Genomic DNA, 54,993 nt, shown 5'->3' with positions numbered 1-54,993 from the left:
CCGGCGCCCCCGGTCCGGCCGCCCCCGGTCGGGCCGGCCGCGGCCCCGGCGTCCCCGAGCAGTTCCGCGCCGAGCCGCTCGGTTCCCCGCCGTCCGGTCCGGAGCCGGTCGGCCCGGCCGGTGCCGCCGCTCCGGTGCCGCAGCCTGCGCCGCAGCGGCGGGAAGGCGAATCCGACGGTCAGTGCCACCCCCGTGGCGTTCAGGAGCATCGCGTCGACATCGGCCACGTGCCCCGGCACCCCCGACTGCGCCAGGGTGAGGACGACCGAGAGCATCGCGCCCGCGAAGACGGTCCTGGTCACGGTGCCCGGCAGCCCCCGGTGCAGCCGCCCGGTGGCGAGCGGCAGCAGGACGCCCAGCGGCGCCAGCAGCAGCAGATCGCCGCCGATCCCCGTCAGCGCGGCGCGCGGACCGTCGGACAGATCGGTACGGATGGTGGCCAGCGGGTGCAACTGGGCCGGCGTCACCCAGGGCACCGCCAGCGGGCGCAGCGTCAGCCAGCCGACGAGACACAGATGCGCCGCCAGCAGGAGGAGTCCCACGAGGCGGATTCGGGAGGCGGCGGAGGTCGGGCCGCCGTGGCCTAGGCGCTGCACGTCACTGAAGACGCCCTTCCGTTCCGCCGCGGTTCCGGCGCGGTGTCCTGAGCGGGTCAAGGCTCTGTCACACGCGTGTTCCAGCGACTGTCGGCCCTGTCCCTACCGTCCCGCCCGTCCCGCCCGCATCTTGCGCCTCGGCCACCCCGGACAACCAGGGTGCCCTGGGTGCCCGGCGCCGCGCTCACACCTGGGTGCCGGCCGACTCGGCGGACCGGGGGTGGGTGCGCAGCGACGTGCCGCACTCGTAGCGGCGCAGCGGTGAGCGCGCCGGGCCGTCGGCACCCTCGGCACCCTCCGCCTCGCTGACGGCGTCGTCGCCGCCCGTGGCACGGCCACCGGCGGGCCCGCCGAGTACCACGCCGCCCTCGGCGTCGGCCGCCGCGGTGTCCGCGTACGTGCACACGATCTGCGCCAGCGCGTAGGGCGGCAGCTCCTCCAGCGGCTCACTCAGCCGCAGCGCCTCGTCCGGGTCGCCGTCCGTGCCACCGCTGACCGTCAGCCTGCGCGGTACGGCCGTCTCGAAGCCCGCCGTGTCCTCCGCCGGTTCCGGCCGTTGCCGCAGCTCGTCCAGCAGCTTCCGGGCCACCGGCAGCCGCCGGGCCGAGGAGCGTCCGCCGGGCATCCGCACCTTCCGCTCGACGGGCGAGACACGCGCCCCGCACACCAGGTAGACCCGGACGACGGACGCTCCGTCGCCGCCCTCCGGGCTCTTGCGGTCGTCCGGCAGCACACAGCCCACCCGGGACGGCGCGGCCCCCGCGTCCACCGGCACCGACGTGGCCCGGATGCCGCACCCGGCGGCCAGCGGCACGAGGAGGGACAGCGCCAGGGCCCCCGGCGCCCAGCGGCGCAGCCCCCGGAGGGGCCACCGTCCGGCGCCCGGTACCGGGCCTCCCGCCACCCGGCGCCGCGGGGACGCGGGCGCGGCGAGCGGCGCGGGCGCCGAGACCGGTGCCGGCGCGGCTTCGGGCGTGGGACCCGGGATGGGACGCCGGGTGGTGTCCGGCCTCGTGCGGTCGGTCCTACGGTCGCTCATCGGCCACCCCCCTGGTCCCGTCCCGCACCCCGGCGTGGGGCGTCGTCGGAGTCGCCCCCGCCTTCGTCCGCGGGCCCGGCACCGTCCTCCCGTTCCTCGCCGCCCTCCCGCTCCTCGGCGATCCGGCGGGCGTCGCGGGGCAGCCGCAGGGTGAAGACCGCGCCGCCCTCCCCCTCGGGTGCGTTGTGCGCGGTGATCTCACCGCCGTGGATGTGGGCGTTCTCCATCGCGATGGACAGGCCCAGACCGCTGCCCTCGGAACGCGGCCGGGAGGCGCTGGCCTTGTAGAAGCGGTCGAAGACGTGCGGCAGTACGTCCTCCGGGATGCCCGGGCCCTGGTCGGCGACCTCGATCACCAGCTCGTCGCCGCCTCCCGCGACTCCGGCGCCGTCCTCCCGCCGCCGGGTCCGCACCGAGACCCGCACCGGGGAGCCGCCGTGCTTGAGCGCGTTGCCGATCAGATTGGCGAGGATGACATCGAGGCGGCGCGGATCGAGCCGGGCCATGATGCCGCGGTCGGCGTCCAGTTCCACCGCGTCCAGCCAGGCGCGGGCGTCGATGCAGGCGGTGACCTGGTCCGCGACGTCCACGTCGTCCAGCACCAGCTTGGCCGTGCCCGCGTCGAAGCGGGTGACCTCCATCAGGTTCTCCACCAGGTCGTTGAGCCGCCGGGTCTCGCTCACCACCAGCTGCACGGCCGGAGCGATCATCGGGTCGAGATTCTCCTGCTCCTCCTCCAGCACCTCGGTGACCGCGGAGATCGCCGTCATCGGGGTCCGCAGCTCGTGCGACATGTCGGCGACGAAGCGCCTGCTGGACGCCTCCCGGGCGCTCAGCTCGGCGACGCGCTGCTCCAGCGAGGCGGCCGCGTCGTTGAACGTGCGGGACAGCTGCGCCAGTTCGTCCGTGCCCGAGACCCGCAGCCGCGTCTCCAGTTTGCCCTCACCCAGCCTGCGGGCCGCGTCGCCCAGCCTCCGCACCGGCCGCAGCACGGTGGTCGCCGCCGCCTGGGCCAGCAGCATCGCGCCGATCAGGGCCAGCGCCGTGGCGATCCCCAGCGACCAGGCGAGCGAGTTGAGGTCGTCGCGCTCGGGGCCCAGGGACTTGAGCAGGTAGCCGGTGGGGGTCGGCTCGTCGCCCACCACCTTGGCGCCGCCCACCAGGTACGGGTCGCCGTCCAGCGTGATCCGCTGCCAGTACAGGTGGTAAGGGTGCTTGTTCTTCTCGTCGACGGTGCGCTTCTTGGCGACGGCCCTGCGCAGTTGCCCGGGGACGTCGCCGAGGGTGAAGTCGTCCTCGTTGGAGGCCGTGGCGCAGGTCTTGCCGTCCTCGGTGCGGTCGATGAGCAGCACCTGGTAGTTCTGCGAGCTGCGGGCCATCTTGGCGGCGGCCTCGCGCAGTTCCTGGCAGCTCAGCTTGCGCGGCAGGTTGCCCGCGTTGTCCTCCATCGCCTTGCGGAAGTCGTTGAGGGACGCGTTCTGGGCACGGGTGAGCACCGCGTCGCGGTTGAGCCAGTAGGCGATGCCCGAAGCGGAGACGGCGGCGGTGAGCGCCACCAGCGCGAAGACGACGACCAGCCGCAGTCGCAGAGTCGGCAGCACACCGGCGAGGCGGGTGCTCAGCCGTCCGCCGGTGGAGGGAGCATCGGTCACGCGGCGGATCCGTTCGCCGTGCACGCCACTGCCGGCGCCCCGCCCCAGCCCGTCGCGCCCGGTCCCGTCGGGTGTGGCGCCGTCGCGGGCGCCCCGGGGTGTCGTGCGCTCACTGGGGGACGTCCAGCCGGTAGCCGACACCCCGCACCGTGCGGATCAGGGTGGGCGAGGAGGGCACGTCCTCGACCTTGGCCCGCAGGCGCTGCACACAGGCGTCGACCAGCCGCGAGTCGCCCAGGTAGTCGTGTTCCCACACCAGCCGGAGCAGCTGCTGCCGGGAGAGGGCCTGACCGGGCCGCCGGCTCAGCTCCAGCAGCAGCCGCAGCTCGGTCGGCGTCAGTTGCAGGTCCTCGCCGTTCTTGGTGACCGTCATCGCCGAGCGGTCGATCACCAGCGAGCCGAACGTCGCCGCGTCGTTGGACTCCCGTTCGCCGCGCCGCATCACGGCGCGGATGCGCGCGTCCAGCACCCGGCCCTGCACCGGCTTGACGACGTAGTCGTCCGCGCCCGACTCCAGGCCCACCACGACGTCGATGTCGTCGCTGCGCGCGGTCAGCAGGATGATCGGCAACTGGTCGGTGCGGCGGATGCGGCGGCACACCTCGAAGCCGTCGATGCCCGGCAGCATCACGTCCAGCACGATCAGGTCGGGGCGCTGCTCGCGCAGCAGTTTCAGGCCGTCCTCGCCGGACGCGGCAGTCACCACGCGGTGCCCCTGGCGGGTGAGACCCATCTCCAGGGCGGTACGGACAGCGTCATCGTCCTCGATCAGCAACAGGAAAGGCACGCGCGCCATTCTGGCCCATGGCGCCCCCATAGTTCGACCGGCGGTCGCCGCAGCGCAGCGACACGCCCGCCGACCTGCGCAGTATGCGGTCCGCTGAGCCTTGTGACACCGCTGTGACAGACGGGGGACCTGGCGATGAAGTCGGGGCGGCAGTGTTTACGGAGTCAAGCAAGCGACTGGGTCTGCTCCGAGGGGGCGCGAGATGAACACACTGCACGGCACCAACACGAGCGCAGTACTTCACACGCGTCTGCACCTCCCCTCGGTTCCCGCTCAGCAGACCCGGTCTGCCGAGAAGCCCGGTGCCGTGAGCGGACGGGGGTGCGCTCGCGGTGCGGCGCGTATGCGTCCGCGGACCGTCTTCGGTCCCGTGGTCGAGGGGCTCCGGGGGGAGGCCCCCGGGGGGACGGGGGAGAACGGGAGCAAGGGGGGCTCCCGGGAACGTGGCGAGTACAGGGGGGCGGCCGTCCTGGGGACGGCCGAGGCGCCCACGGGGGACGCCGTCGCGGACGATGCGGACGCGGACGCCGAAGCGGCGTTCACCGCGTACGTACGCGAGCGCCGGGCCTCCCTGTACGCCACCGCCTACCACCTCACCGGTGACCGGTACGAGGCGGAGGACCTGCTGCAGAGCGCCCTCTTCTCCACCTACCGGGCCTGGTCGCGGATCAGCGACAAGGCGGCACTCGGCGGCTACCTGCGCCGCACCATGACCAACCTGCACATCAGTGCCTGGCGCCGCCGGAAGCTGAACGAGTACCCGACCGAGGAGCTGCCGGAGACCGCCGGCGACCAGGACGCCATGCGCGGCACCGAACTGCGCACCGTCCTGTGGCAGGCCCTCGCCCGGCTGCCCGAGCTGCAGCGCACCATGCTGGTGCTGCGCTACTACGAGGGGCGCACCGACCCGGAGATCGCCGAGATACTGGACATCAGCGTCGGCACGGTCAAGAGCAGCATCTGGCGCTCGCTCCGCCGCCTCCGCGACGACGAGGTCCTCAGCTTCGGCAGGGACCAGGAGGAGAGCTTCGGCGAGCTGGTCGCCTGACGGCGCACCGCTCGACCGCACGAACGGTCCTCCGGCCGCCCCTCGGGGACATGGGGCGCAAGGGGGATACGGGGGAAACGGGGGAACCTGGGGGAATCCAGGGGAAGAGAAAAAGGGGAAACAGGGGGAATCGGGGGATGAGAGAGGGCGGTCGCGCCCGGGACGGGGGTCCCGGCCGCGACCGCCCTCTCAGTGGTTCCCGTGCCTCGCCGGTGCGGGCGCCCGGCAGAGCCGGGCGATGCGGGCCGCGGCCTCCCGGTGGGCGCAGGCGTGGGCGCCCAGCGACCGGTGGCGGGCGACGATGGCGGGTTCGGCGCGCAGCAGCCGTACGCCGCGGGTGAGCAGCACCGGGAGGGGCTTGCGGGACTCGCGAATGTCGCGCAGCAGCCGCCGGCGGAACGTGGTGGTGGGGTGGCCCCGCAGGCAGATGGCGTCGGCCAGCAGGCCGAGCGCCGCGCAGCGCGCGGTGATGTCCGCGGCGAAGATGCCCTCCGCGATGAAGAGCGGGGACCCGCCGAGTGCCAGATGCTCGGCGCCGGTGCGGGCGCTGGTGGCGATGTCGTAGAGCGGCACCGTGGCAGCGCCCTCGCGGCAGAGCCGGGCGATGGTGCGGACGGCCGCGTCGGCGTCCCAGGAGAGCGGGGAGTCCCAGTCGGTGCCGGCTCCGATGCGGGGGAGGGTGGGGTCGTCGCCCTCCTTGTAGAAGTCGTCCAGGCGGAGCACGGGGAGCCCGCTGCGCGCGGCGAGGCGGGTCTTGCCGGACCCGGAGGGGCCGGTGAGCAGGATGACCCGCGCGGTGCCCCGGGCGGAGGCGGTTCGCTCGGACAGGTCGCATGCGTGGCTGGAGTCGGTCACGGGCACCCATTGTCCGCCATCACCCGGCCGGATTCGAAGGCGCGTGCGGAAACCGGTGCCAGGCGGTGCGACGGCGACGGACGGCGGTCCCGCAGGACGCGGCGGACCGGCACCCCCTCCCGCACGGCGGGCCCGCAGGCCCCGCACAGCGAGCCGCCGTTCCCGCACCGTGCTCCCGCACCGCGGGCCCGCACCCCCGCTTGGTGGGGCCGTGGAAAACTCGTCCGGGCCGACTCGCCTCCGCCCCTCCCGAAATCGGCCCCCGGCCAGCGAGAATGACCCCCCACGCAGTCGAGGGAAGAGGGAGGCCCGCACGTATGGCTCAGGAAGTACGCGGGGTCGTCGCACCGGGCAAGGACGAGCCGGTGCGGGTCGAGACGATCGTGGTTCCGGACCCGGGACCCGGCGAGGCGGTCGTCCAAGTGCAGGCGTGCGGTGTGTGCCACACCGATCTGCACTACAAGCAGGGCGGCATCAGTGACGACTACCCCTTCCTCCTCGGACACGAGGCGGCGGGTGTGGTGGAGGCGGTCGGCGACGGGGTCACCGAGGTGGCGCCCGGGGACTTCGTGGTCCTCAACTGGCGTGCGGTGTGCGGACAGTGCCGGGCCTGCAAGCGCGGGCGGCCGTGGTACTGCTTCGACACCCACAACGCCGAGCAGAAGATGACCCTCAAGAGCGACGGGCGGGAACTGGAGCCGGCCCTGGGCATCGGCGCGTTCGCGGAGAAGACGCTGGTCGCCGCCGGGCAGTGCACCAAGGTCGACCCGTCGGTCTCGCCCGCCGTCGCGGGACTGCTGGGCTGCGGCGTCATGGCGGGGATCGGCGCGGCGATCAACACCGGCCAGGTGACGCGCGGCGACTCGGTCGCGGTCATCGGGTGCGGCGGGGTGGGGGACGCCGCCATCGCGGGGGCGCGGCTCGCGGGCGCGGCGAAGGTCATCGCCGTGGACATCGACGACCGCAAGCTCACCACCGCCGAGAAGATCGGCGCGACCCACACCGTCAACTCCGCCACCACCGATCCGGTCGCCACCATCCGGGAGCTGACCGGCGGTTTCGGCGCCGATGTCGTCATCGAGGCGGTCGGCCGTCCCGAGACGTACAAGCAGGCGTTCTACGCCCGCGACCTGGCGGGCACGGTCGTCCTGGTCGGCGTGCCGACGCCGGAGATGACGCTGGAGCTGCCGCTGCTGGACGTCTTCGGCCGGGGCGGTGCGCTCAAGTCCTCCTGGTACGGCGACTGCCTGCCCTCCCGGGACTTCCCGATGCTGATCGACCTGCACCAGCAGGGGCGGCTCGACCTGGGCGCCTTCGTCACCGAGACCATCGCGCTGGACGAGGTGGAGAAGGCGTTCGAGCGGATGCACGGCGGCGACGTGCTGCGTTCGGTGGTGGTCCTGTGACGGCCGCCCGGATCGACCACCTCGTCACCAGCGGGGAGTTCCGCCTGGACGGCGAGACGCACCAGGTCGACAACAACGTCTGGATCGTCGGCGACGACACCGAGGCCGTCGTCATCGACGCGGCACACGACGCCGACGCCATCGCGGCGGCGGTGGGGGAGCGGACGCTGCGCGCGATCGTGTGCACACACGCGCACAACGACCACATCGACGCCGCGCCCGCCCTCGCGGACCGCACGGGCGCACCGATCCTGCTGCACCCGGACGACCTGCCGCTGTGGAAGATGACCCACCCGGACCGGTCGCCGGACGGGGAACTGACCGACGGCGGGACCGTGCAGGTGGCCGGTGTCGAGCTGGCCGTCCTGCACACCCCGGGCCACGCACCCGGCGCGGTCTGCCTGCACGCGCCGGACCTGGGGACGGTCTTCACCGGGGACACCCTCTTCCAGGGCGGTCCCGGTGCCACCGGCCGGTCCTTCTCCGACCACCCGACCATCGTCCGGTCGATCAAGGAGCGGCTGCTGACCCTGCCGCCGGAGACCGTGGTGCGCACCGGGCACGGCGACAGCACGACGGTGGGGGCCGAGCAGGCGAACGTCTGACGCAGCAGCCCGGCACCGTCCGTTCCGCCCCGGCCGGGGCGGAACGGACGGTCACTGCCGGTAGCTCTCCAGGAAGCGGCCGATCCGGGAGACGGCCGCGTCCAGGTCCTCCGCTCTGGGCAGGGTGAGCACCCGGAAGTGGTCGGGGCGGGCCCAGTTGAAGCCGGTGCCCTGGACGACCTGGATCTTCTCCCGGAGCAGCAGGTCGAGGACGAACCGCTCGTCGTCGTGGATCCGGTGCACCTCGGGGTCCAGCCGGGGAAAGGCGTACAGCGCCCCCTTCGGCTTGACGCAGCTGACGCCGGGGATCTCGTTCAGCTTCTGCCAGGCCACGTCCCGCTGTTCGTGCAGCCGCCCGCCGGGCAGCACCAGGTCCTCGATGGACTGGCGGCCGCCGAGCGCGGCCTGGATGGCGTGCTGCGCCGGGGCGTTGGGGCACAGCCGCATGGAGGCGAGCATGCCCAGCCCTTCCAGGTAGTCGCGGGCGTGCTGCTTGGGGCCGGAGACCAGCAGCCAGCCCGAGCGGAAGCCCGCCACCCGGTAGGCCTTGGACAGTCCGCTGAAGGTGAGGCACACCAGGTCGGGGGCGAGGGCGCCGACGTGGTGGTGGACGGCGCCGTCGTAGAGGATCTTGTCGTAGATCTCGTCGGAGAGGACCAGCAGCCCGTTGCGGCGCGCCAGGTCGAGGATGCCCTCCAGCAGTTCGCGCGGGTAGACGGCGCCGGTCGGGTTGTTGGGGCTGATGATGACGACGGCCTTGGTGCGGGAAGTGATCTTCGCCGCCATGTCGTCCAGGTCGGGCAGCCAGTCGGCCTGCTCGTCGCACACGTAGTGCACGGCCTTGCCGCCCGCCATCGTCGTCACGGCCGTCCACAGCGGGAAGTCCGGTGCCGGGATGAGGATCTCGTCGCCGTCCTCCACCAGCGCCTGCACGGCCATGGAGACGAGTTCGGAGACGCCGTTGCCCAGGTGGATGTCGTCCACGTCGGCGTCGGGGAAGCCGCGCTGCTGGTAGTGCTGGGCGACGGCGCGGCGGGCCGACAGGATGCCGCGGGACTCGGTGTAGCCGTGCGCCTGGGGGAGCATCCGCACCATGTCCTGGATGATCTCCTCGGGCGCCTCGAAGCCGAAGAGCGCGGGGTTGCCGGTGTTCAGCCGCAGCACGCTGTGGCCGGCCTCCTCCAGCGCGTCGGCCTGCTCGATCACCGGACCGCGGATCTCGTAGCAGACCTCGCTGAGCTTGTTCGACTGCCGGAACTCCATGCTGCCCCACCCTCCTGGTCCAACCCTGGTTTCTTGGTTCTACCAAGTCGACACTTGGAAAGTCCAACCACATGTCTACACTGAGCGGCATGCCGAGCCACGCCAGCCAGCCGAGTCCCGGGCGCACCCGCCGCAGTTACGACCAGTTCTGCGCCACGGCGCGCGCCCTCGACTCGGTGGGGGACCGCTGGACCCTGCTCATCGTCCGCGAACTCCTCGCCGGACCGCGCCGCTACACCGACCTGCACGCCGACCTGCCCGGCGTCAGCACCGACGTGCTGGCGGCGCGGCTCAAGCACATGGAGGGCGAGGGGCTGGCCGAGCGGCGCCGCCAGCCGCGCCCCGCCTCCGGCCACGTCTACGAACTGACCGAGCGCGGCCGTGCGCTGCTGCCCGTGCTGACCGCGCTCGCCTCCTGGGGAGCCCCCGCGCTGGGCGCACCACGCCCCACCGACGCGGTACGCGCCCACTGGTGGGCCCTCCCGCTGCGCGACGCGGTGGGCCGGCTGACCGGAGCCGGCGCGGCCGCGCTCATCGAGGTCGTCCTGCCCGAAGGGGCGTTCCACCTGCGGGTGGGCGACGCGCCGGACGGGCCGCTGTACGGCGAGGGCCCGGCGGACGACGCCGAGGCACGGCTGGAACTGGACACGGAGGCCTGCGCGGCCCTCGCGGACGGCTCGCTGGCACTGGCCGACGGCATCCGGGCCGGAACGGTGCGGGTGACGTTCCCGGACGGCGGCCGGGAGGGACCGCTGGCGCACGCGCTGGACGCGGCGGGCTGAGCGCCCTCCCGCCGGCGCCCCGGACGCGGGGCACCCGGGCAGGACACGAGAAGGGCCGCGGACCACACCCCGCGGGGTGCGGGCCGCGGCCCGACCGGTGACCGGCGCCCGCTGTGCGGGGCGCCGGTCCCGGCTGCGCTCAGGCGCCGATCGGATGCCAGACGGTCTTCGTCTCCAGGAAAGCCGTCATCCGCTCCAGCCCCGGCTCGGCCGCCCAGTCGACGCCCTCCGGCGCCGGACGCAGCACCCGCTTGAGGTTGTCCGCCGCGGCCCGCTCCAACTCCGTGGCCGCCTCCGGGTCCGCGCCCGCGAGGTCGATCGCGTTCACGTCCTGATGCGCGGCGAGCGGCCGGGCGAGTTCGGCGGTACCGCCGGAGAGCACGTTGACCACACCGCCGGGCAGGTCGGAGGTCGCCAGCACCTCCGCGAGGGAGAGCGCGGGCAGCGGCGCGTCCTGCGCGGTCACGACGACGGCCGTGTTACCGGTGACGATCACCGGCGCGAGGACGGAGACCAGACCCAGCAGCGAGGCGTTCTGCGGCGCCAGTACCGCCACCACACCGGTCGGCTCGGGGGTGGAGAGGTTGAAGAACGGGCCCGCGACCGGGTTGCCGCCGCCCACCACCTGGGCCACCTTGTCCGACCAGCCCGCGTACCAGACCCAGCGGTCGATCGCCGCGTCCGTCCGGGTCTGCGCCTTCGCCTTCGACAGGCCCTCGGCCGCGGCCACCTCGGCGGCGAACTGCTCGCGGCGCCCCTCCAGCATCTCGGCGACGCGGTAGAGGATCTGGCCGCGGTTGTAGGCCGTCGCGCCCGACCAGCCGCCGAACGCCTTGCGGGCGGCGACGACCGCGTCGCGGGCGTCCTTGCGGGACGCGCGGGGGGCGTTGGCCAGCCACTGGCCCTTCGCGTCGGTCACCTCGTACACCCTGCCGCTCTCGCTGCGGGGGAACTTGCCCCCCACGTACAGCTTGTAGGTCTTCAGCACGGACAGCCGTGCGCCCCGTGCCGGGGATGTACGTGCCTCAGGCGTGCTCAAGGTAGGCCTCCAGACCGTGCCTGCCACCCTCGCGGCCGTAGCCGGACTCCTTGTAGCCGCCGAACGGCGAGGTCGGATCGAACTTGTTGAAGGTGTTGGCCCAGACGACGCCCGCGCGCAACTGGTTCGCCAGCTTCAGGATGCGCGAGCCCTTCTCCGTCCAGATGCCCGCCGAGAGCCCGTAGGGCGTGTTGTTGGCCTTCGCGACCGCCTCCTCGGGCGTGCGGAAGGTGAGCACCGAAAGCACCGGGCCGAAGATCTCCTCCTGCGCGATCCGGTGCGCCTGGCCGACGCCGGTGAAGACGGTGGGCGCGAACCAGTGGCCGCGCTCGGGCAGCTCGCACGGCGGGGACCAGCGCTCGGCGCCCTCGGCCTCGCCCGCCTCGGCCAGCTCGGTGATCCGGGCCAGCTGCTCGGCGGAGTTGATGGCGCCCACGTCGGTGTTCTTGTCCAGCGGATCGCCGACCCGCAGGGTGCGCAGCCGCCGCTTGAGCGCGTCCAGCACCTCGTCGTGCACCGACTCCTGCACCAGCAGCCGGGAGCCGGCGCAGCACACCTGCCCCTGGTTGAAGAAGATCCCGCCCACGATGCCCTCGACCGCCTGGTCGAGCGGGGCGTCCTCGAAGACGATGTTGGCGCCCTTGCCGCCGAGTTCCAGGGTCAGTCGCTTGTCCGTACCGGCGACCGTCCGTGCGATCTCCTTGCCGACGGCGGTCGATCCGGTGAACGCGACCTTGTGCACGTCCGGGTGGCCCACCAGGGCCGCGCCCGTCGCGCCGTCGCCCGTCACGATGTTGACGACGCCGCTGGGCAGTCCCGCCTGCCGGCAGATGTCCGCGAAGAACAGCGCCGAGAGCGGCGTCGTCTCGGCGGGCTTGAGCACCACCGTGTTGCCCGCGGCCAGCGCCGGGGCGATCTTCCAGGCGAGCATCAGCAGCGGGAAGTTCCACGGGACGACCTGCGCGGCGACCCCGAGCGGCCGCGGATCGGGTCCGCAGCCGGCGTAGGAGAGCTTGTCCGCCCAGCCCGCGTAGTAGAAGAAGTGCGCCGCCACCAGCGGCAGGTCGGCGTCCCGGGTCTCGCGGATCGGCTTGCCGTTGTCCAGGGTCTCCAGCACCGCCAGTTCGCGGGAGCGCTCCTGGACGATCCGGGCGATCCGGAACAGGTACTTCGCCCGCTCGGTACCGGGCAGCGCCGACCAGGTCTCGAACGCGGCGCGGGCGGCGCGTACCGCCGCGTCGACGTCGTCCGCCTGGCCGTAGGCGACCTCGGACAGCACCTCCTCGTCGGCCGGGGAGTGCGTCGTGAACACCTTGCCGCCGGCGGCCTCGCGGAACTCCCCGTCGATGAACAGGCCGTAGGACGGTGCGATGTCGACCACGGACCGCGACTCGGGCGCGGGCGCGTAGTCGAACAGTGTCGACGTCGTCGACCCGGACTGCTGGTCGTTCATGGCTCAGTCCACCGTTACGTAGTCGGGGCCGGAGTAGCGGCCGGTAGCGAGCTTCTGCCGCTGCATCAGCAGGTCGTTCAGCAGGCTGGAGGCGCCGAAGCGGAACCAGTGGGGGCTGAGCCAGTCGTCCCCCAGCGTCTCGTTGACCATCACCAGGTACTTGAACGCGTCCTTGGCCGTGCGGATGCCGCCCGCGGGCTTCACGCCCACCTGCTGCCCGGTGGCGGCGCGGAAGTCGCGGACGGCCTCCAGCATCAGCAGCGTGTTCGGCGGCGTCGCGTTCACGGCCACCTTGCCGGTGGAGGTCTTGATGAAGTCGGCGCCCGCCAGCATCGCCAGCCAGGAGGCCCGGCGGATGTTGTCGTAGGTGGCCAGCTCCCCGTTCTCGAAGATCACCTTCAGGTGCGCCGACCCGCAGGCGGCCTTCACCTCGCGGATCTCCTCGAACACCTGGAGGTAGCGGCCGGCGAGGAAGGCGCCCCGGTCGATCACCATGTCGATCTCGTCGGCCCCGGCGGCCACCGCCTCCCGGGTGTCCGCCAGCTTGACCGCCATCGAGGCCCGGCCGGAGGGGAACGCGGTGGCGACGGACGCCACGTTGATCCCGTCGGCGCCCAGTTCCGTCAGCGCCTGCCGTGCGGTGGCCGCCATGTCGGGATAGACGCAGATCGCGGCGACGCGCGGCGCGGAGCGGTCACCGGGGTCGGGACGTGCGCCCTTCGCGCACAGGGACCGCACCTTGCCCGGTGTGTCGGCGCCCTCCAGCGTCGTCAGGTCGATCATCGAGATCGCCAGGTCGAGCGCGTACGCCTTGGCGGTCGTCTTGATGGAACGGGTCCCCAGCGCGGCGGCCCGGGCTTCCAGCCCGACCGCGTCGACACCGGGGAGCCCCTGCAGAAAGCGGCGGAGTGCGGCATCGGAGGTCGCGACGTCGGAGAGGGAGCCCCTCCCCGCGTCGCGAGGGGCCGCATCGGTAGGCATGCTCACCAGGGCACCATATCTACGCGCGTAGGAGCTGTCACCCCATGAGCCCCGCCTTCTTCCCTCCGGCCCGTCGGGGGGTCCGGCGACCGCTGTCCGGACGGGCGCTCTTCGATGCCGTACCGCAATGTCCGTCATCCGGACGGTCCGGCACAATCGTTCGCATGACGAGCGAGGACAGCGAGGGCACGGGCGAGGGCGAGGACCGCGGCGGCGCGGCGGACGGCGACCGGGCGGCCGGAGCGGAATCCGGCAGTGCTTCCGGCTCCGGCGCGGACACCGGTTCCGGGAGCGGCTCCGGCTCCGGCTCCGGTGGCGAAGCCGGCCCCGGAGACGCCGGCGGCCCCGGGGCCGGGTCCCCGGCCGAGGGAGCCGAGGGACAGGAGTTCCCCGACCGGGTGTACCGGTCGGCCGGGGGGATGGCGGGCGGCATCGTCCTGCTCGCCATCGGGCTGTGGCTCGCCACCGACGCGGTCATCGGGGGCGAGGGCCGGACACCGTGGCTGACGCTCGCCGCGCTGCTGTGCGTCGTGCCGCTGGTCGTCGCCTTCACCCTGCGTCCCGCCGTGTTCGCGGGGGAGCGGCGGATGCGGGTGCGCAACCCGTTCCGCACCATCGAGGTGCCGTGGGGAGCCGTGGAGTCGCTGCGGGCCGGGTACTCCAGCGAGGTGCTGGCCGGAGGCGCGAAGTACCAGCTGTGGTCCATCCCCGTCTCGCTGCGGGCCCGCAAGAAGGCCACCCGGCACAACGAGCGGATCGGTTCGGGGCGGCCGCCCGCCACCGGACCCGGCGGGATGTTCGGCGGACGCGGGGCACCGAACGTGGGTCCGGACGCGTCGGAGCTGCGGGAGAAGCGGGCCGCCTCCGACCAGTCCGTGGACGAGCTCCGCGAACTGGCCGAGACCCACGGCCGGAAGGAGGCGGCCCAGGGAGAGGTCGCCGTCCGGTGGTCCTTCGAGGTCATCGCCCCGGCGGCGGCGGGCGCCGTGCTGCTGGCCGTGCTGCTGGCGACGGGCTGACCCGGCGGCGGCGCGCGGGTGCGGATGCGCCCGGCCGCCCGGAGGTGCGCCCGGCCGGTCGGCGCGCCCCGCCCGGTGGGTGCCGGCCGGCCGGTGGGCACGAGCCGCGCGGGCCGCGGCCTCCGGCGGGCCCGCGGACGCTAGTCCTCCTGCTGAACCCGGTCGACCAGCGACCGCGCCTCCGCGGGGGACAGCTCCACGCCGAAGGTGCCGGCCAGCAGTGCGGGCAGCTCGTGCGGATCCACCGTGCGCTTCTCGTCCGGCTCGCCGCCCGTCGCGGCGGTGGCCGCCGTGGTCGTCGTCCAGGTGAGGCCGTCGAGCTGGTCGGTGCGGTCGGCGCGGATGCGCTGGACGAAGAGGCGCCGGTTGAAGGGGGAGTGCGGGCCGGTGGCGATGAAGTGGTTGCCGACCTCGTTGTCCACCGGGTACTGCGGGGTCTCGGTGAAGGTGTGCCGCACCATCCAGCCGCCCCGGCCGTCGGGCTGGTGCAGCGCCCAGCCGTCCGCGCCCGGCGTGATCTCCGTACGGCGCAGCAGGAACGGCCGCCCCTCGATCGTCACCTCGTTGCCGTCCACCAGCTCGATGGGGGCGAGCGGGCCGGCGCCGAAGCCGACGTCGGCCAGCAGGCGGCGTCCGCCGACGTCGACCAGCAGCATGGCGTGCGTCGCCGGAAGGATCTTCTCCGCACCCAGTTGCACCCGTCCGGCCAGCGCCGTGAAGCGGAATCCGAGCCGCTCCAGCACCGCCGCGAAGAGGGCGATGTGCTCGTAGCAGTAGCCGCCGCGGCCCCGGCGGACGAGTTTGTCCTGCACCGCGGCGAGGTCGAGCGAGACCGACCGGTACAGGAAGCTGTCCAGGTTGTCCCAGCGCACGGAGAGCACATGCGCGCGGTGCAGCGCGCGCAGCGTCGCCTCGGTGGGGCTGTGTTCCCCCTCGTACGTCAGTCGTGCGAGGTAGGCGTCGAGGTCGAGCTGTTCGCCGTGCCACATGGTCGTCGGTCTCCCCGTTGCGTGTGGTGTGCCCGGACTTCCCCGAGCCGGGGCGGTGCCCCTGTCCACGCAACCCGCGCGGCGGGGCGGCTGTTCCCCGCGACAGCCGCCCCGCCATGCGGACGGTTCAGAACCCGGTGGCCCGCTTCAGGTCGTCCTTGATCCGCTCCAGCACCCCGGCCGCGCGCTCCCGCGCGGCGCCGAGACCGGCCGCCGTGCCGGCCTCCGCACCGGTGGCCGTCCCGACCGGGGCGACGACCTCCAGGTAGCACTTGAGCTTCGGTTCGGTACCGCTGGGCCGCACCACGACCCGGCCCCCGGCGATCGGTCCCGCCGCGCCGTCGCCGCGGTCGCCGTCCGTGCCCCCGAGCCGGTAGCGCAGTCCGTCCGTGGGCGGGAGGGCCGCGCTGCCCCGGTTCAGGTCCTCGGCCTGCGCCACGGACAGCCCGCCCAGCGCGGTCGGCGGCTGGGCACGCAGCCGCTCCATGGCGGAGGCGATCAGCGACAGGTCCGCCACCCGCACCGAGAGCTGGTCGGTGGCGTGCACGCCGTGCTCGACGTCGAGTTCGTCCAGCAGGTCCGACAGTGTGCGCCCGGCCTGCTTGAGCTCGGCGGCCAGCTCGGCGACGAGCAGCGCCGCGGTGATGCCGTCCTTGTCGCGGACGCCCCGCGGGTCGACGCAGTAGCCCAGCGCCTCCTCGTAGCCGTAGCGCAGCCCCTCCACCCGAGCCAGCCATTTGAAGCCGGTCAGCGTCTCGGTGTACGGCAGCCCGGCGGACTCGGCGATCCGGGAGAGCAGCGAGGAGGAGACGATGGTCGTCGCGAGGGTCCCGGCGGCGCCCTTGCGGATCAGATGGGTGGCCAGCAGTGCGCCCACCTGGTCGCCGCGCAGCATCCGCCAGCCGCTTCCGGCCGCCGCGTCGGGTACGGCCACGCCGCAGCGGTCCGCGTCCGGGTCGTTGGCGATGATCACGTCGGGGCGTTCGCCGTGCTCGGCCTCCCAGGCGCGGGCGGTCGCGTACGCGCGGTCCATCGCGCCGGGTTCCTCCGGGTTGGGGAACGCGACGGTGGGGAAGTCCGGGTCCGGCTCGGCCTGCTCGGGCACCGGGACGGGCCGGGGGAAGCCCGCCCGTTCGAAGGCGAGCTGCGCCGTCCGGTGGCCGACGCCGTGCAGGGCCGTGTGCACGACCCGCACCGCGCGGGCCGAGCCCGCGCCGAGCACGGCCCGGGTGCGGGCCAGGTAGGCGTCGTGCACCTCGTCGCCGAGCACCTGCCACCCCGACTCGGGGCGCGGCACGCCCGCGAGCGGGCCGACAGCGGCGATGGCATCCGCGATCTCGCCGTCGGCGGGCGGCACGATCTGCAGGCCGTCGTCCAGATAGACCTTGTAGCCGTTGTCGCGCGGCGGGTTGTGGCTGGCGGTGACCATGATCCCGGCGGCCGCGCCGAGCTGCCGCACGGCGAACGCCAGCACCGGGGTGGGCAGTGGCTCGGGCAGCGTCGCCGCGCGCAGCCCGGCGCCGGTCATGACCGCCGCGGTGTCCCGGGCGAAGTCGGCGCTCCGGTGCCGTGCGTCGTAGCCGATCACGACCAGCGGCGCCTCGCCCTCCGCCGGGTGCGGGAGGCGGGCGCGCAGATACGCGGCGATGCCGGCCGCCGCGCGGATGACGACGGCGCGGTTCATCCGCATCGGTCCCGCGCCCAGCTCACCGCGGAGTCCGGCGGTGCCGAACTGGAGGGTGCCGGCGAACCGGTTCCGCAGCTCGGCCAGGTCGCCGGCCCCGAGCAGCGCGGCGAGTTCCTCGCGGGTCTCCGGGTCCGGGTCCTCGGCCAGCCAGTCGCGGGCACGGGCGAGCAGCGCGTCGTCCGATCCGGGCGCGGGCGCGTCCGGTGCGGCTGTCGCGCCCTCCCGCAGGCTGTCGGTCATCTTCGTGGTCCTGCCTTTCAGGTGGGGCTGGGGAGCCCGGTGGGGCTGAGGGGCCGGTGGGGCTGAGGGGCCCGTGGGCCCGGGGAGAGCCGCCCCCGGGATGGTCCGGGGCGGCCCCGGCCGGTCAGAGCCGCTCGAGCACCTCGCCGAGCAGGGTGCCCATGCGCACCGCGGAGTCGCGGCCGGCCTGCAGGACCTCCTCGTGGTTGAGGGGCTCGCCCGTCATCCCGGCGGCGAGGTTGGTGACCAGGGAGACCCCGAGCACCTCGGCGCCCGCCTCGCGCGCGGCGATGGCCTCCAGGACGGTGGACATGCCCACCAGGTCGCCGCCGATGGTGCGGACGTAGTCGATCTCCGCGGGGGTCTCGTAGTGCGGGCCGGGGAACTGGACGTAGACGCCCTCTTCCAGGCTCGGGTCGATCTCCTGGCAGAGCGCGCGCAGCCGCGGCGAGTACAGGTCGGTCAGGTCGACGAAGTTGGCGCCGACGATCGGCGAGGTGGCGGTGAGGTTGATGTGGTCGCTGATGAGGACCGGCTGGCCCGGGCGCATGCCGGTCCGCAGCCCGCCGCAGCCGTTGGTCAGCACGATGGTCTTGCAGCCCGCTGCCACGGCGGTGCGCACCCCGTGCGCGACGGCCGCGACCCCGCGGCCCTCGTACGCGTGTGTACGGCCGAGGAAGACGAGCGCGCGCTTGTCGCCCACCCGGTGCGAGCGGATCTTGCCGGCGTGGCCCGCGGCGGTGGGCGGCGGGAACCCCGGCAGCTCGGTGATCGTGAGCTCGTGGTCGGCCGCGCCGAGCGTGTCGGCGGCGGGGACCCAGCCCGAGCCCATGACGAGCGCCACGTCGTGGCTGTCCTCGCCGGTCAGCGCCCGCAGCCGGGCGGCGGCCTCCTCGGCGGAGCGGTAGGGGTCGTCGGCAGCGTGAGTAGTGGCAGATGCGTTCACGCGACGAGGGTAGCCCGTTATCTCCTACGCGCGTAGACGTGCGGTGCAACTCGTTCGCAAGTCCGGACGAACACACGGGCGACAGCGGGAGCGGGTGGGGCGCGTGTGGAGAATCCGTCGGCCCGCTGCGCTAGCGCGCAGCCGCTAGCACGGTCGCTTGCGGAGCTCCATGACGTAGTCGTGCGGGGCGCCGGCGGACTCGGCGGCGTCGGCGATGTCCCCCAGATAGCGGGCCGAGGGCAGGCCGCCCTCGTAGCCGTTGAGGACGTAGCACCAGGCCGGCTCCTCGCCCTCCAGGGTGTGCACCCGCACCCGCATCCGCCGGTATATGTCCAGGCCCACGCCCTCCCAGCGGTCCATCGAGTCCTCGTCCATCGGTGCGATGTCGTACAGCGCGACGAAGATCTGGGAACGCGGTGCCTCCACGAGGGTGGCCAGTGCGCCGTCCCAGCCCATGTGCTCGCCTCCGAAGGTGAGCCGCCAGTCGGTGAGCCAGCCGGTGCCGCGGAGGGGGGAGTGCGGGGCGCGGCGGGCCATCAGGCGGGCGTCGAGGTTGCCGGCGTAGGCGGCGTAGAGCGACATCCCACGAGGGTAACGGCGGCCCTCGCGGGACGGGCGTTTCCCGGGACCGCGCCCGGTGGGCCGGGCGGCGCGGGCGGAGCGCAGACCCGCCGGGGCGCCGGACCGGCGCGGAGGGGGAGCACCCCCCGGCGGGTCCGGACCTGACGGGTGCGGGACAATGGAGCATGTGACTCGGATCGTGATCATCGGTGGTGGCCCTGGCGGATACGAAGCGGCGCTGGTGGCGGCGCAACTCGGCGCGGAAGTCTCCGTCGTCGACTGCGACGGCCTGGGCGGTGCGTCGGTGCTCACCGACTGCGTGCCGTCCAAGACGCTGATCGCCACGGCCGAGGTGATGACCAACTTCGACTCCTCGTACGAGGAGCTGGGCATCCGGGTGGAGGACACCACCCACGACCCGGACGATCCGGCGCGCGTGGTCGGGGTCGACATCCGCAAGGTCAACCGGCGGGTCAAGCGGCTGGCGCTGGCCCAGTCGCACGACATCACGGCCTCGGTCACCCGGGCGGGCGGCCGGGTGGTGCGCGGCCGCGGCAGGCTGGAGCCCGGCCAGGCCACGGACGGCTCCCGCGTCGTGACGGTCACCGCGGCGGACGGCAGCCAGGAGCAGCTCACCGCGGACGCGGTGCTGATCGCCACCGGCGGCCACCCGCGGGAGATCCCGGACGCGCGCCCGGACGGCGAGCGCATCCTGAACTGGACGCAGCTCTACGACCTCCAGGAGCAGCCCGAGGAGCTGATCGTCATCGGCTCCGGTGTGACCGGGGCCGAGTTCGCGGGTGCCTACCAGGCGCTGGGCTCGCAGGTCACGCTGGTCTCCTCGCGGGACCGGGTGCTGCCGGGCGAGGACCCGGATGCGGCGGCGGTGCTGGAGGACGTCTTCCGGCGCCGCGGGATGAACGTGATGAGCCGCTCGCGTGCCGCCTCGGCGCAGCGGGTGGCCGCGGCCGGCGGCCCGCCGAAGGCGGACGGCGACCGGGTCGAGGTCACGCTCCAGGACGGCCGGACGATCACCGGTACGCACTGCCTGGTGGCGGTCGGTGCCATTCCCAACAGCACGGACATGGGGCTGGAGGAGGCCGGGGTCCGGCTCAAGGACTCGGGGCACATCTGGACCGACAAGGTCTCGCGCACCTCGGCCCCCGGCGTCTACGCCGCGGGCGACTGCACCGGGGTCCTCGCGCTCGCGTCCGTCGCGGCGATGCAGGGCCGGATCGCGATGTACCACTTCCTCGGCGACGCGGTGAACCCGCTCGACCTGCGGACGGTCTCCGCGAACGTCTTCACCGACCCGGAGATCGCGACGGTCGGCTACAGCCAGGCGGACGTCGACAAGGGGGCCATCGAGGCCCGTGTCGTCAAGCTTCCGCTGCTGCGCAACCCGCGGGCCAAGATGCAGGGCATCCGGGACGGCTTCGTGAAGCTGTTCTGCCGCCCCGGCACCGGCATCATCGTGGGCGGGGTGGTCGTCTCGCCGCGGGCCAGCGAGCTGATCCATCCGATCTCGATCGCGGTTGACAACAATCTGACCGTGGAGCAGATCGCCAACACGTTCACCGTGTATCCGTCGCTGACCGGCTCGATCGCCGAGGTCGCCCGTCAGTTGCACACCCGCAAGATGACCGAACTGCACTGAACCGGGGCGGAAGCGGGCGACCGCCGGGGCGCCGTAGTCCCGAACAGTCCGCTATACCACATTCGGGGAAGCCGGACGGACAACTTCTGTTAATCGGCGGATAGCGCTGAAACCAGACGGTCGTTGGCGTTACTGTCAGTTTCGTGTTCGCTGCGGAACGTCGTCAATTGATCCTAGAAATGGTGCGAGCGAACGGAGCAGTCTCGCTCCGTGAGCTGGCCCGCGTAGTCCAGACCTCCGAGGTGACCGTGCGCCGTGACGTACGGGCGCTGGAGGCCGAAGGACTCCTCGACCGCCGTCACGGCGGAGCCGTGCTGCCGGGAGGCTTCACCCGGGAGTCCGGCTTCCCCCAGAAATCCCACCTGGCCACCGCGGAGAAGACGGCGATCGCCGATCTGGCCGCGGGCCTCGTCTCGGAGGGCGAGGCCGTCGTCGTCGGAGCCGGTACGACGACGCAGGAGCTGGCGCGCCGGCTCGCGAGAGTGCCCGGCCTGACCGTGGTCACCAACTCGCTGCTGGTGGCCCAGGCGCTCGCGCACGCCAACCGGGTGGAGGTGGTGATGACCGGAGGCACCCTGCGCGGCTCCAACTACGCGCTGGTCGGCAGTGGCGCCGAGCAGTCCCTGCAGGGACTGCGGGTCTCCCGGGCCTTCCTGTCCGGAAGCGGGCTGACCGCCGAGCGCGGGCTGTCCACCTCCAACATGCTCTCCGCGAGCGTGGACCGGGCCCTGGTGCAGGCGGCCGGGGAGGTGGTGGTGCTGGCCGACCACACCAAGCTGGGTGCCGACACGATGTTCCAGACGGTGCCCACCGATGTGATCACCCGGCTGGTGACGGACGAACCCCCGCCGCACGACGACCGTGCCGAGACCGAGTTGCAGGCCCTCGCCGACCGCGGTGTCCAGGTGGCCGTCGCCGGGACGCCGTCCGCCGCTCCGGAGCGGGGCCGCCCCGAGGTGCCGATGCCCACCCCCCGCAGGGCGGCGCCGCAGGGTGGGAACCACTCCGGCGGCCACCCCGGCAACCACAACCACCCGGGACCGTCCGCGGGTCCGGCGGGCGGCGCCCCGCCCGGCCATCTGCGGTCCGCGCCGGCCGCGGTGCCGCCCCGGGTGGCGGACCTGGCGCCCAGGCGCCGCTGACCCGGCCGCACACGACGCGCGCCCGCCGCGGAGGCGTACCTCCGGCGGCGGGCGCGGCGTGCGGTTCCGGGCGGTCCGCGGTCCCGGTCAGTCCTTGATCTCGCAGATGACGCCGCCCGCGGTCACCGCGGCGCCGATCTCCGCGTTGAGGTCCTTGACGGTACCGGCGCGGTGCGCGTTCAGCGGCTGCTCCATCTTCATCGCCTCCAGGACGATGATGAGCTCGCCCTCCTCGACCTGCTGGCCCTCCTCCACGGCCACCTTGACGATGGTGCCCTGCATGGGGGAGGCGAGCGCGTCGCCGGAGACGGCGGTGCCGGACTTCTTGGCGGCCTTGCGCCGCGGCTTGCGGGCACCGCCCTCGACCGCGGCCCGCGCCAGCGGCATGCCCAGCGAGGAGGGCAGCGAGACCTCCAGCCGCTTGCCGCCGACCTCGACGACGACGGTCTCGCGCCCCGTGGCGTCCTCTTCCTCGGCCTCGCCGGGGGCGGGAGCCGCGAACGGCTTGAGGTCGTTGACGAACTCCGTCTCGATCCACCGGGTGTGGACGTCGAACGGCTCACCCTCGCGGCCGCTCACCTCGGGCGCGAACGCCGCGTCCCGGACCACCGTGCGGTGGAAGGGCAGCGCCGTGGCCATGCCGGTGACCTCGAACTCGTCCAGCGCGCGGGCGGCGCGCTGGAGCGCCTGCTGCCGGGTGGCGCCGGAGACGATCAGCTTGGCGAGCAGCGAGTCCCACGCCGGGCCGATCACCGAGCCGGACTCGACACCCGCGTCCAGCCGCACGCCGGGACCGCTGGGCGGCGCGAAGGTGGTGACGGTGCCGGGCGCCGGAAGGAAGTTGCGGCCCGGGTCCTCGCCGTTGATCCGGAACTCGAAGGAGTGACCGCGCAGCGGCGGGTCGTCGTAGCCCAGCTTCTCGCCGTCGGCGATCCGGAACATCTCGCGGACCAGGTCGATCCCGGTGACCTCCTCGGTCACCGGGTGCTCCACCTGGAGGCGGGTGTTGACCTCCAGGAAGGAGATCGTGCCGTCCTGGCCGACGAGGAACTCGCAGGTGCCGGCGCCCTCGTAGCCCGCCTCGCGGAGGATGGCCTTGGACGCGCGGTACAGCTCGGCGTTCTGCTCGCCCGTCAGATACGGGGCCGGGGCCTCCTCGACGAGCTTCTGGTGGCGGCGCTGGAGGGAGCAGTCGCGGGTGGAGACGACGACCACGTTGCCGTGCTTGTCGGCCAGGCACTGCGTCTCCACGTGCCGGGGCCGGTCCAGATAGCGCTCGACGAAGCACTCGCCGCGGCCGAAGGCGGCCACGGCCTCGCGGACCGCCGAGTCGTACAGCTCGGGGACCTCCTCCAGCGTGCGGGCCACCTTCAGGCCGCGCCCGCCGCCGCCGAAGGCGGCCTTGATGGCGATGGGCAGGCCGTTCTCCTCCGCGAAGGCGACGACCTCCTCCGCGCCGGAGACCGGGTCCTTGGTGCCGGCGACCAGCGGGGCGCCCGCGCGCTGCGCGATGTGCCGCGCGGCGACCTTGTCGCCCAGGTCGCGGATGGCCTGCGGGGGCGGGCCGATCCAGTTGAGGCCCGCGTCGAGCACCGCCTGCGCGAACTCGGCGTTCTCGGAGAGGAATCCGTAGCCGGGGTGGACGGCGTCGGCTCCCGAGTCGGCGGCCGCTTTCAGTACTTTGCCGACATCCAGATAGCTCGCCGCCGGGGTGTCACCGCCCAGGGCGAATGCCTCGTCGGCCACGCGGACGTGCAGCGCGTCCCGGTCCGGCTCGGCATAGACGGCGACACTCGCGATTCCCGCATCCCGGCACGCGCGGGCGACGCGGACGGCGATTTCGCCGCGGTTGGCGATGAGCACCTTGCGCACGATGGCTCCCTCCTTGGAACAACCTGAGTTTAGGTACAGGCGACACCTGACGCCGAGCCGCCAAGGGGGGTGAGCTTGCCCACACGGAGTGTCACCCGTGGGTCGCGCAGAACCGGATCTCCCCTCGTTGTCCCACGGTACGCCGCATTCGGTGGTGGAACGTGCGCCTTGGGCATGTGGGCTAGCTCTCTGTCGGAGTCGTGCGCCTGAGTGCGTCGTCTTTGTGGGGTCCCTACGACTCGCAGACGGAATTTTTGCTTTGCGTCGATTCTCTTGCCCCGGCTTGTACCCGTGAGTAGCGTTCGCCCTGCCGAGAGCACGTACCTGGAGTAACCCGCGGCGCGCAGCGGAACCGCGTCGGGCGATACGGCCGTCGAGCCGTCAAACGGCCGCCGGCGCACCGAAGATGCAGGCGACGGAAGAGGTGGCGGAGTGGCAGGGCGCAGACGGGCAGTGGCCGCGGTGACCGCGTTGGTGCTCACGATGGAAGCAGCCGTGCTCGTGGGCCTCAATCTCTTCCTGGGCAAGGTCGCGGACGCCCAGCAGATGTCCCTGGCCGGTATCGAACCGCGCGCCATGACGATCTCAGCGGTGATCGGCGCCGTGCTGGTCGGCGGCTATGTGCTCGGCTGCGCGCTGATCCTCCTCCGTACGGCGATACGTGACGTACCGCCGCGCGGCTTCTGGCGCATCGTGCTGATCAGTTGCGCGGTGGTGCACGGAGTGCTCGGCGCGTTCTGCGTCGGCCTCGTCGGCTGGCCGGCCTTCGTGCTGATGATGAGCATCCTGGGCCTCATCGTCTGGTCGTTGACCTGGTACGGCGAGGCGATGGCCGAGCCGGCCGGGCGGCGGCCCGCCGGACACCCCGGCGAACACCCCGGCGACGGGCCCGGCGTCAGCGCGGAGCCCACAGGTCCGTGACGGCGACCCCCAGCTCGCCCAGCAGCCCGCGCAGCGTGGGCAGCGAGAGCCCGAGCACGTTGCCGTGGTCGCCCTCGATACCGTCCACGAACGGCCCCGAGCGGCCGTCGAGCGTGAACGCGCCCGCCACGTGGAGCGGTTCGCCGCTGGCGACGTAGGCCGCGACCTCCGCGTCGGAGGGCCGCCCGAAGTGCACCGTCGTGGAGGTCGTCACCGAGCGGCGTGCGCCTGCCGCGGCCGCGCGGGTGTCCACGACGCAGTGCCCGGTGTGCAGCACCCCGGAGCGGCCGCGCATGTCCCGCCAGCGGGCCGTCGCCTCCGCCGCGTCGGCGGGCTTGCCCAGCGGCCGCCCGTCCAGCTCCAGCACCGAGTCGCAGCCGACGACCAGCGCCTCGGCGGCCTCGGCCCGCGCGGCGACCGCCGCGGCCTTGGCCTCGGCCAGCACCCGGGCCAGTTCGGACGGCGTCGGCGCGTCGAGCGCGTCCTCGTCCACCCCGCTGACGACCACCTCGGGCGCCATCCCGGCCTGCCGCAGCAGTGCGAGACGGGCGGGGGAGGCGGAGGCCAGCACAAGACGCGGTGAGTTCATGCGGCCATCGTAAGGAGTCGCCGTGCCGTGCCCCGCGGGGGCGCCCGAGGCGCCCGGGAGCACCCTGGATTCCCGGGACGCCGGGGGACGCTTTGGACGCCTAGGAGTACGTGACCGACAGCAGCAGCATCATCACCACCGCCGTGACCACGAGCAGCACCCAGCCGAGGCGGTGCACCTTCTCCTGGGTCCTGCGGATGTCCGGCGGCGGCTCGTCTCGGGGATCGGACCACAGCATCCGCCCATGGTGGCCGCACCCCGGCGCCCGCGCCTGAGTACGCGTACTCAGGCGCGGGCGCACGCGCAGCACACCCGCGGGCGCACGCGGCCGGCCGGTCGGCAGCGCGGCCGGTCAGCCGGCCCAGAAGGTGCGGCGCCAGGCCTCCGGACCCGGCGCCGGGGGCGGGCCGGGCACCGTACGGGCCGGATCCGACCAGGCGCTGGGCGCCGCCCGCCGCGGCTCGTCGGCCGGCACGGCGCGGGCGCGCACCCGCACCACCGCCAGCGCCGCCGCCAGTTCCTCGGGAGTGGGGTTGCCCCGGACGACCCGGATGGACGGCTCGGCCCCGGCAGTGCCCTCGGTTGCGCCCCGCGGGGCGGTCTCGACGGACTCCGTCGTCATCGCACTCTCCTCACAGCGGGATGTTGCCGTGCTTCTTCGGCGGGAGCTGCTCCCGCTTGCTGCGCAGCGTGCGCAGCCCGCGGGTGATGTGGCGGCGGGTCTCCGCGGGGCGGATCACCGCGTCCACGTAGCCGCGCTCGGCCGCCACGTACGGGTTCAGCAGCGCGTCCTCGTACTCCTGGGTGAGCTGGGCGCGCAGCTCCTCGGTCTGCTCGGGCGTACCGGCGCCGGCCAGCTTCTTGCGGTGCAGGATGTTGACCGCGCCCTGTGCGCCCATCACCGCGATCTGCGCCGTCGGCCAGGCGAAGTTGAGGTCGGCGCCCAGGTGCTTGGACCCCATCACGTCGTAGGCGCCGCCGAACGCCTTCCGGGTGATCACCGTGATCAGCGGCACCGTCGCCTCCGCGTACGCGTAGATCAGCTTGGCGCCGCGCCGGATGATCCCGTCGTACTCCTGGTCCGTGCCGGGCAGGAAGCCGGGGACGTCCACGAAGGTGAGCACGGGGATGTTGAACGAGTCGCAGGTGCGCACGAAGCGCGCCGCCTTCTCGCTCGCGTCGATGTTGAGGCAGCCCGCGAACTGCAGCGGCTGGTTGGCGACCACCCCCACCGGACGGCCCTCGACGCGGCCGAACCCGGTGACGATGTTCGGCGCGAACAGCGCCTGCGTCTCCAGGAACTCACCGTCGTCCAGCACGTGCTCGACCACGGTGTGCATGTCGTAGGGCTGGTTCGCCGAGTCCGGGATCAGGGCGTCCAGCTCCCGGTCTTCCTCGGAGGTCTCCAGGTCCGCCTCCTCCGGATAGCCGGGCGGCTCGGAGAGGTTGTTGGAGGGCAGGTAGGACAGCAGCGCCTTGACGTACTCGATGGCGTCCTTCTCGTCCCCCGCCATGTGGTGCGCCACACCCGAGGTCGCGTTGTGCGTGCGGGCGCCGCCCAGCTCCTCGAAGCCGACGTCCTCACCGGTGACCGTCTTGATCACGTCCGGCCCGGTGATGAACATGTGCGAGGTCTGGTCGACCATCACCGTGAAGTCCGTGATCGCCGGCGAGTAGACGGCGCCGCCCGCGCACGGGCCCAGGACCAGGGAGATCTGCGGGATCACCCCGGAGGCGTGGGTGTTGCGGCGGAAGATCTCCGCGAACAGGCCGAGTGCCGCCACCCCCTCCTGGATCCGGGCACCGCCGCCGTCGTTGATGCCCACGACCGGGCAGCCGGTCTTCAGAGCGAAGTCCATGACCTTCACGATCTTCTCGCCGTAGACCTCGCCGAGGGCGCCGCCGAAGATGGTGAAGTCCTGCGAGAAGACGCACACGGGGCGGCCGTCGACGGTGCCGTAGCCGGTGACCACGCCGTCCCCGTACGGGCGGTTGCTCTCCAGCCCGAAGTTGGTCGAGCGGTGCCGCGCGAACTCGTCCAGCTCGGTGAACGACCCCTCGTCGAGCAGGAGTTCCACCCGCTCCCGGGCGGTCAGTTTCCCCTTGGCGTGCTGCTTCTCCACCGCGCGCTCCGAGCCCGCGTGCACGGCCTCCGCCGTGCGCCGCTCGAAGTCCGCGAGCTTGCCCGCGGTGGTGTGGATGTCGAGGTCGTCGATGTCGGGGCTGGGCGAGGACATCTCGGAGGGCTCCTTACCGTCGCGGGTTGGCTACCGACCCGTAGGCTATCTGCGACCTGCCCGTCACGGAGTGCGTCGTTGGCCACACTCGGGTCCACCCGGACCGGCGTCCGGCCTCGTCGGCGGGTGGCGGGGGCCGGATCCGGCGTACCCCCCATAACCTGGCCGCATGACGTCACACCGCTGGTCCGACCTCGACCGCCCCCCGCTCCGTCAGGCGGCCCTGCGCAGGGCACTGCTCGGCGGGGACTCCCTCTGGACCGACCTGGAGGTGGTCGAGTCGCTCGGCTCGACCAACACCGAGCTGGTGGCCCGCGCCCGCACGGGGAAGGCCGAGCCCGGCGCCGTCCTCGTCGCCGAGGAGCAGACCGCGGGCAAGGGCCGGCTGGACCGCTCGTGGACGGCCCCGCCCCGCTCCGGCCTCTTCTTCTCGATGCTGCTGCGCCCCGAGCCCCCGGCGGAGCGCTGGGGCTGGCTCCCGCTGCTGGCCGGGGTGGCCGCGGCCGGTGCGCTCGCCCGTACGGCCGGTGTCGACACCGGCCTCAAGTGGCCCAACGACGTGCTGACGACCGCCAAGGGCGGCGAACGCAAGGTCGGCGGCATCCTGGCGGAACGCGTCGACTCCGACGCCGTCGTCCTCGGTATCGGGCTCAACGTCAGCCTCCGCGAGGACGAGCTGCCGGTCCCCACCGCAGGTTCGCTGCTGCTGGCCGGGGCTCAGGGCACGGACCGGGACCCGCTGCTGCGTGCGGTGCTGCGCGCGGTGGAGGACTGGTACGGCCGCTGGACGGCGGCGGACGGCGACCCGGCGGCCTCGGCCGTGCTGGACGCCTACGCGGCGGGCTGCGTGACGCTCGGCAGGACCGTGCGCGCGACGCTGCCCGGCGGGGGAGAGCTGGTGGGCGAGGCCGTCGCGGTGGACGGCGACGGCCGACTGGTCATCGCCTCGGAACAGGGCGTACAGCATCCGGTCGCAGCTGGTGACATCGTCCATCTGCGCCCCGCGACCGGACCGTGAGGTAGCGCACAACTGCCGTATGGTGGGCAATCGGCGGTGACATCGAGTGCCACCCGGGAGCGGTGGCCGGACCGCCGGCGGATCGGGCAAGAGGGAACGGAAGGGCTGTGCGCAGGGACGACGCGAGGCCGCGACACCACGCCGCGGAGCGTGCGGGGAGCCCGCGGTGACCGCGGACGAACCGGGCGTGCCCGGACGCGGAGCGGCGTCCGCCGGGTCCGCACCGGTACCGGGTGCCACGGGCGCCGGAGCCGGGGGCGGGACCGGAGCCGGGGGCGGTGACCGCGGAATCCCGGACGCCGCCGATCCGGCGGACGCCGCGGCGGGTCCGCCCGGCGATCCCGCGGACGGCGCCGCCCCGGCGCCGGGCGATCCCGCGGACGGCGACCCCGGTGCTTCCGGTGACCCCGGTGCTTCCGGTGCTTCCGCGGGGGCGCCGCCTGCCGGGGGTGCCGGCGTGTCCCCCGCCGGGGACGGTCCGGCGGGCCCCTTCGCCGAAGGCGCGGGGGACCCGGACGACGAGCCCGACCCCAGCGCGCTGCGCATCGAGGAGCTCATTCTCGGGTCCGAGCGGCAGTACACGCCCTTCCAGGCCGCCCGCGCCGCCGGGGTCTCCATGGAGCTGGCCTCCCGGTTCTGGCGGGCGATGGGCTTCGCCGACGTCGGCCAGGCCCGGGCGCTGACCGAGGCCGACGTGCTGGCGCTGCGGCGGCTGTCGGGCCTGGTCGAGGCGGGGCTGCTGAGCGAGACGATGGCGGTGCAGGTGGCCCGCTCCACCGGGCAGACCACGGCGCGGCTCGCGGACTGGCAGATCGACTCGTTCCTGATGGGGCTGACCGAGCCGCCCGAGCCCGGGATGACCCGCAACGAGGTCACCTTCCCGCTGGTGCAGCTCCTCCTGCCCGAGCTGGAGGAGTTCCTGGTCTATGTGTGGCGCCGGCAGCTGGCCGCCGCCACCGGCCGGGTCGTCCAGGCGCAGGACGACGAGGAGATGGTCAACCGGCGGCAGGCCATCGGCTTCGCCGACCTGGTGGGCTTCACCCGGTTGACCCGCCGCCTGGAGGACGAGGAACTGGGCGAGCTGGTGGAGGCGTTCGAGACCACCTCGGCCGACCTGGTCGCCGCGCACGGCGGGCGGCTCATCAAGGCGCTGGGCGACGAGATCCTCTACGTCGCCGAGGACGCGGGCACGGCTGCGGAGATCGGGCTGCGGCTGATCGAGACGATGGCCAACGACGCGACGATGCCGGAGCTGCGGGTCGGTATCGCCTTCGGGACGATGACGACCCGGATGGGTGATGTCTTCGGCAACACGGTCAACCTCGCCAGCAGGCTGACCTCGATAGCGCCCAAGGACACGGTGCTGGTGGACGGTGCGCTGCGGGCCGAGCTGACCGCCTCGGGCGCCGCGCCGGAGTCGGAGAAGGAGAGCGAGGACCTGTCCGGGTACCGGTTCGCGCTCCAGCCGCTCTACCAGCGTCCGGTGCGCGGGCTGGGCGTCGTGGAGCCCTGGCTGCTGCGGCGCCGCGGCACCGGAGGCTAGCCGGCGCCGACCCGGCGGGCGGGGGGACGCGTCCGGCGGGTGCCGCGCCGGACGTTGACGGGCGGAAGTTAGCGACCGTTATCGTGGCGGTCATGGATCTCAGCGAGCAGGCGTTCGGGGAGTGGGTGCGGGTCCGCAAGGACGGGCACGTCGCGGAGCTGGTGATGGACCGGAGTGGGGCCATGAACGCCGTGTCGACGGCGTTCGCGGGCGCCCTGGCCGACGCGTGCGCCGCGCTCGCGCGGGACGGTGAGGTGCGGGCCACCGTACTGACCTCGACGCACGAGCGCGCGTTCTGCGTCGGCGCCGACCTCAAGGAGCGCAACTCCTTCAGCGACGCGGAGCTGGCGGCCCAGCGTCCGCACGCCCGGGCCGCCTACACCGGGGTGCTGGAACTGCCGATGCCGACGATCGCCGCCGTGCACGGCTATGCGCTGGGCGGCGGGTACGAACTGGCGCTGGCCTGCGACCTGATCGTGGCCGACCCCACCGCGGTGCTGGGCCTGCCCGAGGTGTCGGTCGGTGTCGTACCGGGCGGCGGCGGGACGCAGCTGCTGCCGCGCCGGGTGGGTGCGGCCCGGGCCGCCGAGCTGATCTTCACCGCGCGCCGGGTGGCCGCCGAGGAGGCGCGGGCGCTCGGCATGGTCGACCTGCTCGCGGAGTCGGGTACGGACCGGGCCGAGGCGCTGGCGCTCGCGGCCCGCATCGCGGCCAACTCGCCGGTCGGGCTGCGCGCCGCCAAGCGGGCGCTGCGCACCGGATGGGGGATGGACCTGCGGGCGGGGCTGGAGGTGGAGGAGGCCGCCTGGCGTACGGTCGCCTTCTCCGGTGACCGGGCCGAGGGCGTCGCGGCGTTCAACGAGAAGCGGAAGCCGGACTGGCCCGGGGTCTGACCGTGCGGGCGGCTTCGGCCGGCCTCTTCGACGGGGCGCTGCGGCGGCGCCCGGTGCGGCGCCGTACGGCGGATCGATGTGCGGCGGATCGGGTGTGCGGCGGAGTGGCGGTTCCCGGGCGCGGGATGCGCGGTTTCCCGGCGGGGCGCGGGGTCTTCTTCGTAGAGTGAAGCTCTGCGTAATGATCCGTGCGGCAGAACGGGGCGAAGCCTCCTAATCTTGGCGTATGGGTCGAACAGCGGAGGACGCGGACGCGCGCCTCGATGCCGTCGTCGTGCTGTCCCAGGCCATGGCGGCGGCCCAGACCTCGGCGCCCGCCGCGGCCCGCCCGCACCCGCACCCCGCGGACGACCCCGAGACCGACACCGCCCGCTCCCACCGGGACATAGCGCACGCGGCGGCCGAAGGCGCCCGCGCGGCGATGGGCGGCACGTTCGCCGCCGTGTCCGTCTGGGAGCCGGCCGGCGGTCGGCTGCGCGTGCTGGCCAACGTGGGGGAGCGGGCGCCGGAGGAGGCCGAGTACCCCGCCGACGAGTCCTACCCGGTGCACGACTTCCCCCAGCTCGCCGAACTGCTGCACGAGTGGTGGGCGGGCGGCGGCCGGCCGCAGGCGTGGGTGGTGGGCGACGGCCCGGAGGCGGCGGGCGGCGCCGGGGACCCGGCGGCGCACGGCTACCGCCGGGTGGCGGCGCGGCGCCGCAGGGGCCGCGGCTCCTGTGTGATCGCACCGATCGTGCTGCGCGGCCGGGCCTGGGGAGAGCTGTATGTGGCACGGCCCGCCGGAGGACCGGCCTTCACCCGCGCCGACGCCGACTTCGCCGCGGTGCTCGCGGCCCTCATAGCCTCGGGCATCGCGCAGAACGAGCAGTTGGAGGAGGTCCGCAGGCTCGCCTACACCGACCCCCTCACCGGACTCGCCAACCGGCGCGCCGTCGAGACCCGGCTGGACGAGGCCATCGCGCTCCACCGCGATCTGGGCACCGTCGTCAGCCTCGTCGTCTGCGACCTCAACGGGCTCAAAGGCGTCAACGACGCCCAGGGGCACGAGGCCGGCGACCGGCTGCTGGAACGGTTCGCCGCCGTGCTGTCCGCGGCGGCGGCCGCCCTGCCCGGCGCGCTGGCCGGGCGGTTGGGCGGCGACGAGTTCTGCCTGCTGGCCGTGGGCCCCGCCGCCGACGAGGTGGTGCACACCGTCGGCGAACTGTGCCGCAGCGCCGCCGCGCTGGAGCTGGGGGAGGGGGTGGCCTGCGGGATCGCGTCGACCGGCGACCCGGTGGGCGCCGTGCGCTCCGCACACCGCCTCTTCCGGCTGGCGGACGCCGCCCAGTACCGCGCCAAGGCGCTGCGCTCCGGCGCGCCGGTCGTCGCGGGCCGGGAGGGCGGGCCCGACGATCCCACGGTCCGGCTGGCCGCCACCCCCGACCCGCTGCCGCCCGCCCCCGAGCGCCGCCGCTTCCGCCGCAGCTGAGCTCCGGCGCCGGGCTCCGCCGCGCCGGATCCCGTGCACCGAGCCCGCAGCCGGTCGCGCGCAGCCGGTGTCAACGGCCGGTCCCCGGTGCGGGGTCCGCCTCCCGCAGGGTGCGGTGCAGCGCGCGGGCGAACGCCGCCGGGTGCTCGACGCAGCCGAGATGGCCGCCGGGGAACTCCCGGCACCGCGCCCCCACCGTCTCGGCCAGCTCGGTGGCGAGGGTGTGCGGGAGCTGTCCGCGGGAGGCCCGGCCGACCCCGACGACCAGCCGGTCCGCGGCGGCCCGCAGCCGGGCGAGGTCCGGGCCGTGGTGGGTGAAGGGCTTCAGCACATGTTCCAGGAAGTGGCCGCTGCTCGCCTCGACGGCGGCCCGCAGCCCCGCCGGCATCGGTTCCGGCGCTCCCTCGTCCTCGGCCGGGTCGAGCGGCTCGGCCTCGCCCAGCGTCGCCCCCATCCGCGCGTAGCCCGGCCCGACACCCTCGCGCGCGGCGACCTCGCTGATCTGCGCGAACGCGTCCAGTGCCGGTCCGGGGACGGCCGACACCCGGGCCAGCGGCGGCTCGTGCGCGACGGCGAGCCGCACCCGGTCGGGGTGCAGCGTCAGCAGTTCGACGGCGGTGATGCCGCCGGAGCTGGTGCCGAACACATAGCAGGGCTCGTCGGGGGAGAGCAGGTCGAGCAGCCGCCCGGCGTCGGCGGCGTGCACCGCGACGCGCTGCTCCTCGCCGGGGGCGTCCAGCGGGCTGCCGCTGATCCCGCGCGGCGCGTAGCTCGCCACGGTGAAGTGGGCGGCGAGTGCGGGCGCCACTCCGTGGAAGACGTCCGCGTTCCCCGCGCCGCCCGGTATGAGCAGCAGCAGCGGTCCCGTGCCGCGCACCTGGTAGCCGAGGGTGGCGCCCGGGACGGGCAGGGCGCCGGAACGGGGTTCGGCGGCGTCGGATCGGTCATTCACCGGTCTGCTCCTCATCTCTGATGTGCTCGATGTGTTCGGCCCCGCACCCGCCGCCTTCGGCCCCGCACCCGCCGCCTTCGGCCCCGCACCCGCCGCCTTCGGCCCTGTGCCCGCCGTCTGCGGTCCCGCACCCGACGGCCGGGGCCGCGGCCCGGCCCGGGCGCGGATCGCGGGTGCCGCGCGGCTCCGGCTGCGTGGTCCGCGGCCAGTTCTCCAGCAGGAAGTGCAGCGCCTCCAGGGAGCGGCGCCAGGAGTCGTCGAGGCGCCGCGGGTGGCTGAACCCGGTGCGGGTCTCCAGGTCCGCGTAGCCGTGGAAGGTGCTGCGCAGCAGCCGCCCGGCGTCGGTCAGGTCCGGTTCCCGGAGGCCGTAGGCGCGCAGCATGCCGTAGGTCAGTTCGATGCTGCGGCGGTGGCCGACGGACTCGGCGGCGACGGCGGGGTCGACCTGGAGCTGTCCGGCGGCGTAGCGGCCGGGGTGTTCGAGGGCGTAGCCGCGGAAGGCGTCGGCGAAGGCGAGCAGCGCGTCCTTGCCGGCGCGCCCGGCGACGGCTGCGCCGATCCGGTCGGTCATCTCGCGGGCCGCCTGGACGCACAGCCGGGTGCGCAGGTCGGCGAGGTTGCGGACGTGGGAGTAGAGGCTGGCGTCCTTGACGCCGAATCCGCGGGCCAGCGCGGACAGTGTGACGTTGTCCAGGCCCACCTCGTCCGCCAGCTCGGCTGCTGCCTGGACGATCCGGTCCACGGTCAGACCCGCGCGCACCATGGGTTCACCATCCTCTCCGGCGTCGGCCGCGTACGGTCCGCAGCCTAGACCTAGGGGGTCTAGGCAGAAAACTAGGTTTCCTAGCCCGGGGTCCACCCACGCCTCGTGACAGATGGCAATTCACTCACTAGGGTTCGTGAATATGAATATGCACACTGTGGTCGTCGGGAGCTCGGGCACCAGCCCCGAGGAGGTCGTCGCCGTGGCCCGGGACGGTGCCCGCGTCGAGCTGGCCGAGGAGGCCCGCGAGGCGCTGCGCACCGCCCGCCGCTTCATCGACGACCTCGCCGCCAAGCCCGACCCGGTCTACGGCGTCTCCACCGGCTTCGGTGCCCTCGCCGTCCGCCACATCGGCCCGGACCTGCGCGCTCAGCTCCAGCGCAACATCGTCCGCTCGCACGCCGCGGGAATGGGCCCGCGAGTGGAGCGCGAGGTGGTGCGCGCGCTGATGTTCCTGCGGCTGAAGACCCTCGCCTCCGGCCGCACCGGGGTACGCGCCGAGGTGGCCCAGGCCATGGCCGACCTGCTCAACGCCGGCATCACACCGCTGGTGCACGAGTACGGCTCGCTCGGCTGCTCCGGCGACCTCGCCCCGCTCTCCCACTGCGCCCTCACGCTGATGGGCGAGGGCGAGGCCGAAGGCCCCGACGGCGAGCTGCGCCCGGCCGCCGAGCTGCTCGCCGAGCACGGCCTCGTCCCCGTCGAGCTGCGCGAGAAGGAGGGGCTGGCGCTCCTCAACGGCACGGACGGAATGCTCGGCATGCTGCTGATGGCGTGCGCCGACCTCGGGCGGCTGTTCAGCTCCGCCGATGTCGCGGCGGCGCTGTCGCTGGAGGCGCTGCTGGGGACCGACCGGGTGCTCGCCCCCGAGCTGCACGCCGTCCGGCCGCACCCGGGGCAGGCCGCCAGCGCGGCCAACATGCTCAAGGTGCTGGAGGGGTCCGGCCTCACCGGCCACCACCAGGACGACGCGCCGCGGGTGCAGGACGCCTACTCGGTGCGCTGTGCGCCGCAGGTCGCCGGAGCGGGCCGGGACACGCTCGCGCACGCCCGCGCGGTCGCCGAGCGGGAGCTGGCCTCGTCCGTGGACAACCCGGTGGTGCTGCCCGACGGGCGGGTCGAGTCCAACGGGAACTTCCACGGAGCCCCGGTCGCCTACGTCCTCGACTTCCTCGCCGTCGCCGTCGCGGACCTCGCCTCGATCGCCGAGCGCCGCACCGACCGGCTGCTGGACAAGAACCGCTCCCACGGGCTGCCGCCGTTCCTGGCCCACGACGCGGGTGTGGACTCCGGGCTGATGATCGCCCAGTACACGCAGGCCGCGCTGGTCAGCGAGCTGAAGCGGCTGGCGGTGCCCGCCTCGGTCGACTCCATCCCGTCCTCCGCGATGCAGGAGGACCATGTGTCGATGGGCTGGTCGGCGGCCCGGAAACTGCGCACGGCGGTCGCCGGACTCGCCCGGGTGATCGGCGTGGAGGTGTACGCGGCGGCCCGGGCGGTCGAGCTGCGCTCCGGGACGGCCGGGCTGGCGCCCGGCGGGGCGGCGCAGGCCGTGATCGCGGGGCTGCGCGAGGCCGGGGCCGGGGGGCCGGGCGGGGACCGCTACCTGGCGCCGGACCTGGCGGCCGCCGAGGACTTCGTCCGCTCCGGCGCGCTGCTGGACGCGATCCGGCCGGTCACCGGGCCGCTCGCCTAGCTGCGCCGGTACGGACCGTGCCGGGCGCGCGGGCGGCGGGATCCGGCGCCCGCGGCGGCGGAGCCGCGCGGCGTCGCCCGCGGTGACCGGCTGGTCACTCCGCCGCCGCGCCCCCGGCATGTTCCAACCGCGTCACAGAGTTGCTGTGATGGGTGGGATGTTCAGGTTTTTCGGGGGTAGCGTTGGCGGTGGGTACGAACCCGAGAGCGAGCAGGACTCCGCCGGCCGCCGCGGCAGTGGCCAGAGGTCGGCGGTGGACTGACAGCTTCGAGGGTCCGGCCTCGGACACGAACGCCCTCCTGGGTGCGTGGGTACGGCGTACGGCTTGGGGGTCAGTGGTGAACTGGCCGTACGCGGGCCGATGTTACTGAGAAGCGGAGGCAAGGGGGAAGTCATACTTCCGCTTTTCCTGGGAACCAGGAGAGGTCATACACCAGGCGGACAGGTGTCCTGGACCACAGTTTGACAGAAAGTGGAACCGGTCATAGTCCCCGGTGCGTTCTTGTGCAAAGAGCGGGAGCGCACCTGTCCGATTTCGGACGCCGTGGGGGCTGCGCAGCTTTTTTACCGGGGAGACATGGGGTTCCGAAGGCAGATGGAGAAGCCAGTGATGACGGGTGGGAAGCACCGCAGGGGTCTCGCGGTCACGGCCGCGCTGCTCGGTGGGGTGCTCACGCTGAGCGCCTGCGGCGGTGGTGACGACGGCGACGACACCGAGAAGTCGGCCACCAAGAACGACATATCCGCCGAGAAGGACAGCTCGTCCGCCCGAATAAAGATCTCCGCCGAGGACGGGGCCGACAACGCCAGCATCAACACCGGCGGCAACGTCACCGTCACCGGCGGCAAGCTCACCAAGGTGAGCCTCAAGGCGGTCCAGAGCGGCGCCACCATAGAGGGCAGCCTCGGCTCGGACGGCAAGAGCTGGAAGCCCGGCAAGCAGCTGGAGCGGGCCACCAAGTACGAGATCAGCGCCACGGCCAAGGACGGCGAGGGCCGCAAGGCCGTCGAGAACCGCACCTTCACCACCGTCGCACCGGAGCACAGCTTCATCGGCACCTATGTCGGTCAGGACGGCTCCACGGTCGGGGTCGGCATGCCGGTCTCCATCACCTTCGACAAGCAGATCCAGAACAAGAAGGCCGTCCAGTCCGCGATCAAGGTCAGCTCCAGCAGCGGCCAGGAGGTCGTCGGCCACTGGTTCGGCAACGACCGCCTCGACTTCCGCCCCGAGGACTACTGGCAGCCCAACACCAAGGTCACCCTCGACCTCGGCCTCGACGGGGTGAAGGCGGGCAACGGCAACGTCGGCGTCCAGGACAAGAAGGTCACCTTCAACATCGGGCGCAAGCAGGTCAGCACGGTCGATGTGAAGTCCTACAAGATGAAGGTCGAGCGCGACGGCAAGGTCGTCAAGACCATCCCGATCTCGGCCGGCAGCGCGAAGAACCCCACGTACAACGGACAGATGGTGATCTCCGAGAAGCACAAGGAGACCCGGATGGACGGCAACACCGTCGGGTTCGGCCGCAAGGGCGCCGAGGGCTACGACATCCCGGACGTCCCGCACGCCATGCGACTGTCCACCTCGGGCACCTTCATCCACGGCAACTACTGGGGCGCGCCCTTCGGCTCCGGCAACACCAGCCACGGCTGTGTCGGCCTCAAGGACACCCGCGGCGCGGGCAGCACCTCGACCGACGCCGGCTGGTTCTACGAGAACTCGATGATCGGCGACGTCGTCGTGGTCAAGGGCTCGCCGGACAAGACGATCCAGCCCGACAACGGCCTCAACGGCTGGAACATGAACTGGTCGGAGTGGAAGGCCGGCTCCGCGGTCTGATCCACCGGCACCTCCGCCACACGGCTGCGGGCCCCGCGTTTCGCGGGGCCCGCAGCCGTGTGCGGGCCCCCCTCACCAGCCGGGTCATCGCCTCCGGGGACGTACTGCGGGCCATGGGGGAGTGGGGCGCGGCGGCCGACCCTCCCGAACCGGCCCGCTGACCCCCGGCCTAACCCCGGAAGACCTGCGTGGTGTGCCACCGAGCGTAGGGCGCGGCGACCGGCGCCGCCCCGGCCTCCTCCGGCGCCGCCACCGGGCGGCCGGCCAGTTCCCGGACCTGGGCGCGGGCCGCGGCGCCCGCGCCGGAGAAACGGGCGGAGACGGTGATCCGCAGCCCCGGGTCCAGACCCAGCACGCCCTTGTCGAACAGTTTGTGGTGCAGGGAGCACAGGCACAGCGCGTTCGACAGCTCGTCCGGCCCGTCGTACGCCCACCAGTGCACATGCGCCGCCTCCAGCCCCACCGGGCGGCGGCCCAGCGCGCCGTCGAAACCGCAGAAGGCGCAGCGGTTGCCGTACGCGGCCAGCACCCGGGCGCGGAGCCGCCGCGCGGCACCCGGGTCCCGGACGAGGCGGTGGACCGCAACTCGTGCCCGCTCGGCCGCCCCGCCGGGCACGCCGGTCATCCGCGCCAGGTCCGCCGCCTCCAGATCCAGCCCCGCGTCCGCGGCGACGTCCTCCTGAAGGGACGGCGGGAAGTGCAGGTCGAGAAGAGTGCGGGCGAGGACGGACAGCAGGGCGGGATCGGAGTCCAGCGCCGTGCGCAGCTCCGGCACCAGCCGGCCCACCGCGCCGCTCTCCCGCAGCCGCCCGACGCCGGGACCCGGGCTGTCCGCGCCGGAGTCCGTGCGCACTTCCCACACGCCGTCGCTCACCAGGTGGTGGAAGGGATAGCCCGGCGACGTCCGGCGGGGCGGACCGTACTCGCGCAGCAGCCCGGCCAGGTCCTCCTCGACGTCCGTGTACCGCAGCCCGCTCTCCGGCGCTGCCTGGAACCGGCCCAGCGCGTACAGCAGCAACAGCGGCTTGTGCGGCGCCCGTTCCGGCCCGGAGGTCCACTGCCGCAGCCCGCCGACCCGCCCCACCCAGTCCACGTCCGCCACGTCCACGTCCACCACGCGAGCGAGGGTACGCCGTGCCGTCCTGCCACCCGCCCGCGGCCCGGCGCGCGGCGGTGCCTGCGCCGCACGGCACCGCCGCGGCGGCAGGATGCCGTCCATGTCCACATCTGCGCGGAATACCGAGCGGGCGGGCCGCCGGGACCGCTGGTGGCTGGCCGGTGTCTGCGGGGCGTTCGGGGCGCTCTCGCTGGCGGTCGTCCACCCCGGGCTGCCGCTCGGCTGGGACGAACTCGTCTACGCGAGCCGCTTCGCCCCCTACGGCCCCGAGACGCCGTTCAGCGCCCCACGGACCCGCGGCGTGCCGCTGCTGATCGCCCCGGTCGCCGCCGTCGGCCACTCCGTGCCGCTGCTGCGCTGCTATCTGACCGTCGCCGCCGCACTCTCCCTCTACCTCGGCTTCCTGCCGTGGCTGCGCGCGGTCGCCCGGCGAGGTGTGGTGCCGCTCGCCGCCGCGCTGTACAGCAGCGTGTGGTTCGCGCTGTTCTACGCGGGCGCCGCGATGCCCAACCACTACGTCGCCATGGGGCTGACCGCGGCCCTCGGATGCTGCGTGCCCGCGCCCGGGGCAGCACCGCCGTACGGGACCGGGGCCCGACCAGGGGCGTCGGTCGCGTCCGCAGCCGCGCCGGGGTCCGGGCCCGGCTGCGGACCGGTCCGGGACCGCGCCCGCACCTGGGCCGCAGTGGCGGCGGCGCTGGCTGCCGCCACCCTGATACGGCCCAACGACACCGTCTGGCCGGTCGGGGTGCTGCTCGGGGCCGCGTTGTGGACCCGGCTGGACCCGGGTCGGCGGAAGCCCGGGCCGGGCGGATCGAGACCGGGCCGACCGCCACGCTCCCAGGCCCCGGTGTCGACATCCGCACCGGTCCCGGCGCCGGGCGTCGCGCTCGCCGCGACGGCCGGGGTGCTGCTCGGGCTGCTCCCCTGGGCCGTGGAGGCCCGATTGCGCTTCGGCAGCGTACTGGAGCGGGTGCGGGCGGCCGGTGACATCCAGGGTGGGATGCACCTCCAGCTGTCCCTGGACACCGTGTTCCGGCACGCCGCGGCACTGGACGGGCCGCTGCTCTGCCGCCCCTGCGAGGGGGTGACCGTCGGATGGGCGTCCGCCGCATGGTGGCTGCTGATCCCGCCACTGGTCGCCCTCGGCGTCACCACGGCGCGCAAGGAGGGCCGTACGGCACTCGCGGTGCTGCCCGCCGCGGCGGCGGCCGCCGTGGCCGTCCCGTACCTGTTCTTCATGGACTACGCGGCGCCGCGCTTCCTGCTGCCCACCTACGCGCTGCTGGCACCGGTGGCCGCGCTGGGCGTGTGCGGAGCGCTCCGCCGGGCGTGCGCAGCGCGGAAACTGCGGCTGCTCGTCCCGCTCGCGGCGACCGTGGCGCTGCTGCACCTCGGCTTCCAACTCCACCAGCTGGACCTCCACTCCGGCATCCAGGCAGCGGCCCGTCAGGACTGGCAGCGCATGGAACGCGTCCTGCGCGCCCACGGCGTGCGCCCTCCGTGCGTACTGGACGGGAACAGCGCCACCATCCCCGTCGCCCACACCGCGGGCTGCCGCCCCGCCGCGCAGGGCCATCGGTACGCGCAGGGCCACCCGCCCGCGGAGGGCCGCCCCCAGGCCCTCGTCCTGCGCGGCGCCCCGCTGCCCGCCTGGGCGGCGCGGGCCGACTGGCGGCTGCACCCGGTCCCGCACACCTACAACCCGGGCTGGCGCGTCGCGGTTCCTCCACCGACGGTCCTCGGGGCGCCCCGGCGGCCCTCCGGCGGCCGGCTCCCGGACGCGCAGTCGTCCGACCCCGTCACGGCAGGGGAGGGCGCCGCCCATGGTCGTGCGCGTACGCGGTGAAGACCTCCGCTGGAGTGCCGCCCGTCCGCAGGAACCGCTGGTCGAGAGCGAGAGCGAGGTCTGCCAGCGCGTTCCCGAGGACGGTGGCGGCCAGCCGCACTTCGCTCTGCTCACTGGAGTGCCCGCGGCGGCCGAGGTCGACGGCGAAGCCGATCGTGGCGGCCAGCGAGAGGTCCTCCTCGCCGTCATGGAAGTAGTAGGCGTCCGGGTACTGGGTGAAATCCACGCGGATCCGCACCACTTCCGCGGCGATGCCCTCCAGCAGCGCCGCCCCCGTGGCGGAGTGCAGATACTGGGCGGGCGGCTGGACGCGGCGCAGCATGGCCAGCCGCAGCGCCAGGCTCCGCCGGCGGGCGAGCGCGGGATAGATCTGCAGCACCCAGGAGACCGTCGCGGTCAGCAGCGCCAGCCCCACCAGTGCCTCCAGCGGTGCGACGAGCCGCAGCCAGCCCGCGGTCGGCGCGATGTCCCCGATCCCCAGCGTCGCCAGGTTGACCAGCGACACGTACAGGGAGTCGAGCAGATCCCCGTGCTCGTGCGGCGCCAGCCCGGCCCCGAAGGCGAACCCCTCCGGCATGTGCGGCAGATAGACCAGCGCCCACCCCAGGACCACGAGACAGGTCCACATCCCGACGACCGTCACCATCGCCAGCGGCCCGACCAGCTCGTTCATGCCCCGGCGCGCGGGGAACAGATGCGACAGCCTCCACAGCGCCGTCATCACGAGGCGGCTGGCGCCGCCCCTGCGGGTCGGATGCCAGAGCGTGTGGAACAGATCCCGCAGTGCGGCCAGCACCAGCCCGGCCCCGAGGAGCGACACCAACCAATCCATCCACCCAGCATGCGCTCCGCGGCGCCCCGGACACAGCAGGTGACCCGTGCCTTCGGTGCCGACGGCACGCCCGGGGGACCAGCCCGGGCGCCGGCCCCGGTCATCCGCCGCGAGACCGGCAAGCAGGGTCGCCGACCCCTTCGGGTATGAATGAGACAGGAACCGAGCTCGGCGCCCGGTCATCCCGGTCGCCCCGCGTGCCCACGGCGCGCCGCCCGGCACTGCGGCGAGCGTGGCGGTCCGCCGCAGCGCTGGGCAGCGCTCAGGGGCCGGTCGTCTCGTAGAGAGCGAACAGGCCCAGGAAGCCGAAGCCGGCGCCGATGAGCAGGAGAAGCACAGCCGCCCCTTCCCCACGTGTCAGAGTGCGGACGAATCTGCCCGGGATACTGGCTCGCGAGCGACGAGTTTCCGACGGCCGGTCGTACAGCAGGGCGCCGCAGACGTCGCAGTAGGTACGGCCGTCTTCCACTCGTGTCCGGGGATGGTGGCAACCTGCGCCCGCATAGGCCGCGTGCTTCCCGCGGGGACGCGTCCTGCTCACAGGCCCGCTCCCGTCGCGATGACTGACGCCATCTCCCGCGCGGTCGCAGGGGAGACCTCGCCCAGGGCGATCAGTCCGTACGTGGACTCGAGCCGCACGTCCATCGCGGGGAATGAGACCCCGGCGCTCTTGAAGGCCGCTGCCAGTTCCTCCCGGGCATCCATCACTTCTTTGAGCTTCTGGAGTTCCGAACTGCCCTGCACGCTCATGTGCGTTCACCTCTTCTGTCCGACTTGGCTCCACGGTGAATCGCGAGGACGTACCGTCGCCAGGGGTGCAGGAGTGCTGACGCGGAGTGCACACGGAGGACGCGGAATGGCTCTGTCGGAGAAGCAGGCGAAGCGGAACGCGTACGGGGAGGAACTGAGGGAGCGCCGGGAGCGTGCGGGGCTGACGCAAGCCCAGCTTGGCAAGTCGGCCGTCCTTTCCCGGTCCCACATCGCGCACATTGAAGCCGGGCGCCGCTTGCCGTCGAGGGAAGACGCGGAGCGTCTTGACCAGGCCCTGAACACGGGCGGAGTGTTCGTCCGCTTCTTGCCGGACGCGAACCTAGCGGCATTCTTCGAGGAGGTTGCGGAGCTGGAGCCGCAGGCGGTCATGATCCGCGAGTATCAGAACTCGCTGGTACCCGGACTGCTTCAGACGGAGGAGTACGCACGCGCCGTCTTCGCCCGTGGATTCCCTCGCGTGAGTGACGAGAAGTGTGCGGAGAACGTTCGCACACGACTCGCCAGGGCCAAGATTCTTGAGGATTCGCTGACCCCGGAGGTCTGGGCCCTGCTTGACGAGGCTGTACTGCGCCGCCCCGTCGGCGGGCATCGCGCTATGGCTGAACAGCTGCGGCACATCGTTCACCTGGGCGAACACAGGATTCGCGTACACGTGTTGCCCTTCAATGTCGGGGCACATGCACTGATGGAGAGCGGTGTGACGCTCATGCGGTTTGCCGACATGGCGCCGCTTGCCTACGTCGAGGGCCTGAACACCGGGACTGTGCTCGATTCGCCAGCGGTGGTCGAACAGTCCCTCGTGTCCTACGATCTCGCCCTGGGCGACGCCCTGTCGCACCAGGAGTCACTAGCCCTGATCAGGGCTGTTGCAGAGGGATACCAAGATGGACAGCGGCCAGCACATCCGTAAGGCGTCAGCACTCACCGCCTGGCGCAAGTCCAGCTACAGCGGCGCAAGCAACGGCAACTGCGTTGAGGTGGGCGACGGGCACTCCGCGGTCGTCCCTGTGCGCGACTCGAAGATCGCGGACGGTCCCGCCCTCGTCTTCGGGCGCGCCGCATGGTCCTCGTTCGTCACCGGCCTCCATCAGGGGTAGGCCGGGAGTCGCTGCACTCAGAGCCCCTGACGCCCCCGGCTCGTGCCTGAGCGGGGGCGTTCGTCTTGGGGGTCACTCGCCCGACGGGGCCAGGCCGATCGGGCAGCTGACGCCCGTGCCGCCGATGCCGCAGTAGCCGCCCGGGTTCTTGTCGAGGTACTGCTGGTGGTAGCCCTCGGCGGGGTGGAAGGGGCGGCCCTCGGCGGGGAGGATCTCGGTGGTGATCGTGCCGTGTCCGGAGCCGGTGAGGACCTGCTGGTAGGCGTCCCGGGAGGCCTCGGCCGCGGCGGCCTGCGCGGGGGAGTGGGTGTAGATCGCCGAGCGGTACTGGGTGCCGGTGTCGTTGCCCTGGCGGAAGCCCTGGGTCGGGTCGTGGGACTCCCAGAAGCGCTTGAGCAGGGTCTCGTAGGAGATCTTCGCCGGGTCGTACACGACGCGTACCGCCTCGGTGTGCCCGGTCAGGCCCGAGCAGACCTCTTCGTAGGTGGGGTTCGGGGTGGATCCGCCCTGGTAGCCGACGAGGGTCGTCCAGACGCCCTCGGTCGTCCAGAAGACGCGCTCGGCGCCCCAGAAGCAGCCCATGCCGAAGTCGGCGATCTCCAGGCCCTCCGGGTACGGGCCCTGGAGCGCCGTGCCGAGCACGGTGTGGCGCTCGGGTACCGCGTACTCCGGCTCGGGGCGGCCCTGGAGGGCTTCCTCGGGGGTGGGGACGCGGTTCTTGAACCTGCCGAACAGCATGTCGTTCTCCAGACGGAGGTCGCGGCGAGGGGGCCGGGCGGCCGGCGGGGGCCGCTCAGCCCTTTCGCTCGGATGGTGCCGGGGCGGCGGCCTCGGCCTTGCGCGCGTCGGCGGCGTCGGTCCCGTCGGCGTCGGTCCCCTCGGCGGTCCCGCCGGTGGCGCCCGCCGCCGCGGGCGCGGTGCCGGCGGGCTCCTCGAAGTCCACGCGCCGCATGTGCTTGTTCATCGACTTCATCAGCATCCACACGGCTGCGCCGATGAGGGCGAAGACGACGAAGCCGAGCACGCCGGGGGTCACCTTGTTCTCGTCCAGGTCCTTCGCCAGCGGAAGGACCTGGGCGAGCGTTGTCTGCGTCGGGCTCATACCGTCAATTCTCGCGGATGCCCGCGAAGAGGTCGTGCTCGGGGAGCGAGGTCTCCACGCGGGACTTCGCCAGCTCGTACTCCTCGGTCGGCCAGACCTCCCGCTGGATGTCCATCGGGACGCGGAACCAGCCGCCGTCCGGATCGATCTGGGTGGCGTGCGCGATCAGTGCCTTGTCGCGGATCTCGAAGAAGTCGCCGCAGGGTACGAAGGTGGTGATCTCGCGCTCCTTGATCCCCATCTTCTCCCAGCGCTCCAGCCACTGGGTGTAGGGCGACTCCAGGCCGCGGTCCAGCATCGCCTGGTGCATCGCCTCGGTGCGCTGCCGATTGAAGCCCTGGTTGTAGTAGAGCTTCTGCGGCTGCCACGCCGGGCCGAACGCCTCCTCGGGGTACTTCTCGGTGTCCGCCGCGTGCTCGAAGGCGACCATCGAGATCTTGTGGGTCATGATGTGGTCGGGGTGCGGGTAGCCGCCGTTCTCGTCGTAGGTGGTGATCACCTGGGGGCGGAACTCGCGGATGAGCCGCACCAGTGCTCCGGCGGCCTCGTCCACGTCCTGGAGGGCGAAGCAGCCCTCGGGCAGCGGCGGCAGCGGGTCGCCCTCGGGGAGGCCCGAGTCGACGAAGCCGAGCCACGCCTGCTTCACGCCCAGGATCTCCCGGGCCTCGTCCATCTCCTTGCGGCGCACCTCGTGGATGTGCTCCTCGACGTAGGTGTCGCCCTGGAGCTTCGGGTTGAGGATGGAGCCCCGCTCTCCCCCGGTGCACGTCGCGACGAGCACGTCCACTTCCTCGTCGACGTACTTCGCCATGGTGGCCGCACCCTTGCTCGACTCGTCGTCGGGGTGTGCGTGCACGGCCATCAGTCGCAGTTGCTCAGTCACAACTCAATCCTCATAGGTCAAAGCGGCTCCGCCATCGGCCCCGCCCGCCGTCGGCGGATTCGGGAGCGGCTTCTATAGTGACCGAATCAGCACCGTGATGTATTCCCGGTCCGGGCCCGCCCGGCTCCGGCCGGGTCGGCGGAGCACGGTCGGAGCGGCTGCCTGGAGGAACGGACCATGGTCGACCTGCGTCAACAGGTCCCCGAGGGGCGGTACGGGCGTGCCGCGGGCCGGTCCGCGGGCGCGGAGGCGCGCACGGACCGTCGGCTGAAGGTCACCGGCGGTGTGCTGGGGGTGCTGATGCTCGCGCTGATCGGCTGGTTCGGGGTCGACTACATCTCCGGCCAGCAGGTGAGCGGCGAGTTGATCAAGTTCAAGGTGGTCTCCGACAGCGCGGTGCAGGTCCATGTGGAGGTGCGCAAGGAGGCCGGGGTCGCGGGCGTGTGCACGCTGCGCACCCGCGCGGAGGACGGCAGCGAGGTGGGCCGCAAGAACGCGGAGTTCGCCGCGGGCACCTCCCGGGTGGACGAGGTCGTCACCGTGCGTACCACGGCGCGCGCCACGAGCGCCGAGCTGATCGGCTGCCAGGAGCGCTGAGGCGGGCGGCCCGCCCGGCGTCCGGCCGTCGTTCCGGCCCGTCCGGCGGACCCTGCTGACCTGGGGTGGAGCCGGAGTCTTCTTCCCTTTTCCGGCGGAATTGTTAAGCTCGTGGTTTCGCCCACCAGTGCAGGCGCACCCTTTCTGGTAGGGCGTTTTCTGCATCAGCTTCATATCCCAGTACCGACGAGGAGCACCTGTGACCCAGACCAGCGACAACGTCACCTGGCTGACCCAGGAGGCGTACTCCCAGCTCAAGGCCGAGCTGGAGTACCTGTCGGGTCCTGCACGCACCGAGATCTCCAAGAAGATCGAGGCGGCTCGCGAGGAGGGCGACCTCCGCGAGAACGGCGGGTACCACGCGGCCAAGGAGGAGCAGGGCAAGCAGGAGCTGCGTATCCGGCAGCTCCAGCAGCTCCTGGAGAACGCCAAGGTCGGTGAGGCTCCGGCGGACGACGGTGTGGTGGAGCCCGGCATGGTGGTCAAGATCGCCTTCGACGGTGACGAGGACGACACGATCACCTTCCTGCTGGCCTCCCGCGAGTACGCCAGCTCCGAGATCGAGACCTACTCTCCGCAGTCGCCCCTGGGCTCCGGCGTGATGGGCAAGAAGGTCGGCCAGGACGCCGAGTACGAGCTGCCGAACGGCAAGATGGCCTCCGTCCGCATCATGGAGGCGAAGCCCTACCGGAGCTGATGTCGGATCCCCCGACGCCTGCGGCGGACGGCCCGCGCGGAATCGCGCGGGCCGTCCGCCGCGTGTGTGACGGTGCGCCGCGGGCCGTGCGGCCCGCGGCGTTCACCCGGTGGACGAGCGGTACTTGCGGACCGCCAGGGTGCGGAAGACCGCGATGATGACCACGGACCACATCACCGAGGCCGCGGCCGGGTGCTGCATGGGCCAGGCGTCCGGGACGGGGTAGCCGGCGGGCAGGTTGCCGAACAGTTCGCGGCAGGCCACCACGGTGGCGCTGAAGGGGTTCCACTCGGCGATGTGCTGCAGGAAGGCGGGCATGTTCTGGGAGGGGACGAAGGCGACGGAGATGAACGTCAGCGGGAACAGCCAGATCAGCCCGCCGGAGGTGGCGGCCTCCGGGGTGCGTACCGAGAGCCCGATCAGCGCCCCGATCCAGGTGAAGGCGTAGCCGAGCAGCAGCAGCAGGCCGAAGCCGGCGAGCGCTTCGGGGATGCCGTCGTGCGGGGCCCAGCCGACGAGTGCGGCGACGACGGCGAGCACGACCAGGGTCAGTGCCGTCTGCACCAGGTCGGCCAGGGTGCGTCCGGTCAGTACGGCCCCGCGGGTCATCGGGAGCGAGCGGAACCGGTCCACAAGCCCCTTGTGCATGTCCTCGGCGATGCCCGCGCTGGCGCCGGCGGTCGCGAAGGTGACGGTCTGCGCGAAGATGCCCGCCATCAGGAACTCGCGGTAGGAGCCGGCGTCGGTGCCGGCGCCGGGGACTTTGATGGAACCGCCGAAGACGTAGCTGAACAGCACCACGAACATGATCGGTTGGATCAGTCCGAAGATGACGACTTCGGGGATGCGCACCATGCGGATCAGGTTGCGCTTGGCCATCACCAGTGAGTCGGTGATCGACTGGGCGATGCCGCCGCGGCCGCTGGGGGCCGTGGGCGACTCCGCCTGCGCTGCGGCGGTCATGGCGTGGTCTCCTCGGATTCCGGCGCGTGCGCGCCCGGCTGCTGTGCTGCGGACCGGTCCCCGTCCGGTCCCGGGTTCGGGGGTGTGTCCTGGTCGGCCGTGCCCGGCCCGCGCGCGTCTTCGGCGGCGTGGCCGGTCAGGGAGATGAAGACGTCGTCGAGGGTGGGGCGGCGCAGTCCGATGTCGTCGATCTCGACGCCGCGGCCGTCCAACTCCCTGATCACCTCGGCCAGCAGTTTGGCGCCGCCGGTGACCGGGACGGTCAGTTTCCGGGTGTGCTGCTCGACGGTGCAGCCTTCGTGGGCCGGGCCGGGCAGTGCGTGGCTGTCGAGGATGCCGCGGGCCGCGGGGATGTCCGCGCGGTCGTGGACGACGACCTCGATGCGCTCGCCGCCGGTGCGGGCCTTGAGCTGGTCGGAGGTGCCGCGTGCGATGACCTTGCCGTGGTCGACGACGGCGATGTCGTGCGCGAGCCGGTCGGCCTCCTCCAGGTACTGCGTGGTCAGCAGCAGCGTCGTGCCGCCCGCGACCAGTTCTTCGATGACTTCCCACAACTGCTGCCGGTTGCGGGGGTCGAGGCCGGTGGTGGGCTCGTCCATGAACATCACCGGCGGGCTGACGACCAGCGCGGCGGCGAGGTCGAGGCGGCGGCGCATGCCGCCGGAGTAGGTCTTGGCCGTCCGGTCGGCGGCGTCGGCGAGGTTGAAGCGCTCCAGCAGCTCCCGCGCGCGCTTCTTCGCGTCGCGTGCGGACATCTGGTAGAGCTGCCCGACCATCTGCAGGTTCTCGCGGCCGGTCAGATACTCGTCGACGGCGGCGAACTGGCCGGAGAGGCCGATGGAGCGGCGTACGGCGGTCGGGTTCTTCAGGACGTCGAGACCGGCGACGACGGCGCGGCCCGCGTCGGGCCGCAGGAGGGTGGTCAGTACTCGGACCGCGGTGGTCTTGCCCGCGCCGTTGGGGCCGAGCAGGCCCAGCACGGTGGATTCGGGGACGTCGAGGTCGACGCCGTCCAGAGCCCTCACCTCGCCGAAGGTCTTCACCAGCCCTTCGGCGTAAATGGCACCTGGCATGGATGGACTCCCAGAGTGTGGAGCGTGACACGCTACGAAAATGCTAGAGGTGCCGGGAAGTTCCGGCATGTACGGAGATGCGGCGAACCGGGGTCCGTCGCACAGCAGTATGAAACGACGCGATGTATCGCGTCAAGGAATACGCGATAGTCCGCGTCCTGTGCCGCCGCGTCCTGTGCCGCCGCGTCCTGTGCCGCCGCGTCGTGGCAGCCGTGGCGAGGCGCCTCGCGCCCGTTCAGCTCATGACCGTGTACCCCGCGGCGCGCAGCCCCGAGGCGACCTCCACGCAGTGCTGCGGGCCCTTCGTCTCCATGTGCACCTCCACCTCCACCTCGTCCAGGCCCAGCCGCGGATCGGTCCGCACATGGCCGACGTCCAGCACGTTGGCGTCCGCCAGCGACAGTTCCCCGAGCAGCGCCGCGAGCGCCCCCGGCCGGTCCGAGAGGCGCAGCCGCAGCGACAGGTAGCGGCCGGCCGCGGCCATGCCGTGCCGCAGCGTCCGCTGCAGGACCAGCGGGTCGACGTTGCCGCCCGAGAGCACCGCGGCGACCGGCCCCTCGAAGCTGTCCGGGGCCGACAGCAGCGCCGCGACCGAACTCGCCCCCGCGGGCTCCACCACCAGCTTGGCCCGCTCCAGGCAGAGCAGCAGCGCCCGGGAGAGCGCGTCCTCGGACACCGTGCGGATGTCGTCGACCAGCGTCCGGATGATCTCGAACGGCACGTCACCGGGCCGGCCGACCTTGATCCCGTCCGCCATCGTGGCGACGGAGCCCAGCGCCACCGGACGCCCGGCCCGCAGCGACGGCGGATACGCGGCCGAGCCCTCCGCCTGCACCCCCACCACGCGGACATCGGGGCGGAGCGCCTTGATCGCCACCGCCATGCCCGCGAGCAGCCCGCCGCCGCCGACGCCCACCACGACCGTCCGCACCTCGGGGCACTGCTCCAGCAGCTCCAGGGCCAGCGTCCCCTGCCCGGCCACCACGTCCGGGTGGTCGAAGGGGTGGATGAGGACGGCCCCGGTGGCCTGCGCGTACTCCTCGGCCGCCGTGAGCGTCTCGTCCACCACCTGACCGTGCATCCGCACCCGCGCTCCGTAGTCGCGGGTGGCCGCCACCTTCGGCAGCGGTGCCCCCACCGGCATGAAGACCGTCGAGGGCACCCCCAGCAGCGACGCCGCCAGCGCCACGCCCTGCGCGTGGTTGCCCGCGCTCGCCGCGACCACCCCGCGGCGCCGCTCCTCGGGCGTCAGCCCCGCGATCCGCACATAGGCGCCGCGCAGCTTGAACGATCCGGTGCGCTGGAGGTTCTCGCACTTGAGGTGCACCGGCGAGCCGACCAGCGAGGAGAGGTGCCGGCTGCCCTCGACGGCGGTGGTGCGGGCGATGCCCGCGAGCGTCTTGCGGGCGAGGCGCACCGCGTCCAGCGAGACGGGGAGTTCGGGGTGCCCGGAGGCGGCGGCGGGAGCTGCGCTGGTGACCATCCCGCCAGTCTGGCAGCCGCCCGCCGGGTGGGCGGGTCACCGCCCGGGCGGCCGCGCGGGGTGGTCCGCGTCACTGGTTCGTGCAGTGGAGGTACGGCGTGGGTCCGCTCCGCGTACTCTGTGGCCACCACCTCAGGTCGATACACCCAACAGACCACCCCAGAACTGTCAAAACTCAACAAAAACTCCTGCTGATCGACGAAGTGAGCGCACCTGCCATGCCCACGCATCCGGACATGACGACAGACACCCCCGACGCGCCGGACGACTCCGCGGTGCCTGCCGACGACGGTGCCGCCTCCGGAACCGCCGCGCTGGACGCCATGCAGCACCAACTCGCGGTGTACGCGCGGCGCGCGGAGCAGACCCGCCTCGGCGGACTCGGCCAGGCCCGCAACTCCATGGACCGCGCCGCCTATCTGCTGCTCAACCGCCTCGACCAGGAAGGCCCGATGGGCGTCAAGGCGCTCGCCGCCGGCATGGGCATCGACTCCTCGACGGTGACCCGGCAGGTCGCCCCGCTCGTCGAGTCCGGCTTGGTCAAGCGCACCTCGCACCCCGAGGACGGACGCGCCGTCGTCCTCCAGCTCTCGCCGCGCGGTGAGGCCCGGTTGGAGGAGGTCCGCTCCTCCCGCCGCAACCTGATGCAGCTCATCACCAAGGACTGGACCGAGGAGGAGCGCGGGACGTTCTGCAAGCTGCTGACCCGCTTCAACACGGCGATGCTCGAACTGAACCCGAGCAGCCTCTCGCAGCCGCCGGAGTCCGGTTCCTGACCCGCGAGGGGCGCACCCCCGGCGGCCGGGGCCGAGTGCCACCGCCGGGACCGAGTGCCACCGCCGGGGCGCCGCCGCACGGGTGTGCGGAGCGCTCCGGTGCCGGGGCCGGGACGGTTCGGCACCCGGCAGCCCGGGGCAGGTTCCGGGCGGCGGCGCGGTGGTGCCGCGGTGCTGTCGCGCCTCTTGATTTGATCTCCCTGCCTGCCGTCCCATAGGCGGCACGGGAGGCGGCGTGCGAGAGCGTCAGGCACGGCAGGAGAGCCTCCGCGCCCAGGAGTTCGAGGCGTTCGTCGCGGGCGCGGGCGGCCGGCTGCTGCATGCCGCCACCCTGCTGACCGCGGAACCTCCCGGCGCCGCCCCCGAAGCGGAGCGGCTGCTGGTGCGGGCGCTCGCGCGGACCCGCGCCGACTGGGCCCGGCTGCGCGGCGACGACCCCTACGAGCACACCCGGCAGGCGCTGGCCCTCCGCTTCGCCCGTACCGGCCGACGGCACCGCCGGACGCGCGGCGGGCTGCTGGGCGTCCTCAGCCCGCAGGAGCGGCTGGTGCTCGTCCTGCGGCTGCACGAGGGGATCGCCGAGGAGCAGGTCGCCGCGTGCCTCGGGCTCGCCGTCGAACGGGTGCGGGCCCTGCACACCCGTGCCATGGCGACGGTGCTCAGCAGCCCGGCCCGCGGAGCGGTGGACGCCCCACCGGCCCCACCGGCCCCACCCGCCCCACGGGACGAGCAGGACGCGGCGGAGAGCGCCCATGAACCCGCCTGACCGCAAGGAGGCCGAGGTGCGGCGCCTGGTCCAGCAGCGCGCCGCCGAGCCCGTCCCCGCCGACCTGGCGGAGCGGGCCCTGGCGGCGGGCGCCCGGCTGCTGCGGCGCCGCCGGGCGCTCGGTGCGGCGCTGTGGACCGGGGTGCTGGCCGGGCTGCTGGCCCTGGCCTGCTGGGCGCTGGTGGCGCACCCCTGGTCGGCCCCGCCCCCGACGACGACCCCGCCGGCGGTGGGCTGGTGACCCGCGACGCCGGCCCGCCTGCCGGGGAGCCGCTGACCCGGGACGACGTCCCCGCCCGCGGCGTGGGCCGGTGACCCCGCGCGCCCCGGCCCCGCGCCGCTTCAGGCCGCGGCGGCCCCCTCCAGCGCCTGCGTCAGGTCCGCCAGCAGGTCGTCGGCCGACTCGATGCCCACCGAGAGGCGGACCAGGTCGGCCGGCACCTCCAGCGCCGAGCCCGCCGCCGAGGCGTGCGTCATCCGCCCCGGGTGCTCGATCAGCGACTCGACCCCGCCCAGGGACTCGCCCAGCGTGAAGAGCCGCGCCCGGTCGCACACCCGCACCGCGGCCTCCTCGCCGCCCGCCACCCGGAAGGACACCATCCCGCCGAAGCCGCGCATCTGCTTGGCCGCGATCTCGTGCCCGGGATGCGTGGCCAGCCCCGGGTAGTAGACCTCCGTCACCTCCGGGTGCGCGGTCAGCAGCTGCACCACGCGGGCCGCGTTCTCCCCGTGCCGGTCCATGCGCACGCCCAGCGTCTTGATCCCCCGCATCACCAGCCAGGCGTCGAACGGCCCCGCGATGGCGCCCATCGCGTTCTGGTGGAAGGCCAGTTCGTCGCCGAGCGCGGGGTCGCCGACGACCAGCGCGCCGCCCACCACGTCGGAGTGGCCGCCCATGTACTTCGTCGTCGAGTGCACGACCGCGTCCGCGCCCAGCGCGAGCGGCTGCTGGAGGTAGGGGCTGGCGAAGGTGTTGTCGACCACGAGCCGGGCGCCCGCCCCGTGCGCCACCTCGGCGACCGCCGCGATGTCGGTGATCCCCAGCAGCGGGTTGGAGGGGGTCTCCACCCAGACCGCCTTGGTGCGCTCGCGCAGCTGGGCGCGGACGGCGGCCGGGTCGGAGGAGTCGGCCACCGACCACTGCACACCCCACCGCTCGGCGACCCGGGCGAAGAGCCGGAAGGTGCCGCCGTACGCGTCGTCCGGGATCACCACATGATCCCCGGGGGTGAGCAGGGTGCGCAGCAGGCAGTCCTCGGCGGCCAGCCCGGAGGCGAAGGCCAGCCCGCGCCTGCCGCCCTCCAGCGCCGCCAGGTTCTCCTCCAGCGCGCTGCGGGTCGGGTTCGCCGAGCGGCTGTACTCGTAGCCGCCGCGCAGCCCCCCGACGCCGTCCTGCTTGTACGTGGAGACCTGGTGGATGGGCGGCACCACCGCCCCCGTCCTCGGATCGGCGGCCTGCCCCGCATGGATGGCGAGGGTCTCGAAGCTCTGCCGCGGGGTGTCCGGGGTGCCGTCCGCCCCGCTGTCGATGCCGTTGTCGCGCTGCTCACTCATGGGGGCGAGACTAGTGGGCCGTACGGTGGAGTGGGGCGCACTCCTCCCCGGGGACGTACCGCTCCGGGGCCGTACCGCCCCCGGGGCGTGCCGCCCCGCCCAGCCGCCCGTCACAGCGTGGAGATCCGACGCCATGGAAGCCCTGCTCCTCCTGCTCGCCCTCGCCGCCGTCTTCGGCGTGGTCGTCTACCCCGCCATGCGCCGCAGGAAGCTGCGGCAGGACGGAGCCCGGGGCCTGGCCCAGGCGGTCGATCCGACGGCCGGGTACGGCTTCGTCCCCTCCGACGCGCTGGATGTGCGGCTGCCGGGGCCGGACCGGGAACTGGTCGAGGCGCTGGAGGAGGCGCAGCGCACCCAGGACTGGCAGCCGGTCGCGCACCTGCTGGCCTTCACCGGCGACGAGTACGAGCTGCGCTGGCAGCGGGTGCAGTCCCTGGCGGGCGCCGCGGCCATGGAACTGGCCCGGTCCCGGGAGCACGGCGCCGCCGCGGGTGCGGACACCGGCAGCGCCGGGGTGTCCTTCAGCAAGGAGCCGGCCGCCGTACTGCCGGACGCGCGGTGGCTGCGCGAGTGGCGCGCCCAGCAGCCGCGCGACCACGGGGGCGCCCAGGTGTACGCGCAGTTCCTGGTCTTCCAGGCGCTGGCCGAGAGCGATCCCGACAGCCGCCGCATCATCCTGGAGGAGGCGCGCAACGTCGCACGTGACGCCGCGAAGCTCGCCCCGGCCGACCCGACGCCGCAGCTGACCGAGCTGACCCTCGCGCGCCACCTCGGCTACCGCGAGGCCGACTTCGAGTCCCTGTGGGGCACCGTCCGCAGGCTCGCACCCGACCACATGGGCGCCCATCTGGCGGCGCTGCCCTACTGGTCGGCGCGGGGCGCGGGCTCCAAGGAGCAGGCCGACGCGTTCGCCCGCGCCGCCGCCGCGCAGGCGCCCGAGGGCTCGCTGCTGGCGGCGCTGCCGCTGTTCGCGGTCTACAACCACCTGCCCGAGGTGAACATGGTGCGCGGGCTGTACCGGAGCGAGGAGATCGGCAACGCCATCGAGGCCGCCGAGTACGCCGTCGACCAGGTCGAGGACGACCACCCGGTGCGCCCGCACGTCCTCCATCTGCTGGTCTGGTTCCTGGTGCGGGCCGAGCGCTACGGCGAGGCCATGGAGGCCGTCGCCGCCGTCGACGGCCACGTGGGCGCCGTCCCGTGGGTGGACGAGGGCGACCCCGCCGCCGCCTACGCCGCCTACCGCGCCCTCGCGGTGGCCGGCTGGGAGGCCGCGGGCGGCGCCCGCGCCCCGCACTGAGCGCGGCGCGCCTCCGGTGGTGCGTGCCGGGAGGGCGGACGCCGCGGGCCCACCCGGGGGTGCGCCCGGCCGGTCGACGGCGCTGCTCGACGGTGCAACCGGGCGCGCGGTGGCCGGTCACCGGGGGCCGCCGGGTCACCGTGGGTCGGGCAGTCTCCGGCTGATCGCCAGAACGGTCGCCGAGAAGCAGGCCAGCAGAGCGAGGACGAGCACGGCGGCGGAGCGCTGCGACAGCGGACCCGCCAGCGACAGATACAGCGTTCCGCCCACGGTCGCGCCCAGCGCCGTCGCCAGCTGCTGGCTGGTCACCAGTACCCCGCTGCCCATACCCGCCTGTTCCGACGGGACGTCGGCCAGGATCATCCGGAACAGTGTCGGGCCCACCAGCGCCTGGCCGACGCCGATGAGGGCGAGCACCGCGAGCACCGGCAGCAGCGGCGGATGCGGCCAACCCGCCCCGAGCACCAGCGCCATCAGCAGCAGCCCGGTGCCCTGGACGACCGCGCCCAGGGACACGATCCGCCGCCCGAGCGCCGCCGCGATCCGCGGGGTGAGCAGCGCCGCCGCGAAGAAAGCCACCGCGAACGGGGA

Annotated in this window: 52 protein-coding genes and 2 pseudogenes (1 of these 54 only partly in view); 23 read left to right on the top strand and 31 right to left on the bottom strand. The window is 73.4% G+C overall.

The features are described 5' to 3' along the window. The 4 genes from A949_RS0119740 to afsQ1 all read right to left on the bottom strand — a co-directional run. Positions 1–542, bottom strand: the 5' portion of a protein-coding gene (locus A949_RS0119740) for a VanZ family protein (protein WP_019357752.1). The gene continues 157 nt to the left of window position 1, outside the view; only the first 542 of its 699 coding nucleotides appear in the window; its start codon is at positions 540–542; the stop codon falls past the left edge of the window. A gap of 238 nt (positions 543–780) precedes the next feature. Then, positions 781–1,635: a hypothetical protein gene (locus A949_RS33950; protein WP_019357751.1), complete on the bottom strand. Its 855-nt coding sequence runs from the start codon at positions 1,633–1,635 to the stop codon at positions 781–783. After that, a complete protein-coding gene (locus A949_RS0119730) occupies positions 1,632–3,287 on the bottom strand; it encodes a sensor histidine kinase (RefSeq protein ID WP_051019566.1) in 1,656 nt (551 codons plus the stop codon). The genes A949_RS33950 and A949_RS0119730 overlap by 4 nt, the downstream gene beginning before the upstream one ends. A 109-nt stretch (positions 3,288–3,396) precedes the next feature. After that, positions 3,397–4,074, bottom strand: a complete 678-nt coding sequence (gene afsQ1, locus A949_RS0119725) for a two-component system response regulator AfsQ1 (RefSeq protein WP_019357749.1) — start codon at positions 4,072–4,074, stop codon at positions 3,397–3,399. Between the two features lie 202 nt (positions 4,075–4,276). Here afsQ1 and A949_RS0119720 point away from each other — a divergent pair, with 202 nt between their 5' ends. After that, entirely contained in the window at positions 4,277–5,122 is an 846-nt protein-coding gene (locus A949_RS0119720; RefSeq protein ID WP_026004840.1) for a SigE family RNA polymerase sigma factor, read from the top strand. A gap of 189 nt (positions 5,123–5,311) precedes the next feature. Here the strand turns inward: A949_RS0119720 and A949_RS0119715 are convergent, their stop codons facing one another. Then, a complete protein-coding gene (locus A949_RS0119715) occupies positions 5,312–5,977 on the bottom strand; it encodes a uridine kinase family protein (protein ID WP_019357747.1) in 666 nt (221 codons plus the stop codon). 317 nt (positions 5,978–6,294) lie between these two features. On the opposite strand from A949_RS0119715, the gene A949_RS0119710 reads away from it, so the two are divergent. Together A949_RS0119710 and A949_RS0119705 are read left to right on the top strand one after the other, a co-directional pair. Beyond that, the gene (locus A949_RS0119710) at positions 6,295–7,383 is read left to right on the top strand and encodes an S-(hydroxymethyl)mycothiol dehydrogenase (protein ID WP_019357746.1); all 1,089 of its coding nucleotides are present in this window, start codon (positions 6,295–6,297) and stop codon (positions 7,381–7,383) included. Further along, positions 7,380–7,988: an MBL fold metallo-hydrolase gene (locus A949_RS0119705; protein ID WP_019357745.1), complete on the top strand. Its 609-nt coding sequence runs from the start codon at positions 7,380–7,382 to the stop codon at positions 7,986–7,988. The genes A949_RS0119710 and A949_RS0119705 overlap by 4 nt, the downstream gene beginning before the upstream one ends. Before the next feature lie 51 nt (positions 7,989–8,039). Here A949_RS0119705 and A949_RS0119700 read toward each other — a convergent pair whose 3' ends face one another. Then, a complete protein-coding gene (locus tag A949_RS0119700) occupies positions 8,040–9,251 on the bottom strand; it encodes a pyridoxal phosphate-dependent aminotransferase (protein ID WP_019357744.1) in 1,212 nt (403 codons plus the stop codon). A gap of 71 nt (positions 9,252–9,322) precedes the next feature. Here A949_RS0119700 and A949_RS0119695 point away from each other — a divergent pair, with 71 nt between their 5' ends. Next, complete coding sequence (locus A949_RS0119695; RefSeq protein WP_051019563.1) at positions 9,323–10,033, top strand: winged helix-turn-helix transcriptional regulator; 711 nt, start codon at positions 9,323–9,325, stop codon at positions 10,031–10,033. 139 nt (positions 10,034–10,172) lie between these two features. Here A949_RS0119695 and A949_RS0119690 read toward each other — a convergent pair whose 3' ends face one another. The 3 genes from A949_RS0119690 to deoC are packed head-to-tail and all read right to left on the bottom strand — an operon-like array spanning position 10,173 to position 13,506. Next, a complete protein-coding gene (locus tag A949_RS0119690) occupies positions 10,173–11,072 on the bottom strand; it encodes an aldehyde dehydrogenase family protein (RefSeq protein WP_078565478.1) in 900 nt (299 codons plus the stop codon). Then, positions 11,059–12,525, bottom strand: a complete 1,467-nt coding sequence (locus tag A949_RS0119685; protein WP_019357741.1) for an aldehyde dehydrogenase family protein — start codon at positions 12,523–12,525, stop codon at positions 11,059–11,061. The genes A949_RS0119690 and A949_RS0119685 overlap by 14 nt, the downstream gene beginning before the upstream one ends. Positions 12,526–12,528: 3 nt before the next feature. Then, positions 12,529–13,506 (bottom strand): deoxyribose-phosphate aldolase, encoded by a 978-nt coding sequence (gene deoC / locus A949_RS0119680; RefSeq protein ID WP_026004837.1) that lies wholly within the window; start codon positions 13,504–13,506, stop codon positions 12,529–12,531. 164 nt (positions 13,507–13,670) lie between these two features. Here deoC and A949_RS33945 point away from each other — a divergent pair, with 164 nt between their 5' ends. After that, complete coding sequence (locus A949_RS33945) at positions 13,671–14,525, top strand: PH domain-containing protein (RefSeq protein ID WP_019357739.1); 855 nt, start codon at positions 13,671–13,673, stop codon at positions 14,523–14,525. Between the two features lie 140 nt (positions 14,526–14,665). Here the strand turns inward: A949_RS33945 and A949_RS0119670 are convergent, their stop codons facing one another. From A949_RS0119670 to A949_RS0119655, 4 genes are all read right to left on the bottom strand, one after another. Then, positions 14,666–15,514 (bottom strand): arylamine N-acetyltransferase family protein, encoded by an 849-nt coding sequence (locus A949_RS0119670; RefSeq protein ID WP_019357738.1) that lies wholly within the window; start codon positions 15,512–15,514, stop codon positions 14,666–14,668. A gap of 127 nt (positions 15,515–15,641) precedes the next feature. Further along, entirely contained in the window at positions 15,642–17,441 is a 1,800-nt protein-coding gene (locus A949_RS0119665) for a phospho-sugar mutase (RefSeq protein ID WP_019357737.1), read from the bottom strand. 124 nt (positions 17,442–17,565) lie between these two features. Beyond that, positions 17,566–18,387 carry a purine-nucleoside phosphorylase gene (locus A949_RS0119660; protein ID WP_019357736.1) on the bottom strand — a complete coding sequence of 274 codons (822 nt, stop codon included), beginning with the start codon at positions 18,385–18,387 and terminating at the stop codon, positions 17,566–17,568. 144 nt (positions 18,388–18,531) lie between these two features. Beyond that, the gene (locus tag A949_RS0119655) at positions 18,532–18,969 is read right to left on the bottom strand and encodes a gamma-glutamylcyclotransferase (protein ID WP_019357735.1); all 438 of its coding nucleotides are present in this window, start codon (positions 18,967–18,969) and stop codon (positions 18,532–18,534) included. A gap of 157 nt (positions 18,970–19,126) precedes the next feature. Between A949_RS0119655 and A949_RS0119650 the strand changes: the two genes are divergently transcribed. Both A949_RS0119650 and A949_RS0119645 read left to right on the top strand, forming a co-directional pair. Beyond that, the gene (locus A949_RS0119650) at positions 19,127–20,605 is read left to right on the top strand and encodes an NAD(P)H-quinone dehydrogenase (protein WP_019357734.1); all 1,479 of its coding nucleotides are present in this window, start codon (positions 19,127–19,129) and stop codon (positions 20,603–20,605) included. A 179-nt stretch (positions 20,606–20,784) separates the two neighbouring features. Then, positions 20,785–21,747 (top strand): DeoR/GlpR family DNA-binding transcription regulator, encoded by a 963-nt coding sequence (locus A949_RS0119645; RefSeq protein WP_019357733.1) that lies wholly within the window; start codon positions 20,785–20,787, stop codon positions 21,745–21,747. 87 nt (positions 21,748–21,834) lie between these two features. Here the strand turns inward: A949_RS0119645 and A949_RS0119640 are convergent, their stop codons facing one another. Next, positions 21,835–23,619 carry an ATP-binding protein gene (locus A949_RS0119640; protein ID WP_019357732.1) on the bottom strand — a complete coding sequence of 595 codons (1,785 nt, stop codon included), beginning with the start codon at positions 23,617–23,619 and terminating at the stop codon, positions 21,835–21,837. Positions 23,620–24,051: 432 nt separating this feature from the next. On the opposite strand from A949_RS0119640, the gene A949_RS0119635 reads away from it, so the two are divergent. Further along, entirely contained in the window at positions 24,052–24,540 is a 489-nt protein-coding gene (locus A949_RS0119635) for a hypothetical protein (protein WP_237735863.1), read from the top strand. Here A949_RS0119635 and A949_RS0119630 read toward each other — a convergent pair. The 4 genes from A949_RS0119630 to A949_RS0119615 form a co-directional block, all read right to left on the bottom strand. Then, positions 24,515–25,129 carry a Maf family protein gene (locus A949_RS0119630; RefSeq protein WP_078565477.1) on the bottom strand — a complete coding sequence of 205 codons (615 nt, stop codon included), beginning with the start codon at positions 25,127–25,129 and terminating at the stop codon, positions 24,515–24,517. The genes A949_RS0119635 and A949_RS0119630 overlap by 26 nt on opposite strands. A 100-nt stretch (positions 25,130–25,229) precedes the next feature. Continuing rightward, a complete protein-coding gene (gene mmpB / locus A949_RS38555) occupies positions 25,230–25,367 on the bottom strand; it encodes a morphogenic membrane protein MmpB (RefSeq protein WP_019357729.1) in 138 nt (45 codons plus the stop codon). Between the two features lie 114 nt (positions 25,368–25,481). Beyond that, positions 25,482–25,751 (bottom strand): acyl-CoA carboxylase epsilon subunit, encoded by a 270-nt coding sequence (locus A949_RS0119620; protein WP_019357728.1) that lies wholly within the window; start codon positions 25,749–25,751, stop codon positions 25,482–25,484. A 10-nt stretch (positions 25,752–25,761) separates the two neighbouring features. Then, positions 25,762–27,366 (bottom strand): acyl-CoA carboxylase subunit beta, encoded by a 1,605-nt coding sequence (locus tag A949_RS0119615; protein WP_019357727.1) that lies wholly within the window; start codon positions 27,364–27,366, stop codon positions 25,762–25,764. Between the two features lie 169 nt (positions 27,367–27,535). On the opposite strand from A949_RS0119615, the gene A949_RS0119610 reads away from it, so the two are divergent. From A949_RS0119610 to A949_RS0119595, 4 genes are all read left to right on the top strand, one after another. Next, positions 27,536–28,384 (top strand): biotin--[acetyl-CoA-carboxylase] ligase, encoded by an 849-nt coding sequence (locus tag A949_RS0119610; protein ID WP_019357726.1) that lies wholly within the window; start codon positions 27,536–27,538, stop codon positions 28,382–28,384. Between the two features lie 289 nt (positions 28,385–28,673). Next, a complete protein-coding gene (locus A949_RS33940; RefSeq protein WP_051019565.1) occupies positions 28,674–29,927 on the top strand; it encodes an adenylate/guanylate cyclase domain-containing protein in 1,254 nt (417 codons plus the stop codon). Between the two features lie 92 nt (positions 29,928–30,019). After that, positions 30,020–30,820, top strand: coding sequence for an enoyl-CoA hydratase/isomerase family protein (locus tag A949_RS0119600; protein WP_037706960.1), 801 nt, complete (start codon positions 30,020–30,022; stop codon positions 30,818–30,820). Between the two features lie 226 nt (positions 30,821–31,046). Continuing rightward, positions 31,047–32,288: a GGDEF domain-containing protein gene (locus tag A949_RS0119595; protein WP_037706937.1), complete on the top strand. Its 1,242-nt coding sequence runs from the start codon at positions 31,047–31,049 to the stop codon at positions 32,286–32,288. A 70-nt stretch (positions 32,289–32,358) separates the two neighbouring features. On the opposite strand, the gene A949_RS0119590 is transcribed toward A949_RS0119595, so the two are convergent. Together A949_RS0119590 and A949_RS33935 are read right to left on the bottom strand one after the other, a co-directional pair. Further along, positions 32,359–33,240: an alpha/beta fold hydrolase gene (locus A949_RS0119590; protein WP_019357722.1), complete on the bottom strand. Its 882-nt coding sequence runs from the start codon at positions 33,238–33,240 to the stop codon at positions 32,359–32,361. A gap of 190 nt (positions 33,241–33,430) precedes the next feature. Continuing rightward, positions 33,431–34,003: pseudogene (locus tag A949_RS33935) on the bottom strand (TetR/AcrR family transcriptional regulator); the annotation flags it as partial. 148 nt (positions 34,004–34,151) lie between these two features. Between A949_RS33935 and hutH the strand changes: the two are divergent. Both hutH and A949_RS0119570 read left to right on the top strand, forming a co-directional pair. Further along, complete coding sequence (gene hutH, locus A949_RS0119580; RefSeq protein WP_026004834.1) at positions 34,152–35,699, top strand: histidine ammonia-lyase; 1,548 nt, start codon at positions 34,152–34,154, stop codon at positions 35,697–35,699. A 610-nt stretch (positions 35,700–36,309) separates the two neighbouring features. Beyond that, entirely contained in the window at positions 36,310–37,542 is a 1,233-nt protein-coding gene (locus tag A949_RS0119570) for a L,D-transpeptidase (RefSeq protein WP_019357718.1), read from the top strand. 169 nt (positions 37,543–37,711) lie between these two features. On the opposite strand, the gene A949_RS0119560 is transcribed toward A949_RS0119570, so the two are convergent. Continuing rightward, a complete protein-coding gene (locus A949_RS0119560) occupies positions 37,712–38,635 on the bottom strand; it encodes a phosphorothioated DNA-binding restriction endonuclease (protein ID WP_026004833.1) in 924 nt (307 codons plus the stop codon). A 124-nt stretch (positions 38,636–38,759) separates the two neighbouring features. Here A949_RS0119560 and A949_RS33930 point away from each other — a divergent pair, with 124 nt between their 5' ends. Beyond that, a complete protein-coding gene (locus A949_RS33930; protein ID WP_019357715.1) occupies positions 38,760–40,508 on the top strand; it encodes a hypothetical protein in 1,749 nt (582 codons plus the stop codon). Here A949_RS33930 and A949_RS0119550 read toward each other — a convergent pair. Then, on the bottom strand, positions 40,462–41,340 hold the full coding sequence (locus A949_RS0119550) for a potassium channel family protein (protein WP_026004832.1): 879 nt from the start codon (positions 41,338–41,340) through the stop codon (positions 40,462–40,464). The two genes, A949_RS33930 and A949_RS0119550, sit on opposite strands and share 47 nt — an antisense overlap. Before the next feature lie 537 nt (positions 41,341–41,877). Next, positions 41,878–42,090 (bottom strand): hypothetical protein, encoded by a 213-nt coding sequence (locus A949_RS0119540; RefSeq protein ID WP_019357712.1) that lies wholly within the window; start codon positions 42,088–42,090, stop codon positions 41,878–41,880. Between the two features lie 106 nt (positions 42,091–42,196). Here A949_RS0119540 and A949_RS0119535 point away from each other — a divergent pair, with 106 nt between their 5' ends. Both A949_RS0119535 and A949_RS0119530 read left to right on the top strand, forming a co-directional pair. Continuing rightward, positions 42,197–43,021 carry a helix-turn-helix domain-containing protein gene (locus A949_RS0119535; protein ID WP_019357711.1) on the top strand — a complete coding sequence of 275 codons (825 nt, stop codon included), beginning with the start codon at positions 42,197–42,199 and terminating at the stop codon, positions 43,019–43,021. Next, on the top strand, positions 42,996–43,208 hold the full coding sequence (locus tag A949_RS0119530; RefSeq protein ID WP_019357710.1) for a DUF397 domain-containing protein: 213 nt from the start codon (positions 42,996–42,998) through the stop codon (positions 43,206–43,208). The genes A949_RS0119535 and A949_RS0119530 overlap by 26 nt, the downstream gene beginning before the upstream one ends. Positions 43,209–43,280: 72 nt before the next feature. On the opposite strand, the gene msrA is transcribed toward A949_RS0119530, so the two are convergent. From msrA to mca, 3 genes are read right to left on the bottom strand one after another with little or no spacing between them, the layout of a single operon-like run. Continuing rightward, the gene (msrA, locus tag A949_RS0119525) at positions 43,281–43,946 is read right to left on the bottom strand and encodes a peptide-methionine (S)-S-oxide reductase MsrA (protein ID WP_019357709.1); all 666 of its coding nucleotides are present in this window, start codon (positions 43,944–43,946) and stop codon (positions 43,281–43,283) included. Between the two features lie 55 nt (positions 43,947–44,001). Continuing rightward, the gene (locus A949_RS33925; protein WP_019357708.1) at positions 44,002–44,310 is read right to left on the bottom strand and encodes a hypothetical protein; all 309 of its coding nucleotides are present in this window, start codon (positions 44,308–44,310) and stop codon (positions 44,002–44,004) included. Between the two features lie 4 nt (positions 44,311–44,314). Beyond that, positions 44,315–45,193 carry a mycothiol conjugate amidase Mca gene (mca, locus tag A949_RS0119515; protein ID WP_026004831.1) on the bottom strand — a complete coding sequence of 293 codons (879 nt, stop codon included), beginning with the start codon at positions 45,191–45,193 and terminating at the stop codon, positions 44,315–44,317. 177 nt (positions 45,194–45,370) lie between these two features. Here mca and A949_RS0119510 point away from each other — a divergent pair, with 177 nt between their 5' ends. Then, positions 45,371–45,790, top strand: coding sequence for a DUF4307 domain-containing protein (locus tag A949_RS0119510; protein WP_019357706.1), 420 nt, complete (start codon positions 45,371–45,373; stop codon positions 45,788–45,790). 199 nt (positions 45,791–45,989) lie between these two features. Next, positions 45,990–46,487: a transcription elongation factor GreA gene (gene greA / locus A949_RS0119505; protein WP_019357705.1), complete on the top strand. Its 498-nt coding sequence runs from the start codon at positions 45,990–45,992 to the stop codon at positions 46,485–46,487. Between the two features lie 102 nt (positions 46,488–46,589). On the opposite strand, the gene A949_RS0119500 is transcribed toward greA, so the two are convergent. The 3 genes from A949_RS0119500 to ilvA form a co-directional block, all read right to left on the bottom strand. Next, complete coding sequence (locus A949_RS0119500; protein WP_019357704.1) at positions 46,590–47,450, bottom strand: ABC transporter permease; 861 nt, start codon at positions 47,448–47,450, stop codon at positions 46,590–46,592. Further along, positions 47,447–48,523, bottom strand: a complete 1,077-nt coding sequence (locus A949_RS0119495) for a daunorubicin resistance protein DrrA family ABC transporter ATP-binding protein (RefSeq protein ID WP_026004830.1) — start codon at positions 48,521–48,523, stop codon at positions 47,447–47,449. Before A949_RS0119495 ends, A949_RS0119500 begins: the two co-directional genes overlap by 4 nt. 235 nt (positions 48,524–48,758) lie before the next feature. Further along, positions 48,759–50,006, bottom strand: coding sequence for a threonine ammonia-lyase (gene ilvA, locus A949_RS0119490; RefSeq protein WP_019357702.1), 1,248 nt, complete (start codon positions 50,004–50,006; stop codon positions 48,759–48,761). Between the two features lie 218 nt (positions 50,007–50,224). Between ilvA and A949_RS0119485 the strand changes: the two genes are divergently transcribed. The 3 genes from A949_RS0119485 (at position 50,225) to A949_RS0119475 (ending at position 51,789) form a co-directional block, all read left to right on the top strand. Continuing rightward, entirely contained in the window at positions 50,225–50,782 is a 558-nt protein-coding gene (locus A949_RS0119485; protein WP_019357701.1) for a MarR family winged helix-turn-helix transcriptional regulator, read from the top strand. Between the two features lie 235 nt (positions 50,783–51,017). Then, positions 51,018–51,548: a sigma factor-like helix-turn-helix DNA-binding protein gene (locus A949_RS0119480; protein WP_019357700.1), complete on the top strand. Its 531-nt coding sequence runs from the start codon at positions 51,018–51,020 to the stop codon at positions 51,546–51,548. Beyond that, positions 51,535–51,789 carry a hypothetical protein gene (locus A949_RS0119475; protein WP_019357699.1) on the top strand — a complete coding sequence of 85 codons (255 nt, stop codon included), beginning with the start codon at positions 51,535–51,537 and terminating at the stop codon, positions 51,787–51,789. Before A949_RS0119480 ends, A949_RS0119475 begins: the two co-directional genes overlap by 14 nt. 101 nt (positions 51,790–51,890) lie before the next feature. Here A949_RS0119475 and A949_RS0119470 read toward each other — a convergent pair whose 3' ends face one another. Next, entirely contained in the window at positions 51,891–53,102 is a 1,212-nt protein-coding gene (locus tag A949_RS0119470; protein WP_019357698.1) for a cystathionine gamma-synthase, read from the bottom strand. Between the two features lie 133 nt (positions 53,103–53,235). On the opposite strand from A949_RS0119470, the gene A949_RS0119465 reads away from it, so the two are divergent. Further along, on the top strand, positions 53,236–54,402 hold the full coding sequence (locus A949_RS0119465; protein WP_019357697.1) for a hypothetical protein: 1,167 nt from the start codon (positions 53,236–53,238) through the stop codon (positions 54,400–54,402). A 135-nt stretch (positions 54,403–54,537) separates the two neighbouring features. On the opposite strand, the pseudogene A949_RS33920 reads toward A949_RS0119465, so the two are convergent. After that, positions 54,538–54,993: pseudogene (locus tag A949_RS33920) on the bottom strand (MFS transporter); the annotation flags it as partial.

It is taken from the genome of Streptomyces sp. AA1529, assembly GCF_000280905.1.
GTDB lineage: Bacteria > Actinomycetota > Actinomycetes > Streptomycetales > Streptomycetaceae > Streptomyces.
This window is presented reverse-complemented; position numbering and strand designations above follow the sequence as displayed.

Bases quoted from the DNA above. Each gene is read 5' to 3' on its own strand.
- A949_RS33950 (WP_019357751.1), bottom strand. From the start codon at position 1,635: ATGAGCGACCGTAGGACCGACCGCACGAGGCCGGACACCACCCGGCGT.
- A949_RS0119720 (WP_026004840.1), top strand. From the start codon at position 4,277: ATGAACACACTGCACGGCACCAACACGAGCGCAGTACTTCACACGCGT.
- A949_RS0119710 (WP_019357746.1), top strand. From the start codon at position 6,295: ATGGCTCAGGAAGTACGCGGGGTCGTCGCACCGGGCAAGGACGAGCCG.
- A949_RS0119700 (WP_019357744.1), bottom strand. From the start codon at position 9,251: ATGGAGTTCCGGCAGTCGAACAAGCTCAGCGAGGTCTGCTACGAGATC.
- A949_RS0119695 (WP_051019563.1), top strand. From the start codon at position 9,323: ATGTCTACACTGAGCGGCATGCCGAGCCACGCCAGCCAGCCGAGTCCC.
- A949_RS0119685 (WP_019357741.1), bottom strand. From the start codon at position 12,525: ATGAACGACCAGCAGTCCGGGTCGACGACGTCGACACTGTTCGACTAC.
- deoC (WP_026004837.1), bottom strand. From the start codon at position 13,506: ATGCCTACCGATGCGGCCCCTCGCGACGCGGGGAGGGGCTCCCTCTCC.
- A949_RS33945 (WP_019357739.1), top strand. From the start codon at position 13,671: ATGACGAGCGAGGACAGCGAGGGCACGGGCGAGGGCGAGGACCGCGGC.
- A949_RS0119670 (WP_019357738.1), bottom strand. From the start codon at position 15,514: ATGTGGCACGGCGAACAGCTCGACCTCGACGCCTACCTCGCACGACTG.
- A949_RS0119665 (WP_019357737.1), bottom strand. From the start codon at position 17,441: ATGACCGACAGCCTGCGGGAGGGCGCGACAGCCGCACCGGACGCGCCC.
- A949_RS0119655 (WP_019357735.1), bottom strand. From the start codon at position 18,969: ATGTCGCTCTACGCCGCCTACGCCGGCAACCTCGACGCCCGCCTGATG.
- A949_RS0119650 (WP_019357734.1), top strand. From the start codon at position 19,127: ATGGAGCATGTGACTCGGATCGTGATCATCGGTGGTGGCCCTGGCGGA.
- A949_RS0119645 (WP_019357733.1), top strand. From the start codon at position 20,785: ATGGTGCGAGCGAACGGAGCAGTCTCGCTCCGTGAGCTGGCCCGCGTA.
- A949_RS0119630 (WP_078565477.1), bottom strand. From the start codon at position 25,129: ATGAACTCACCGCGTCTTGTGCTGGCCTCCGCCTCCCCCGCCCGTCTC.
- mmpB (WP_019357729.1), bottom strand. From the start codon at position 25,367: ATGCTGTGGTCCGATCCCCGAGACGAGCCGCCGCCGGACATCCGCAGG.
- A949_RS0119620 (WP_019357728.1), bottom strand. From the start codon at position 25,751: ATGACGACGGAGTCCGTCGAGACCGCCCCGCGGGGCGCAACCGAGGGC.
- A949_RS0119615 (WP_019357727.1), bottom strand. From the start codon at position 27,366: ATGTCCTCGCCCAGCCCCGACATCGACGACCTCGACATCCACACCACC.
- A949_RS0119610 (WP_019357726.1), top strand. From the start codon at position 27,536: ATGACGTCACACCGCTGGTCCGACCTCGACCGCCCCCCGCTCCGTCAG.
- A949_RS0119600 (WP_037706960.1), top strand. From the start codon at position 30,020: ATGGATCTCAGCGAGCAGGCGTTCGGGGAGTGGGTGCGGGTCCGCAAG.
- A949_RS0119595 (WP_037706937.1), top strand. From the start codon at position 31,047: ATGGGTCGAACAGCGGAGGACGCGGACGCGCGCCTCGATGCCGTCGTC.
- hutH (WP_026004834.1), top strand. From the start codon at position 34,152: ATGCACACTGTGGTCGTCGGGAGCTCGGGCACCAGCCCCGAGGAGGTC.
- A949_RS0119570 (WP_019357718.1), top strand. From the start codon at position 36,310: ATGACGGGTGGGAAGCACCGCAGGGGTCTCGCGGTCACGGCCGCGCTG.
- A949_RS33930 (WP_019357715.1), top strand. From the start codon at position 38,760: ATGTCCACATCTGCGCGGAATACCGAGCGGGCGGGCCGCCGGGACCGC.
- A949_RS0119550 (WP_026004832.1), bottom strand. From the start codon at position 41,340: ATGGATTGGTTGGTGTCGCTCCTCGGGGCCGGGCTGGTGCTGGCCGCA.
- A949_RS0119540 (WP_019357712.1), bottom strand. From the start codon at position 42,090: ATGAGCGTGCAGGGCAGTTCGGAACTCCAGAAGCTCAAAGAAGTGATG.
- A949_RS0119535 (WP_019357711.1), top strand. From the start codon at position 42,197: ATGGCTCTGTCGGAGAAGCAGGCGAAGCGGAACGCGTACGGGGAGGAA.
- A949_RS0119530 (WP_019357710.1), top strand. From the start codon at position 42,996: ATGGACAGCGGCCAGCACATCCGTAAGGCGTCAGCACTCACCGCCTGG.
- msrA (WP_019357709.1), bottom strand. From the start codon at position 43,946: ATGCTGTTCGGCAGGTTCAAGAACCGCGTCCCCACCCCCGAGGAAGCC.
- A949_RS33925 (WP_019357708.1), bottom strand. From the start codon at position 44,310: ATGAGCCCGACGCAGACAACGCTCGCCCAGGTCCTTCCGCTGGCGAAG.
- A949_RS0119510 (WP_019357706.1), top strand. From the start codon at position 45,371: ATGGTCGACCTGCGTCAACAGGTCCCCGAGGGGCGGTACGGGCGTGCC.
- A949_RS0119500 (WP_019357704.1), bottom strand. From the start codon at position 47,450: ATGACCGCCGCAGCGCAGGCGGAGTCGCCCACGGCCCCCAGCGGCCGC.
- A949_RS0119495 (WP_026004830.1), bottom strand. From the start codon at position 48,523: ATGCCAGGTGCCATTTACGCCGAAGGGCTGGTGAAGACCTTCGGCGAG.
- ilvA (WP_019357702.1), bottom strand. From the start codon at position 50,006: ATGGTCACCAGCGCAGCTCCCGCCGCCGCCTCCGGGCACCCCGAACTC.
- A949_RS0119485 (WP_019357701.1), top strand. From the start codon at position 50,225: ATGCCCACGCATCCGGACATGACGACAGACACCCCCGACGCGCCGGAC.
- A949_RS0119475 (WP_019357699.1), top strand. From the start codon at position 51,535: ATGAACCCGCCTGACCGCAAGGAGGCCGAGGTGCGGCGCCTGGTCCAG.
- A949_RS0119470 (WP_019357698.1), bottom strand. From the start codon at position 53,102: ATGAGTGAGCAGCGCGACAACGGCATCGACAGCGGGGCGGACGGCACC.
- A949_RS0119465 (WP_019357697.1), top strand. From the start codon at position 53,236: ATGGAAGCCCTGCTCCTCCTGCTCGCCCTCGCCGCCGTCTTCGGCGTG.